The sequence below is a fragment of the Paraburkholderia panacisoli genome, assembly GCF_008369935.1.
GTDB lineage: Bacteria > Pseudomonadota > Gammaproteobacteria > Burkholderiales > Burkholderiaceae > Paraburkholderia > Paraburkholderia panacisoli.
This window is the reverse complement of the sequence record NZ_VTUZ01000049.1, coordinates 1-57,274: the sequence shown is the minus strand read 5'-3', so window position 1 is coordinate 57,274 and position 57,274 is coordinate 1. Positions and strand designations below refer to the sequence as shown.

Genomic DNA, 57,274 nt, shown 5'->3' with positions numbered 1-57,274 from the left:
GGCGTGTTCTCCAACACGACCATGTGCTCGCCCTGCCTGCCTTGATAGCCGAGCGAGGCGATCGCTGCGGTCGCGTCGTCGAGCAACCATCGCTTGTAAGTGGAGTCGCGCCACGCTTTCGCGATCACGCGGGCACCGTTGCGCGGCCCGACCTTGTGCTCGTAGGTTTCGATCAGTACGTCCAGCGCCTCGGGATCGACGTATCCCTTCTCGACCAGCAGGGATTCCAGCGCACGGACGCGCAAGTCCATCTCCGGCAGCGCACTGCCCGCGTGATCGTGATCGTCAGCATGCGGATGCTGCGACTCGTGGCCATGGGAATCGTTGCCATTCATGGAAGTTCGCCCGGAAGTGCCCGACTTGATGAGTATGGTCGGCGCAACGTCCAAATGCAATTTGGACTTGCAAGCCGCAGGCGAGGCGATGAATGGCTCAATTCGACTCTGCGATTCGCTCCTTCGACGTTTGGACCGGACCGGCTAACTTTGCATCCCTTCAACGCGATGCACTGACTATTCCGTCTCACGCGACCGGAAGCCTGACGTTATGCGGCCCGCTCTTGAGGTTGTCACTTCGTCGATTGATTATCCCCAGGACCGCGGTTGCGGCGGGCAGTATCGGCGCGTGGCAGTTCTGCCGCGCCTTGTGCTGTCCTGACGTCGATGGCCTCTTCACCTTTGCGCCGATTGGCCTCATTCCGGCTAGCCTCGTGGTTATTTTCGATCAACTCGTTCACCTTGCGCAGCGTCGCACTGATGGAGTTATAGGACATGGCGCTCTCCTAGAATGGCTTTTGATTGGCCCGAAATCGGGAGAAGTGAATAGAAAACTCTCGGACTGTTTCTGCCTTTGCTCGCTGAATAGATTCTTTTGAAATCTGGCGCATGCATTCGTATCGAAGCTCACCGTCCCAGAACATGCCAAAGGGTCCGGTTTCACACTGAAGCGGCTTTACGTCATGTATTGCACAAAGGTTATCTGTTCGCAGAAAGATGCAGCGCCCGCCTTCCATGCGCAGTTTCCGCATCTCCAGCTTTGACGATACGGGAAGGGGTCGACTATCGCAGCACTTTTCGACGAATTCATCGGGATTCAAATTCAGATAATCAGCAATTCGACTAATATCGTCGGGCAGCAGAAGAACGCCAAGATCGTCGGTGCCTCCTGTGCAACATTTCCCACAGCCGTTGCAAACGAATTCCGGAGGATTCACGTTAGCTTCCTTAAATGCGTTCCAGGCGATAGCGGAATAAATACCGCTTTCCCGTTTTTGGCGAGTGGAGCTCCCAGCTCACTAACGTTCGCTGCGGGTTTAGTCCGGGTCCTTTGGTCTGTTGTTCCGCCTGCACATCCCGTTGTCCGCTTCCATCCACAACGATAATCGGATCCAAAAATGTAAACGCGAATCCCGGCGGAGCTGAAAGGCTCAGTTTGGCTTCCTGGGTCGGAATATTGGTGGGAATGCCCGCTAGTGCACCTTCTGTAGAGAAAGCATCTTTCTCCGTGCGTGGCGTGCTGATAGTGACTTCGTATTTTATGGAGTCTCTAGGGGGTATCGGTGGATCGACTACTTGTGACCAGGATATCGCTCGAACATCAAGGGCTCGAGACAACATCTTTAACGCGAATCCGTATAAACTTTGGCGGCTTTCCCGGATCGAGAATTTCTTCTCGTCCGCTGAAACGCGCGTAGTGATGTCCACCTTGTCGTAAGCGTTAATCCAGATTTCGTCGAAAGGTATAACAGACAGATCCGACGCGCTTACATTTTGGCATTCAAATGAATACTTCCCATAGAAGTCCCCTGCCTCGCTAATGCGCCAGTCATGGTCAACTTTCCTGTAGCAAACCGGATATTTCAAGTTCCCCCCTGCCATTGTGCGAACCATTAACATATCCCTCGTTAGAAAGAACAACCAGGTAAGCGCGTAGAGCGAAATGAGTCCGCAAACCGCGTAGATCGAGGCGGTGCGAAGTTCGCCTAACCATCCCGTCGTTGCCGTAATGGCGGTCGCAGAAGCGAACAGGAGGGCGGTGACGTTCGAAGTGACGACGGCCTTTAATTTTTGTAGCATCGTCTACGCTCCCGTCACGTCCAGCGCACGGCGTATTCCTATAGAACTCTTCGGCCAGCGTGCTGATTTCGATAAGGTGGCTGGCCCAGGAAGCGAAACCAATAGTAGTCGGAATACCTGCGCGATTCAACAAGCGCTGCCTTCATCGGTCTTCATCGGCCTTCTGAAGAAATTCCAATCGTCTTACGGAATGAGGCGCAGCGCGTTGAGCGGACCTGTTGCGACATGGCTAGTCGCGCCGAGCAGATTGACGGCGTTCGGCGAGATCCGAGCGCCGTTTTTGCGTTACCCCGATCGCGGGCGGCCCGCCCTTGGCGCCGCAACCGCTTGTCCGACAGAGCTGTCAACCGGCCGCCAGAAGTCGCGGACCATTGCCGGTGACGACAACAGTACCCGGCATGATCTATTCGTCTGACAAAGTTGCCATGGTCAGCGTCATATGGGTCACCCGCCACGGCCCGTGGCATAGGTGCGTGTACTATTCGATTTGACCAAAGCAGATGATTGCTACGGATGTAGCATCACCCGCTGTGTCGTTGCAGCTCGCCTCGAACGCGGTTCTGGGAGACGATGAAATGCGCGTACTGATCGTCGACGATCACGAACTGTTCAGAGCCGGATTGGCGCTTCTACTGAGAGAGTTCTTTCCAGGCATCGAGTTGCTGCATGCGAGTACCTTGTCGCAAGGCATGAATCATGCGCGCGGCGAGTTACTGAACATTGTTTTTCTCGATCTCGACCTTCCCGATGGTCACGGTTGCGACGCGCTTGTCGAATTGAAGGAGTTGCGACCGTCGTTACCCGTGATTGTGATATCGGCCGACGAGCGCGTCGAAACCGTCGGTCGATGCATCGAACTTCGCGCGATGGGGTACGTGCTCAAATCGTCGCCGCCTGAAGCGCTTCACGCAGCGATCAGCGCGGTGCTTGCTGGGGGCGTGTTCCTGCCCGCGTCCAGCATCGCGAGGCTCAGGCGCGACATGGGCACGGACGAGGCTCCGGCAAATAGACCAGGGCAACCGCAGTCAAGCGGTAATTCAGAATTGAGCAACGCATCCGACCTGGGACTCACTCCACGAGAGTTCGAAACGTTGGCGTGGCTGGTGCGCGGACTTCCGTCCAAGGCCATTGCTGTGAGAATGGGGCTTGAGGACATTACGGTACGAAAATACGTCAGCCATCTGCTCGCGCATTTCAATCTGCGGCGCCGCGCTGAACTCATCGTCATGCTGGCGGATAGAGGGATCAAACTCGGCGTCCCGCCGGTCACGGATCCTGCACATGACCGAAGCTTGCTGGCTGCAGGGCGGCAACGAACCGACTGACTTCAACAAGCGTGGTTTCCGGCGCGGAAGACTTCCGCAACAAGACGAACGGCTCGGTGAAATTGCGAAGTGCGTGCGGAGAGACCAGTTCACCTGTGATGAAGGCGACGGGAAGCACGCCCGCCCAGGCGAAATGCTGCCTGATCCGGTCGGCAACCTCGATGCCGGTCGGTCCGTCGCGCAGCCTGATGTCGGTGACGATGAGGTCGGGTGCGCGGCCGTCATCGGTCAGAATCGCTTCGAATCCCGACATCGACTCGGCGGTGTCCACCAGTGCGCCAGCACTGCGGAACAACCGCCGCAGGCCCTCGAGCACGGTCGGTTCGTCGTCGCAAAGCAGGATGTACTTGTCCTTGAGGATCGACGTGCACACGTTGTCCTTTCGATCGTCGGTCTCGACGACAGGCTTCATATTCGATATCGGCGCGTACAGGGAAAAGCGCGACCCGCGCCCTTCGACCGACCAGAAACACATGCTGTGCCCAGGAAGAACGTCGACAACCCGATGGACGATAGACAGTCCAAGTCCCAGTCCTTTCGACCGATCGCGACCAGGGTTGTTGATCTGATAGTACTCGGCGAATATCGCATCCCGATGCACGGCCGCGATACCCACGCCCGTATCCCATACGTCGATCCGAAGCTTTTCCCCGATCTCTACCCAACCGACGACGACGCCCCCTGCCAAGGTATTCTTGATTGCATTCGATACTAGATTGGACAATGCCCGCTTGAACAGTGAACGGTCACTTTCAATCGACGGCGAGCGGCGCCCACGCAGGCTGATTCTGAATTCGATGCCGTGCGACCTTGCCGGCTCACGATATTGCTCGAAGACTTCCGTCAGCACGGCCTGGGTATCGACTGGCGCCATGTGCGGGATGTAAGAGCCTAGTTCGCTATAGTCCTGAATATCCTTGAACATGTCGAGAATGTCGCGTGCCGTTTCCTCGATGACGTCGAGATCATGCGTTGCGGCGTGCTTATCGTCGAGTTTGATCCGCGCGCTACGGATAAAGAGGTTGATCGCAGCGAGAGGCTGCTGAATGTCATGATAGGCAGACGAAAAGAACCGCTCCTTCTCTTTGATGAGTTCTTTCATACGTTCATTTTGTTGCTTGACTACGCGGGACGCCGCTTCAACGCGTGCCTGGGCTGCACGCAACGTGCGCCGGAATACGAACTCGCGCCGGGCCGAGCGTTCAATTTGAATGCTGACAATGACGCCAACGATACACATCATGAGCACGATCGACCCGCGCGTAATCCAGAAAATCCACTCCGGTTCGGCATTATCCAGTGGCCAGAGGTAAAGCGTCAGGTGGAACGTAACAAAGCATATTCCGACTAACCACGCCGCCGTGATTGCGCGAAGCCGGAACGCCGTGAATATCATGAAAACGGTGAGATACAGGACGGGGAAGATTTCCGGGACGGCCAAGGCCCTTGGGTAAATGACCAACATCCTCAGTAGGGCGAACCAACAGCTCAGCGTCCATACACAATGTAATCCGACGGCCCAGCGTTCGTCAAAGGCACGCGCTCCCCACATCAACCATACCGCCGCGGTCATACCCACGGCCGCTGCGAGTCGCACGTAGCCAATGTGATGGATGTGGCTCGGATCAAGGATGTCCATCCTCCACCAATAGTCACGGATGGAAAACCCTATCCATGTCAGTGTGAAGAGGGTGCTAGCCAGCCTGCGTTGGCCCGCGTAGCGACGTGCATAGTCCATACGGAACGCGTGCTCCAGCGCCGCCGATCTGAACTTGCGTACTACGAAGCCTGACAATCTCATAAGGCTGCTTGATCAGGAAAACCGTCGTGGGCGGATAGAGCGCGAGGTCGAGAGTCTGTATCGGCACGCCACGGGTTAAGACAGGTTCCCAGCGAACGTGGCTAACGGAGTAAGACGGCAAATTCCAGCAAAAGCGGTGACGGTGGTCATAGGTGCACCGCACCTTCGTGCGCAGCCACCGGACGACAAAAACAGAATAACAGGTCGCCATCTGCACCATCACCCACAAATGTATCAACGACATGATCTGCCCTCGCCGCACCTCGACGGTTCAGGAAGGCGCTTCGTTATCGAAGGCGGCTACCTGACACGTCGCCCGGATCGGACAACGGGCGTGCATACATCTTTCGCAGGCGTTGCGGGTCCATCGCCTACGCATGTGCGTTGTGACGGCATTTCGACTGACCAAGAATGAGTATGACAGCAACGCTGAAAGGGCATTCGTCGAGTGCATCCGGATCGGCTGATCGTCGCGGCGCGTCGAACCTGCTTTGGCTCCTGCGATGACTGCTGTCGGTCGGCGAAAGATGCACAGGCCGATCTCTCAAGCTCCGAAGGAGAACTCTCATGAAGCTTTATCAATCGATCACGGTCTGTCTTGCCCTGATGGCCGGGGGCACGGTGGACGGATGCTTCGCCCAGACAGCGACCAATCCTCAGGAGTCCGTGGCGGCTGGCAGCACCCCGCAAACTCCTACGATTGCAGTTCCCTCTATCACACCGGCACCGGCTGTTTCCGTTGGAAAAACTCGCGCGCAAGTGATCCGCGAGCTGGAGGATTTTCAGAACAGTGGCGAGGCAGCGAAGATGCGTGATATTTACCAAGGCTCCTAATGAGGCGTCGCGGGTTGGAAGGACGTTTGACCATCGAACCGTCGTCAGCGTGTTCGACTCGGCCGATATTACAGGCTACGAATCGCCAGCCGCCTTCCGCCGTGGCTCGGCCTTGACCATTCGACATTCTCACAAGAAAACGTCGACACACATCAAAAGCTCCCCCCGCCCTACGCGTCCGACCGCTTCAAGCGCATCGAAACCGAAAACCGTTCTGCGGGATGAACGCTGATCGACACCTCGAACGTCTCGCCCGCGGAGTCGAGATAACGCCGCACGATCTCGAGCGCCGCAGTGCCCTCCTCGGCCCGCAGCCTTTGCGCCATCTCCTTTGAAATCAGCGCGCCGCGCACGTCCTGCTGGATCTCCGCGATGCAGCGGCCATAGCGCGCTTCGATCAATGCGCTGATCAGCGTATCCGGTCGAGCTCGCGCGGCCTCGGCGACTTCCGTGTAGGCCGGGTCGATATACACATCCGTCCAGCCGACCGGCGGGCTTTCACGGTCGCCGTCGATGCGCAGGCTCGAAACGCGCAGCCATTTCGAACCGTTCGCGCACTTGAGCGTCTTCGCAAGCTTGCCGGTCGCGACGATTTCCTCCGTCGACTGCACCAGGCGCAAGTGCTCGGAGCCGAACTGCACGACGTCGTCCACCGACGCGAGCGACGGTCTGAAGTCGTTTCTCGGCTGCGCGGACTCGACACGCGTACCCGCGTTCTTGCGGCGCGACACCAGCCCCAACTGCTGCAATTCATGCAACGCCGCGCGCACCGTGTGGCGGCTCGTCTGGTACTGATCGCGCAATTCCAGCTCGGTCGGCAGGATCGAGCCGACCGGATAGCGGCCGGATGCAATGCCTTGGGTCAGGTCGCGCGCGATATCGGCGAAGTGCGGTCTGTTCATCGGTTGTGCGGGTTTGAGATCGGTTTTTTGCGGTTTTTTGGGACGCCAGGGTAAATCATAGCTTGTTCCATATGTTCGAACATATTAAGTTTACATATGTCCGGACATATTGAAAAGCGTCAGATCCAGATGCCGCTCATCCCGTCCCCTTTTTCAGCACTTCCGAGAGGTCGCAATGACGAACCGCACTATTCCGATGGCCAGCACCGTGGTCGACTCCATCCTGTTTCGCGATGCCTTCGGCACCGCCGGAATGCGGGCGCTGTTTTCGGATTACGCGCTGGTGCAGCGCTATATCGACGTCGAAGTGGCGCTGGCGAAAGCCGAGGCGCGCGTCGGCGTGATTCCCGCTGAAGCCGCCGAGGTGATCGCGCGCGAATCCAGCATCGAGCGGATCGATTTCGACCATATGCGCGAGGAGACCGACATCGTCGGCTATCCGATCCTCCCGCTCGTGCACCAGCTCGTCGAGATGTGCGGCGAAGCGGGCCGTTACGTGCATTGGGGCGCGACGACGCAGGACATCATGGATACCGCCGTGTCGCTTCAGGTACGCGACGCGCTCGACGTGATCGATGGCGACATCCGCGAGTTGCGCGCGATCCTCGTGGATCTGGCGAAACGGCACCGCGATACGCCGATGGCCGGCCGCACGCACTTGCAGCAGGCGCTGCCCGTCACCTTCGGCTACAAGGTCGCGATCTGGCTCGCCATGTTCGACCGGCATCAGGAACGCCTCGCGCAACTTCGCCCGCGCGTGGCCGTGGTCGAGTTCGCCGGCGCCGCGGGCACGCTGGCGTCGCTCGGCGACCAAGGCTTCGAGGTGCAGAAAGCGCTGGCCGAAGAACTGAAGCTCGGCGTGCCGGCCACGACATGGCACGTGGCGCGCGACGGTTTCGCGGAAGCGGTCAACCTGCTCGCGCTCGTGACCGGTTCGCTCGGCAAGATCGCGCTCGACATCATGATCATGGCCTCGACCGAATTCGCCGAAGTCTACGAACCCTTCGTCAAAGGGCGCGGAGCGAGCAGCACGATGCCGCAAAAGCGCAATCCGATTTCCAGCGAGCTGATGCTGGCCGCGGCCAAAGCAGTGCGTCAACACGCGGGGCTGATGGTCGACGCGATGATCCAGGATTTCGAGCGCGCGACCGGGCCGTGGCACGCCGAATGGATTGCGATTCCCGAGAGCTTCATTCTGTCGGCCGGCGCGCTGCACCAGGCGAAGTTCGCGCTCGGCGGCCTGATCGTCGACACGGAGCGCATGAAGCACAACCTCGGCATCAGCAAGGGGCTGATCGTCGCGGAGGCGGTGATGATGGCGATGGCGCCTTTCACCGGCCGCCAGCAGGCTCACGACATCGTCTACGACGCCTGCCGCACGGTGAACGAGCAAGGCGGCACGCTCGCCGAAGCGCTCGCCGCGTTGCCCGCCGTGACAGCGCATTTCGACCGCGCGGCGATCGACCGCATGACCGACCCCGCCAACTACCTGGGTCTCGCGCCCCGCATGGTGGATCGCGCAGTGGCACTGTCGAGCGATATCTAAACCCGTCCGTTCAAAGGACGTGGAGGAGCACACGATGAATCACGCAAACGCATCACGCGACGAATCGATCGTCGCCCCGCCGAAGAAACTGCCCTGGTATCGCAAGCTGGGCATGCAGGTCCTGCTCGCGCTGGTGCTGGGTATCGCACTCGGGCTGCTGTTTCCGAAGTTCGGCTCGCAGCTCAAGGTACTCGGCGATATCTTTCTCGCGCTGATCAAGGCAGGCGTCGCGCCGCTGGTGTTCCTCACGATCGTGCACGGCATCGCGTCGGCCGGCGACGTGAAAAGCGCAGGCCGGGTCGGCTGGCGGGCGATCGTCTACTTCGAGGTCGTCTCGACGATCGCACTGATGGTCGGCCTGCTGGCCGGCAACCTGCTGCAAACCGGCAAGGGCATGACATCCGTCAGCGTCGCCGCGCTGCCGGCGACGGCGGCCAAAGCCGCGCCCCAAGGTTTCAGCGAGTTCGTCATGCATCTCGTGCCGGATAACTTCATCGGTGCTTTCGTCAAGGGTGAACTGCTGCAGGTCGTGGTGCTCGCGGTGATGGTCGGCATCGGCATTCTCGCGATTCCGGAGGGACGGCGCGTGCGAATCACCGAAGGGCTCGATCTCGTCTCCGAGGTGCTGTTCTCGTTCATCAATCTCGTGATGAAGCTTGCCCCGCTCGGCACGCTCGGCGCGGTCGCCTACTCGGTGGGCAGTAACGGCACCGCCGTGCTGATCGCACTCGCGCAGCTGGTCTTCAGCTTCTACGCGGTGGTGGTGCTGTTCATCGTCGTGGTGATGGGCATCATCGCGAAGCTGGCCGGCTTCAGCTTGTGGCGCTTTCTGCGCTACATCAAGGACGAAATCATCATCGTGCTCGGCACGGCGTCGTCGGAAAGCGCGCTGCCGCGTCTGCTGATCAAGCTCGAAAGACTCGGCTGCGCCAAACAGACCGTCGGGCTCGTGTTGCCGACCGGCTACGCGTTCAACCTCGATGGCACGTCGCTCTTCATGTCGATGGGTGTGATGTTCATCGCGCACGCGTACAACGTGCCGATCACGCTCGAGCATCAGATCGGTTTGCTGTTGCTGATGCTGTTGACGTCCAAAGGCGCGGCAACGGTGTCGGGCGGCTCGTTCGTGGTGTTTGCGGCGACCGTGACCTCGACGGGCATTCTGCCGGTGGAAGGGATTGCGATCATCTTCGGTGTTTACCGGTTCATGTCGATGGCCATTGCAACGTGCAATACGATCGGCAACAGCCTCGCCACGGTGGTGATCGCCAGATGGTCGCGGACGTTCGATGCGAGCGTGGCCGAGCGGCATCTGTATCCCGAGCGGTATCCGGCCACCGCGCGGGCCGACGCCAGTCTGGGGGATGGCAATCTGCTGCCGGAGGATGTCAGCGATGTCAATCCGCATCCCGGTAGGATAGCGGCGAGGGGCGTACCCGGATCGCAGTGAGAGGGATTGGGACAAGGGCTCAATGACTGTCGCCCGAAGCGCCCATTGCAGATGGACGCTCACGATTTTTCCAATAACCGTGAGCGTCCATGAGCGAACGCCACTCAATTGCCGCTTCCGGTTGACGACGACAGTCGCCTCATCGCTTCGTCGACCGCTTGCTTCATTCAAGCGTAAAAGACACCTTCACAAAGCCGCTTCACTTCCACTCCTGCTACGAGACCCAGCGCCGACGCTCGACTCTCTGACAACCAATTCCGGCACCGCGAAATACTGCACCACGGGTGCTTGCTGTTCTTCCGTCGCCTCGAGCCTTGCCAGCAACGTCCGGCTGGCCATCACCCCCAGCCTGTCGGCACCAGCCGACAACGTAGTCAAGGGCGGATTCGTATGTTCGGCAGCGATGACATTGTCGCAACCCACAACGGCCAATGCCTTGCCCGCACGTTTGCCCATCCTGTCCAGTTCGTGCAGCACGCCGACGGCAACCTGATCGTTATAACAAAGCACGGCCGTTGGTCGAGGCTTCATGTCGAAGATCGCACGCACGGCATCGCGTCCGCCCTTTGGCGTCAACTCGACATCGACGATCCATTCGTCGTCGACGGCCAGCCCATGCTCGGCCATCGCGGACAGATAGCCCTGTCGGCGCTGATTGGCGACCGTATAGCCTTTCCTGTTGCCGGCAAACGCGATTCGCGTATGCCCCTGTTCAATGAGATGCTGCGTGGCGAGCTCGAAGCCGTACGTGTTGTCCACACCGACCGTATCGACATCGACGCCCATCGGACGCATAACGAGCACGAGCGGAATACCCCACGAGCGGATTTCGTCAGCCAATGCGTCCGGCGTACCCAGCGCGGGCGACATGATCAGTCCGGCAACATTCTGTTCGCGCATCGAGCGCAGCACCCTCGTCTGCGTCTCGACGTCTTCCGCCGTGTGCGCCATCAGCGTGGTGTAGCCCGATTGCGCCAACACGCGTTCGATCGCGACCAGCAGTTCGACGAAGAACGGATTCGTCAGATCGTTGATCACCATCCCGATGGTCGTGCTGCGCCGCCCGCGCAGATTCGCGGCGCCACGGTTGTACACATAGCCCAGCGCGCGGGCCGCCTCGCGCACCTTCTCGGCGGTTTCCGCCTTGATGCGCGGGCTTTCCTGCAAAACCAGCGACACCGTCGACTTCGATACGCCCGCCGCGGCGGCAATGTCCTGGATGGTCGGACCGGATTTCATATTGCTTTGCACAATTGGAACGTTCCAAAAAGTGTTTGACAGCGTGAAATGAGTCTACTACAGTTTGTTGGAACGATCCAACGAACGCAAGTTGGAACGTTCCAATGGAGAGAGACATGACGGCAACTATCCGCTGGGCGCTGATCGGCGCCAGCACCATCGCCGACGAATGGATGGCCGACGCCATCCGCGCGCAGCTCGACGGCGAGATCGCCGTGGTCGTGAGCGACAGCGCGGACCGTGCGAGCGAATTCGCGCAGAAGCACGGCATCGCGGTGCACTCGACGGACTTCGACGCAGTGCTCCGCGATTCGTCGATTACGGCGGTCTATATCAGCAGCACCAACGACAAACATCTGCCGCAAGCAGTGGCCGCCGCGCAAGCCGGCAAGCACGTGCTGTGCGAAAAACCCCTCGCGCTGACGGAAGACGAGGCCGCGCAGATGATCGAAGCGTGCGCGGCACACGGCGTGAAGCTCGGCACCAACCATCACCTGCGCTGTGCCGCGACGCACCGGAAGATGCGCGATCTCATCCGCGCCGGGGCCGTAGGCACTCCCCTTTTCGCGCGCGTTTTTCATGCGGTGTCGCTGCCGCCGCATCTGCGCGGCTGGCGCATCGAACGCCCGGCCGCGGGCGGCGGCGTGATCCTCGATATCTCGGTCCACGACATCGATACGTTGCGTTTCCTGCTCGACGACGAACCCGTCGAAGTCAGCGCGATGACCTCGTCGGGAACGATGTCGTCGGCAGGTCTTGCCGATGGCGTGATGGCTATCGTCCGTTTCAAGGGCGGTGTGCTCGCGCAGCTCCACGATGCGTTCACGGTGCCCTTCGCGCCGACGGGGCTCGAAATTCACGGCACCGCGGGGTCACTGTTCGCGAAGGACGTGATGACCCAGCGCCCCATCGGCGAAATCGTTCTGCGCACGGCCGACGGCGCGCAAGAGATCGAAGTCGAACATCACGACCTGTACCGCATCGCCGTCGCGCAATTCCATCGCGCCATTTCCGAAGGACAAGATCCCGCCGCGACGGGCATCGACGGTTATCGCTCACTCGTCGCCGCGCTGTCGCTCGCGAAGTCCGCCGAAGCGGGCGGGCACGTGACGGTGCCGTCCCGGTTCGCTGAATAAAAGTTCGAGGAGATTCACTGTGCGTTCTAGCAAGCTTGTTTCACTCGCCCAGGCCGCGAGCCTGATCGGCGACGGCGATATCGTCACCGTGAGCTCGTCGAGCGGCCTCGGTTGCCCCGATGCGATGCTCGCGGCGATCGGTGCGCGTTTCGAAGCCGAAGGCCATCCGCGAAATCTGACGATGCTGCATCCGATTGCCGCAGGCGACATGTACGGCATCAAGGGCATCGACCACATCGCGAAGCAGGGCCTGGTACAGACGGTGATCGCGGGCTCGTTCCCGAGCGGCCCATCCAGTCTGCCGATGCCCGACATCTGGCGGCTCGTCGCCGACAACGAAATCCGCGCATACAACCTGCCGAGCGGCGTGCTCTTCGACATGCATCGCGAGGTCGCGGCGAAACGTCCTGGCGTTCTGACGAAGGTGGGGCTCGACACCTACGTCGATCCCGATCGCCAGGGCGGCGCGATGAACGCGCAGGCGGCCGAACATCCGATCGTCGAAAAAGTCACGTTCGCCGGCGATGAATGGCTGTTCTACAAGAACTTCGTACCCCGTGTCGCAATCGTGCGGGCAACGACAGCCGACGAACGCGGCAACCTGTCCTTCGAGCACGAAGGCGCGCTGCTCGGCGGACGCGATCAGGCGCTCGCCGTGCGCAACAACGGCGGCATCGTCATCGCGCAGGTGAAGCGCGTGGTGAAGGCGGGTTCGCTGCATACGCAGCAGGTGCACATTCCCTGCAACCTGGTGGACTACGTGGTCGTCGATCCCGAGCAGAAGCAGACGACGCAGATCGAATACGACCCGGAAATCAGCGGTGAAGTGAAGCTGCCCGACAGCGCCTTCGCGTTTACCGACTGGAACGCGGACAAGGTCATTGCGCGCCGTGCCGCGATGGAACTGGCGCAAAACGATGCGGTGAATCTCGGCTTCGGCATCTCCGCGAATGTCCCGCGCATTCTGCTCGAAGAGGGCTATCGGGACGATGTGACGTGGGTGATCGAACAAGGCGCGGTCGGCGGCGTGCCGTTGCTCGGTTTTGCGTTCGGATGCTCGGGCAATGCCGACGCGATCATGCCCTCGCCGTCGCAGTTCGTGTACTTCCAGGGCGGCGGCTTCGACGTGTCGCTGCTGTCGTTCCTGCAAGTCGACCGCTACGGCAATGTGAACGTGTCGAAGCTGCCGAGCAAGCCTTATCTGACGGCCGGATGCGGCGGCTTCATCGACATCACGACCCATGCGAAGCGTGTGGTGTTCAGCGGCTATTTCACGGCGGGCGCGAAGCTCGAAGTCGGCGATGGGCGCATCAGGATCGTCAAGGAAGGCAAAAAGAAATTCATCGCCGACGTGGATCACGTCACCTTCAGCGGCCGCATGGGACGACAGCGCAAACAGGAAGCGCTGTACGTAACGGAGCGCTGCGTAATCAAACTCGGCGATAACGGCCTCGAAGTCATTGAAATCGCACCGGGCATCGATCTGCAAAGGGACGTGCTCGATCAGTCGGATATCGAACTGGCGGTATCGCCCTCGTTGAAGACCATGGATGCGTCGATCTTCACCGACGCGCCGTTCGGCCTCGAATTGAAGGAGGCGCGTCATGGCTGACCCGCAACTGATCCAGATCGAGAAACAGCACGCGATAGCCGTCGTCACGCTCAATCGCCCCGACAAGCTGAATGCGCTGACGCCTGACATGCTCGATCAACTCGAAGCCGCCGCCGCGCATCTCGAAGCGGATGCAGACGTGCGCGCCGTCGTGCTGACGGGCGCCGGCGAGCGCGCGTTCTGCGTGGGCGCCGACATCAACCAGTGGTCGGCCCTCGCGCCGCTCGACATGTGGCGGGTATGGGTGACGCGCGGCCACCGCATCTTCGACCGCTGGGCGGCACTGCGCCTGCCCGTGATCGCTGCGATCAACGGGCCGGCCCTCGGCGGCGGCCTCGAACTGGCCGCGGTGGCCGACGTGCGCGTGGCGGACCCCGCCGCCACCTTCGCGTTGCCCGAAGCCGGCATCGCAACCTGCCCAGGCTGGTCGGGCACGCAACGGCTGGTCTCGCTGATCGGTCCGAGCCACGTGAAGTCGCTTGCACTCACCGCAAGACGAATCGATGCCCAACGCGCGTACAGCATCGGTCTGATCGATGAAATCTCCGCGCCCAAGGATTCGCTCGCGGCCGCCATCGCCATTGCAGAAAAGATCGCGACGCTCGCACCCGTCTCCGTGCAACTCACGAAGCAACTGATCAACGCCGCCTCGGGGTTCGGGGCTGGTGCAACCCTGGAAGCCATGGCGGGCGCGCTGTCCGCGACGACGCGCGACGCGCGCGAAGGCATGGCCAGTTTCCGCGACCGGCGCCCAGCGCAATACGAGGGTCAATGACATGACGCACGACACCGCAATTCCCGCTGCAAGCGCGCTTCTCACCAGCGACAAAACGCCCAGCCCCGAAGCCTTCAACGGCCGCATGTACATCGACGGCACGTGGGTCGAGGCCGCGGATGGGCAGCGCTTCGAGCGCCGCAGCCCGGCGCATGGACACATCGTCAGCACGTTCCCGGAAGCGACGCCCGCCGACGTCGAACAGGCAATCCAGGCGGCCGATTCCGCGTTCCGTCACGGTCAATGGCCGAAGCTCAAGGGCGCCGAACGTGCGCGGATTCTTCTCGCGGTCGCCGACGGCATCAAAGCTCGCGTCGACCCGATGTCGCTGCTCGAATCGCTGGAAACGGGCAAGCCGCTCACGCAGGCGCGCGGCGAAGTGTCGGGTTGCGTCGATCTGTGGCAATACGCGGCGAGCCTCGCGCGCACGACGAGCGGCGACGCCTACGACACGCTCGGCGATGACATGCTCGGCATCGTGTTGCGTCAGCCGATCGGCGTGGTGGGCCTGATCACGCCGTGGAATTTCCCGTTATGGATTCTGTCGCAGAAGCTGCCGTTTGCACTCGCGGCAGGCTGCACGTGTGTCGTCAAGCCGAGCGAGCTGACATCAAGCACGACCGTCATGTTGATGGAGATTCTCGAAGAGGCCGGTGTGCCCGCCGGTGTCGTCAACGTGGTGACGGGCAAGGGACCGTCCGTCGGTCAGCCGCTCGCGGAGCACGACGCGATCGACATGCTGTCCTTCACCGGCTCGACGCGCGTGGGCAGCCTGCTCGGCGGACTCGCTTCGAAGAAGCTCAAGAAGGTCGCGCTCGAACTGGGCGGCAAGAATCCGCAGATCGTGTTTCCGGACTGCGACTGGGACGCGATGGTCGATGCCGTCGTCTTCGGCGTGTACTTCAACGCGGGCGAGTGCTGCAACAGCGGCAGCCGCGTGCTCGCGCACGAATCGATTGCCGCGCGTTTCGCCGAGGCCGTGATCGAGCGCGCGCGACAAGTGCCCGTCGGCGATCCGCTGCACCCCGAGTGCAAGATCGGCGCGATCGTCAGCGAGAACCAGTTGAGCGAGATTCTCGGCAACATCGATAAAGGCATCGCGGCCGGCGCGCGTCTGCGTCTGGGCGGCAAACGCTATCACGCGAACGGACTGTATCTGGAGCCGACCGTCATCAGCGATGTCACGCCCGACATGGGCATTGCGCGCGAAGAAATCTTCGGCCCCGTCCTCGCCATCATCCCGTTCACCGACGCGCAGCATGCGGTCGAAATCGCCAACGCGACCGCTTACGGTCTCTCCGCGGCCGTCTGGAGCAACGACATCAACACGTGTCTAAGCGTCGCGCGCGGCGTCGATGCAGGCACGGTCTGGGTCAACACCTTCCTCGACGGTTATCCGGAGTTGCCGTTCGGCGGCTTCAAAGCAAGCGGCGTCGGCCGCGAACTCGGCAAGCAGGCAGTCGAGGACTACACCGAGACGAAGACGATCCAGCTGCATATCGGAGAGCGCAAGAACTGGTGGTTGCCGCGCAAGGCGTCCTGACCCAAACCGACCGATAACCCGCCACGGCATGCCCGCTGTGGCGTCCACAAGAAAGCCCACCAAGAGAGCTTCATCATGGAGACGAAGATGTTCAACAAGCGTATTGCTGCAATTGCAGCCGGACTCGTTGCCTGCCACGCGCTATCCGCGCTCGCAGCCGATGGCAAACAGGTGGAAGTCATGCACTGGTGGACTTCCGGTGGCGAAGCCAAGGCACTCACCGTTCTGAAAGACGGGCTGAAAACCCGAGGCTATACATGGAAGGACAGCCCGATCGCGGGCGGCGGCGGCGAAGCCGCGCGCACGGTCCTGAAGGCGCGGGTCGCGTCGGGCAATCCACCCGATGCAATCCAGATGCTCGGCTTCACGATCCCCGAATACGCGCAGGAGGACTATCTGCAGAACCTCGATGCAGTCGCATCGAAAGAAGGCTGGGACAAGCTCGTGCCCGCGCCGATCCAGAAATTTTCCAAGGTCGATGGACATTGGGTCGCGGCCCCTGTCGACGTGCACCGCACGAACTGGATCTGGGCGAACAAGAAGATTTTCGACCAGCTCAAACTCACGCCGCCGAAAACCTTCGACGAACTCGTCGCCGATGCCGACAAGATCCGCAAGGCGGGCTATACGCCGCTCGCGCACGGCGGCCAGGCCTGGCAGGAAGCGACCATCTTCGACAGCGCCGTGATGTCCGCGGGCGGCGCAAAGTTCTATCAGCAGGCGCTCGTCAAGCTGGACCCCGGCGCGCTCGGCTCCAAAACGATGGAGAAAGCCTTCGACCAGATGCGCGCGCTGCGCGGCATGGTCGATCCGAACTTCCCCGGCCGTGACTGGAATCTCGCAACGTCGATGGTGATCAACGGCAAGGCCGCGATGCAGATCATGGGCGACTGGGCCAAGGGCGAGTTCGCGTCGGCAGGCAAACAGGCGAACGTCGACTATCTCTGCTTCAACTATCCCGGCACGGACGGCGCGTTCATCTTCAACACCGACCAGTTCGCGGGCTTCAAGAAGGGCGACGCGAGTCTTCCAGGGGAATACGCATTCGCGTCGACCATCATGGACAAGGGCGTGCAGGCGAAATTCAACCAGATCAAAGGCTCGATACCTGCGCGGCTCGATGTGCCGCAGGATGGCTTCGACGAGTGCGGCAAGAAGTCGATGAACGACATGCGCGCCGCGCTCAAGACCGACTCGATGGTCGGCAGCTTCGCGCACGGACACGCGATGCCCGATGGCCCGAAGAACGCGGTCTACGACGTGGTCACGCACTTCTTCAATTCGAACCAGTCATCCGCGGACGCCGTCAAGGCGCTCGTGGCGGCGGTGAAGAACGCGCAGTAAGCCAACCGGTCCTTGCGCGATGGCGGTCTGAACCACCGCTTTGCGCAAGTCCCGTCATCCCGGACGGAAGGTGTTGCCATGCTATTGCACAATCGCGCCCACGCGGCGCCTCCTCTTGAAGACCTGAACAACGGTTCGGGCCATAGTCCCACGCGCAAACGCTCGAGTTTGCGCAACCGCTTCGAGGCCGTTTTGCCCAAGCTGGTGCTGAGTCCGACGTTGATCATCACACTGATCTTCGTGTACGGCTTCATCATCTGGACAACGGTGCTGTCGTTCACACGGTCGCGCGCCTTTGCGAACTTTCACTGGGCAGGCCTGCTTCAATACGGCCGAGTCTGGGAACACCCGCGCTGGCACGTGGCGATCGGCAACCTCGGAATCTATGCCACCCTCTACGTCGTGCTTTGCATGGCGATCGGCCTTGGTCTGGCGATCCTGCTCGACCAGCGGATTCGCGCCGAAGGCGGTCTGCGCGCGCTCTTTCTCTATCCAATGGCGCTGTCGTTCATCGTCACGGGTACCGCGTGGAAATGGATTCTCAATCCGGGTTTGGGCCTCACCAAACTGTTCCATGACTGGGGCTGGACGAGCTTCCGGTTCGACTGGATCATCGACGACGACATGGCGATCTATACCGTCGTCATCGCCGCTGTATGGCAGGCGTCCGGCTTCGTGATGGCGATGTTCCTCGCCGGCCTGCGCGGCATCGACCAGGAACAGGTCAAGGCCGCGTCGATCGACGGCGCACGCATGCCGGCCATCTATCGCCGCGTCATCATTCCGCAGCTGCGCCCGGTCTTCGTGTCCGCGTTCGTGATTCTCGTGCACCTCGCGGTCAAGAGCTATGAGCTCGTCATTGCATTGACTGGCGCCGGTCCCGGCTATTCCACCGAATTGCCGTCGACCTTCATGTACTCGTTCACCTTTACCCGCAACGAACTCGGCATGGGTGCGGCGAGCGCGGTCATGATGCTGTGCACCGTCGCGGCCATCATGGTGCCTTACCTCTACTCCGAAATGAGACCCCGCCGCAAGAGCGGCGGCCATTGACTCGATACATAGCCCTTAGGAGACAACAATGGCTACCAGGACATGGGACTCGCCACAGATGGTGGTGGGCAAACACAACTACGTCTCGCGAATCGTCATCTATTCGCTGCTGGCGATCACGGCGGTGGTCTATCTCGTGCCGCTGCTCGTGATGCTGCTGACGTCGTTCAAGCCGCTGCCCGAAGTCTATTCGGGCAACATCCTCGCCATTCCGCACCAGTGGACGCTCGATGCGTGGCAAAAGGCGTGGGGTTCGGCATGCGTGGGACTCGAGTGCTCCGGCGTGAAAGGCTTCTTCTGGAATTCCTTCCGGATGGTCTTTTCGGCCGTGGCCATCTCCACGCTGCTCGGCGCGTTGAACGGCTACGTGCTGACCAAATGGCGCTTCAAAGGCGACAACCTGCTGTTCGGCCTGATCCTGTTCGGATGTTTCATCCCGTTCCAGATCGTGCTGATTCCGATGGCGTCGTTTCTCGGCAAGGTCGGACTCGCGCAATCGATCAGCGGCCTCGTGTTCGTGCATGTCGTCTACGGCCTATGCTTCACGACGCTCTATTTCCGCAACTACTACATCGCGTTTCCGGATGAACTGGTCAAAGCGGCGATGATCGACGGCGCCCGCTTCTTCCGCATCTTCTTTCGCATCCTGCTGCCCAACTCGGTGCCGATCATCACGGTCACCGTGATCTGGCAATTCACGAACATCTGGAACGACTTCCTGTTCGGCGCTTCGTTCACGACGGGCAGTTCCGCGCCGATCACCGTCGCGCTGAACAACATCGTCAATACGTCGACCGGCGTCAAGGAATACAACGTCAACATGGCCACGGCCATGATCGCGGCGCTGCCGACACTGCTCGTCTATGTGATTGGTGGTCGCTATTTCGTACGCGGTCTGATGGCCGGTTCGGTCAAGGGGTAAATCATGTCTTCTCTGCACGTATCCAACGTTCGCAAAGCCTACGGCTCCACCGAAATTCTCAAGGAGATCAACATCGATGTCGAGGACGGCGACTTTCTCGTCCTCGTCGGACCATCGGGCTGCGGAAAATCGACACTGCTGTCGCTGATCGCCGGACTCGACACGCTCTCGGGCGGCGAGATTCGCATCGGCAACGACAAGGTCAACGATCTGCATCCGAGCGAGCGCGACATCGCAATGGTGTTCCAGAGCTACGCGCTGTATCCGAACATGTCCGTCGCGCAGAACATCAGCTTCGGGCTGGAGATGCGCAAGGTCTCGAAGCCCGAGCGCGAGAAGGCCGTGCAGGATGCCGCCCGCCTGCTGCAGATCGAGCACCTGCTCGACCGGCGGCCCGGCCAGCTATCGGGTGGTCAGCGTCAGCGTGTCGCAATGGGCCGCGCGCTGGTGCGTCATCCGAAGATCTTTCTGTTCGACGAACCTCTGTCGAATCTCGATGCGAAGCTGCGCGTGGACATGCGCACGGAAATCAAGAAGCTGCATCAGCGCCTGGGCGCGACCATCGTCTACGTCACGCATGACCAGATCGAAGCGATGACCCTCGCGACCCGCATCGCCGTGATGAAGGGCGGCGCGCTGCAGCAGCTCGGCACGCCCGCCGAGGTCTATAACACGCCCGCCAACACGTTCGTCGCGACCTTCATGGGCTCGCCGTCGATGAACCTGATCCCGGCTCGAATCGAGCGCGCAAACGGCTCGCTGCATCTGCACGTGGGCGAAGGCCAGAAGGTCATCGATCTGGCGTTGCCGCCGCAGTCCGCCGCCGTCGAGCGCTACATCGGCAAGAAGGTGATCGCGGGTCTGCGCCCCGAGGCGATCGGCGTGGAGAACGAGCGCGCCGCGTCGGCACTGCGCACGGTGCCGGTGACAATCAACGTACTCGAACCGACCGGCCCCGACACGCTCGCCGTGCTCGACTTCGGCGGCATGGAAGTGTCCGCGCGGCTCGGCGCCGACATGCCGCACGTGTCCGGCGAGCGATGCGAACTGCGCGTCGATCTGTCGAAGCTCGTGCTGTTCGACGCCGACACGGAAATCCGGATTCACTGAGCGCCCAGCGCGACAACAGAGGGTGCAACCATGAGCAAGACAGACGGAAAGTGTCCCACCGCGCTGGTGACCGGCGCGCGGCGCGGCATCGGCCGGTCGATCTGCGTGTCGCTCGCGCGGCGCGGCTTCGACATCGTGCTGACGGACGTCGTGAACGACGAGCACGCCGCCACGACCTGCGCGCTGGTGCGCGACGAAGGCCAGCAGGCGCTGTTCATTCAGAGCGATCTCGGCGATGTGGCTGCGCATGCGAGCGTGGTCGAACAAGCCTTGCGCTTGAACGGAAGTATCGAGTGCCTCGTCAACAATGCGGGCATCGGCTCGCCGAGCCGCGGCGATCTGCTCGACGTTGCGCCGCAAGCATTCGACTCCGTGCTCGGCGTCAATCTGCGCGGCACGTTCTTCATGACGCAAGCCGTCGCGCGCCACATGGCCTCGACGGCATCGAACGCACCTCGTTCGATCGTGACGGTTTCGTCGGTGTCAGCGGAGATGGCGTCGCCCGAGCGGGCCGAGTACTGCCTCTCCAAGTCCGCGCTGCCCATGATGACGCGGCTCTTTGCACTTCGCCTCGCAGCCGCGAATGTCGGCGTGTTCGAAGTACGGCCCGGCATCATTCGCACGCCGATGACGGCGGGCGTCGCGCAGAAATACGAAGCGCGCTTTCGCGAGGGCCTGGTTCCCGCCGGTCGCTGGGGCGAGAGCGACGAGGTGGCCCAGGCGGTGGCGACGCTGGCCGACGGGTCGCTGCCCTTCGCGACAGGCAGCGTGATCAACGTGGATGGCGGGTTGTCCATCCCTGCATTCTGAGCCGACTGACATGAAAACGACGACGTACGACTATGTGATCGTGGGCGGCGGCTCGGCCGGCTGTGTATTGGCCAATCGCCTGAGTGCCGATCCTTCGATCAAGGTCCTGCTGCTCGAAGCCGGCGGCTCCGATCGCCACCCGTTCTTCTCGATGCCCGCGGGCTTCGCGAAGATGACGCGCGGCATCGGTTCGTGGGGCTGGTTCACGGTGCCGCAAAAGCATCTGAACAATCGCGTGCTGCGCTTCACGCAGGCGAAAGTGATCGGCGGCGGTTCGTCGATCAACGCGCAGATCTACACGCGCGGCGTGCCTGCCGACTACGACGATTGGGAACAGAAAGCGGGCGCCACGGGCTGGTCCTATCGTGATGTGCTGCCCTACTTCAGGAAGTCCGAGAACAATCAGCGTTTCGCGAACGAGTATCACAGTTATGGTGGTCCACTCGGCGTATCGAATCCGATCAGTCCTCTGCCGATCTGCGAAGCGTTCTTTCAGGCGGGACAGGAACTCGGCATCCCTTTTAATCCGGACTTCAACGGCGCCAGTCAGGAAGGTCTGGGCTATTACCAGCTGACGCAGTTGAACGCGCGCCGTTCATCGACGGCAGCGGGGTTTATCCGGCCCGCGCTCGGACGGCCCAATCTGAGCGTCTGGATGCAGGCGCGCACGCTTCGCGTGATTGTCGAGGGCAAGCGCGCGACGGGCGTCGAAGTGGTTGTGGGGGACAGCCGCCAACCGCAGACCGTGCGCGCGTCGCGCGAAGTAATCGTGTCGTCGGGGGCCATCGGTTCGCCGAAACTGCTGATGCAGTCGGGCATCGGTCCCGCCGATCATCTTGAATCCGTCGGCATCGCGCCGGTCCACCACCTTCGCGGGATCGGCTCCAATCTTCAGGATCACCTCGACCTCTTCGTGATCGCCGAGTGCACTGGCGATCACACCTACGACAAGTACAACAAACTGCACAACGCCGCGTGGGCAGCACTGCAATATCTGCTGCTGAAAAAAGGCCCCGTTGCATCGAGTCTCTTTGAAACGGGTGGCTTCTGGTACGCGGATCGCGACGCGCGCGACCGCTCGCCCGACATCCAGTTTCATCTCGGCCTCGGCTCCGGTATCGAAGCGGGAATGGCCAAACTGAACAATGCGGGGGTCACGCTGAACACCGCGTATCTTCGTCCGCGCTCGCGCGGCACGGTGCGCCTTGCCAGCGCGGACCCCGCTGCCGCGCCGCTGCTCGATCCGAACTACTGGTCGGACCCGCACGATCGCGACATGGCGATCAAGGGCTTGCGGCTCGCGCGCGACATCTTGCAGGCCCCCGCGCTCAGACGCTATGTGCAACGCGAAATTCTGCCAGGGCCCAATGCCCTTACCGACCAGCAACTGTTCGAGTACGCGTGCGCCAATGCGAAAACCGACCACCACCCCGTCGGCACTTGCAGGATCGGGCCGCACGACGATCCTGACAGCGTCGTCACACCGGACCTGCGTGTGATCGGGCTCGAAGGTCTTCGAGTGGTTGACGCGTCCGTCATGCCCCTTTTGCCATCGTGCAACACGAATGCACCGACGATCATGGTCGCCGAAAAAGCCGCCGACATGATCATTCAATCCCAGACCTCGAGAGGAACCCATGAAGATCAATCTGCCGACACCGGAAGGATCAGTCCTGCCATACACGATGCAGCAGCGGGACGAACAGGTTCCGCCGTCCACCGCGCCGACGTTTAACCGCATCGCGTATGCGGCGGCACATGTCGTCGTCGATCCTTCACGTGCCTATGAGCCGTGGCGCGATACGCCGCAAGTCGACTGGGACGCCACGCTGGCATTTCGCAGCTATCTCTATGGGTTGGGATTCAAGGTGGCCGAGGCGATGGATACCGCGCAGCGCGGGATGGGCATCGGCTGGCCGACCGCTGCCGAGTTGATCCGCCGCAGCATCGCGCACGCGCGCGGCATTCCCGGCGCGGACCTGGCGTGTGGCGCGGGCACCGATCATCTCGATGGCGGCCGCCGTCATACGCTTTCCGACATCGTTGGAGGCTATCAGGAGCAGTTCGAGGTGATCGAATCGGCGGGTGGCCGGCCGATCATGATGGCGAGCCGCGCGCTGTGCGCGACGGCGCGTTCCGCCGACGACTACAAGCGCGTCTATGACGCCGTCATCTCCGCGTCGCGCAACAAGGTCGTGCTGCATTGGCTGGGCGAAGCGTTCGACGCGTCGCTTGCGGGCTACTGGGGCAGCCGCGACGTGGCGACGGCGATGGCGACCGTGCTCGACATCATCCGGCTTCATCGGGACAAAATCGAGGGCATCAAGATTTCGCTGCTCAACGCGGAGTATGAACGTCAGCTCAGGTCGCAGTTGCCCGAGGGCGTCGTGATGTTTACAGGCGACGACTACAACTATGGCGAACTCATCGCCGGCGACAGCACCGGACATTCGCACGCGCTGCTCGGCATCTTCGATCCAATTGCGCCGGTTGCATCGCGTGCACTGGCAAAGCTCGCGACCGGCGACGCGGATGCGTATCGCCAGCTTATCGACCCGACTGTGGCACTGTCGCGCGAACTCTTCGCCGCGCCTACGCAGTATTACAAGGCCGGCGTCGTGTTTCTCGCGTGGCTCAATGGCCATCAACGGCACTTTTCGATGGCGGGCGGGATGCAGTCGGCGCGATCGGTCGCGCACTACGCGGCGGTATTCCGGAAAGCGGATCTCGCGGGCGTGCTGATTCGCCCCGAACTGGCGCGCCGTCGTATGAGCGAATTTCTCAGCGTCGCCGCGGGTATCGACAACTGAAAAACGGTGCGCGCATCACGCGCACCGATTGGAGACGAAGTCATCGAGCGGTCGCTGTTCCGGGCGATAGTCTCAGCGGCCGACGTGATCAGTGCATTAGCAATTTGCGAAACCAGGCGACAGCCCGCCACTGCGGGTTGCCGTTTGAGTTGGGCACGGCAATGCGCGTGCCCATTTCGTAGCAGTCACGGCACCGGATCAACCCTCGACCTGCCCCGCCGCAATATCCTCAAGCGACCTGCCACGCGTCGGCACCCCCATCAGCACCACGGCCAGCGCACCGGTCAGCAACACGAGAGTCGTCGCGCCGAACACTCCGCCAAACCCCAGCAGCGGATAAACATACCCGACGAGAATAGGCGCGGCAATCGCACCCAGCCTTCCAATCGACGAAGCGAGCCCCGTACCCGTTGCGCGCACGTCGGTGGGAAAGACCTCCGGCGTATAGGCATAAACGCCGGCATAGGTGCCGTTCATGAAGAACGACAACAGAATCCCCGAGACCATGATGCCCGCATCGGTGCCCGTCAACGCGAGCCCAAGCGCCGATACGCCGCCGAGGATCATGTATGACGCGATCGTCGCCTGCCGGCCGATCTTCTCGTTGAGCCATGCGCCCGAAAAGTAGCCCGGTATTTGCGCGATGTAGATCACGAGCGAATACGAAAAGCTTTTCGTGATCGTCATGCCGTTCTGAACCAGCAAGCCGGGAATCCACGTGAAAAACGCGTAGTAGCTGAACGTGATGGAAAGCCACATTAGCCACGTCATCGCCGTGATGCGCGCGAGCTTCGAGGTCCACAACGCCTTGACATTCGCGACCACCGACGCCCGTCCCGCCGCAAGAGGCACGGCTCCCTCCCGCACGGAAGACAGCGGTTCCAGCTGCACGCCCGCTCGCATCACCTCGGACTCCATCCGCGACACGACCGCATCGGCCTCCGCGTGCCGGTCGCGCGCCTCGAGCCAGCGCGGCGATTCGGGCAACGCGCGCCGCCACCAGAGCAGCATCACAATAGGGAGCGCAGTGATGACCATCACCGCCCGCCATGCATTGGGTGCGAGCGGAATCACCAGATACCCGAGCAGCGCGGCCGCCACGAAGCCGAACGAGAAGAACCCCGCGAGGCTGCCGGTGAAACTCCCGCGATACCGGCGCGCCACGAACTCCGAGAGAAACGGCGCGACAATCGCGCTTTCGGCGCCCGTGCCCAAGCCTGCGACAATGCGTGTCGCGAGAAAAAAGCCCCAGTCATTGGCGACCGCGCTGGCAAGCGACGCGACGCAGTAAATCACGAGCGCATACATCATCACCTTGCGCCGGCCGATGATATCGCCGAGCATGCCCGCGAGCATCGCGCCAAAGAAGTAGCCCATGAACGTGCCGCTGCCCAGCACGCCCGTCTGCACGCTCGTCAGCCCCCATTGCACGCGCAGCACCGGCAGCAGGAATGCGAGCACCGCGGCGTCCATCGCATCGAAGGTGTAGCCGAGGCCACCCATCAACAGCAGACGGCGGTGAAAACCTGAAAACGGCAAGCGCTCGATGCGAGCGGCAATCATCGACATGTACAGGCTCCGATAGGGATGGTGGGGCGCTACGTACGCAGCGCCATACATTCAAGCGTGATTCACGCAGCACGTTCGAGGTCGTTGACGAACAGCCGGCCATCCTTCATCACCAGCGGAATATGCTCGCCCTGACCTAACAGGCAATCGACCGATTTCAGCGGATTGCCGTCGACCACCAGCACATCGGCATGGGCACCCGGCATGATCCTGCCGAGCTTGTCCTGCTTGCCGAGTATTTCCGCGCCAACGACGGTCGCGCTCGCGATCACCTCGGCCGGCGACAGCACTTCGGCCAGAAGCCGGAACTCGTCGCTTTGCAGACGCTGCGCCTCGCCGAGCAGATCCGTGCCGAAGCCCATCTTCACCCCGGCGCGCTTCATGATTTCGATCGACTGCATACCGGCGCCATGCACGTCCTCGATCTTCGCAATGCTTTCCGGCGGCAGTCCGTATTTCTCGCCTTCGCTTGCAAGGGCGTCGTAGGTGACGAGCGTCGGCACGACATACGCGCCGTGCTCCGCGACGAGGCGCGCGGTTTCATCGTCGATCAGATTGCCGTGTTCGATCGTGCGCACGCCACAACGTACCGCGCGCGCGATTGCCGCCGGCGTATAGGCATGAGCAAGCACGTAGGTGCCGCGCCCCTGCGCTTCCGCGACGATCGCGCGAATCTCGTCTTCCGAGTAGCCGAATGCACCGACCGGATCGGTCGGCGAAGCAACGCCGCCAGACGCCATGATCTTGATCTGGTCGGCGCCCATCTGCAGTTCCTCGCGCACCGCGCGGCGCACAGCATCGACGCCGTCCGCCACGCGACCGAGCGCGCCCACGCGCACGCAGCATCCGCACGGCGAATCGGGCGGCAGGTAGTCGGAGCGGGCGCGCGGATCGGCGTGACCGCCGGTCTGGCTCAACGCGCGGCCCGAGACGAAAAGACGCGGCCCTTCGACGAGTCCCGACTCGACCGCCTGCTTGAATGGATGCCCTGCACCGCCCGCGTCGCGCACGGTGGTGAAGCCGCGGCGCAGCATCGCGCGCATGATCGGCACGGCGCGCAGCGTAACGAGCACATTGGGCAGTGTCGCCACGCGCGGCAGATTGAACTCGATGGCGACGACATGCACATGCAGATCGATCAGACCCGGCATGATCGTTTTGCCTTTGACGTCGATCACGTGCGCGTTGCTGCTCTTGATCGGCCGGTCGGACACTTCGCGCACGAAGCCATCCTCGATGAGGACTTCGTAGCCTTCCAGCAGATCAGGACGAGTAGGATCGAGAAGCGCGCCGTTACGTAATAGAAAGCTAGTCAACGTGTGTCTCCTTCAGGTGTCGATCACAGCGCCCGGCATCCGGGCCTCACTTTCGAGTATGCAGGCTAGTGCGTGGAAGCGCTGCCAGGATTTTCATCAGGAGTGTTATGAGCCGCATGAAGTCTGTGCGCTCTTCGACGTGTCGCGCGAAGCAGTGCATGCTCGACAGTCGACGCATCATGCTGCACTGCGATGGCTTCGCAGTGATCCCGCAAATATTTCTAGTGATCCCGTAAATATCTCAAAAAAGCTTTTCCCACATATTGATCTTTTGAGCGCGTGAGCATTAAGATGGCTGCGTTGGCTCGCGACATGCCATCCGCTTGCAGCGGTGACATTGCGCAGCAGCCATCCCCGACCTGATCCTGCTCGCGACGCGAGGCCAACGGATCGGATTCCCCGCGAAGCAGCAAGCCCAGCCAGGAGACGGAGATGCTCAGTCCACATGAATTCGCGACTCTCATGCTACTCAAGGATGCGCCGGATCTGCCGAGTCTGGACGGTGCGGATCTTGAAGCGCTTCTGGACCGCCAGCTCGTCACGCTGGAACAACTCGCTTCCGGACGGCAACGTCCTCTCATCACGCATGACGGCGAGATGTTTCTGAACGCCGCCGCTCGCATCCTCAACGACGACTGACACGTATCGCCTGATCTCTTTCACAGTCAAGGAGTGTGCCGTGGGCGAATCGGGGATAGGAATCACGGTGGGTCTGTGCGGGCTGACCGCTGCCGTGCTGCTGGTTGCCAGTCACTATTGGCGCGAGTGGATGCGTCGAAGGCACCTGAAACGGATGGACCATCGCGATTGCTGGGAAGTGATGCGCGACCGGCGCTGACGGTGCGTGACGGAGCGCCCGTCGCGGTCGCCCGTCGATAATCACGAGTCACTACATGGGGTTCTCGGGGCTTTCGCGAGTACTCCTTCGATAGGGAGACGAAGACATGCCCGAGCCGTCATTGGCAGAACGAATCCGTGAGTGTGCATTCCTGCTTTGGCAACTGGACGGCAGCCTCGAAGGCTGCGCCGACGAATATTGGCGAATGGCGCGCACGCTGATGGAGCGGGAAGCCCAGCCTCAAGTCGCGCAACCCCCATTCGATTCGGACTGCCCGGCGGCGGAGTGATCGTTGGGCAAGCTCAAACCTGTTTGATTCAATCGAAGGCGCAGCGAAGCCGGTCGCGGGAATACCGATCATGATCTGGCTAGCCAATGCAGTGCTGATCGTGCATGCGCTGCTTGCGTTTTTTATCGTATGCGGGCTTGTCGCGATCTGGACGGGCGCCGGTCTCGGCTGGGACTGGATACGCGACCGGCTTTTCCGGCTCGCGCATCTGCTGGCGATTGTTATCGTGTCGACGCTGTCGCTGGTTGGTATCGCGTGTCCGTTGACGGTGCTGGAGGACTGGTTGCGTACCGGTTCGCTGGAGCAACAAGGCTTCATTCAGCGCTGGGTGAGCCGCCTGCTTTACTACGATTTGCCGGCGTGGGTGTTCACACTTGCGTACGTTGTTTTCGCATTGCTGGTGTTGCTCACCTGGCGCCTGATTCCACCACACAGCGTAGGTCACTCGAAGGCGACGCGCCGGTGAGCCGCGTTGCTTCCTTGGTCTACAAGTCACCCGCCTGTTCCGCCATCAGCGGCGTCACCGAGTTCACAGCCTTCGATGCTGCCTGGCCTTCACTCACACCAACGGCGCTTCATCCGGCGACTCTTGCTCATCCTTCGCGTGGCGCTTTTTCATCATAGACGGATCGCGCACGATGGTGACCGCGCACGGTGCGTACGCGAGGACCTGACGCGCGACCGAGCCGATCAGCCAGCGATCGAACGGCGTATGACCGCGATGGCCGACGACAAGATGATCGATACCTTTCCGCTCCGCGTAGAGCACGATCTCCTTCGCGGGCTGCCCGATCACGATATCGAATTCCGGGTGCTCACCATTCGAGGCGAGCTTCGCCTTGACGTCGTCGAGGATCTCGTTGGCATGCCGCAATTCGAGATCGACCAGTTCCTTTCTTTCCAGCTCTATGGCGCCCCAGTCCGGCGCGCGCGCCACGACGAGCACACACAAGTGCGCGTCGAAGCGCTTCGCGAGATCGACCGCGAACGTAACGGCATGTCGCGCGGATGGCGACCCGTCATAACCTACCAGCACGTTTTGCATGATGTGCTCCTGTGCGGTTCAAACCGGACCATGTCTTGATTGAAACCGCGAGCGTTCGTCGACTTCGCGGCGGCGGCGCGGGAAAGCATGCGCGACCATCCGTCTCGCGGATGCGCCGCGCGGCTCGTTGCGAACGACGTCGATCCGGGCGGCGTTAAATCAGTTGTCGTCGCTTCGCGGTGGGAGATGCTCATGAGGTACGGGCTCTGCCGCATCGGCGTTGGGAAGGTCGCCTTCTGCCGGCTTTTGCGATCGCTGTGATTGGGACTGGCCGGTCGTGCCGGAGGGGTTCTGCGCGGGGTCGAGAGGCTTGTCAGTCGGCTCAGCGGATGGGTTGGAGGGCATGGTTTGCTCCTGCGCTGATGAATGCTGTTTCTACCATGATAGACCGCTTCTCGAATTTGAGGGATGCGTGAAACGGCGTTCGCCGCAGCGATTGCTGCGATGCGCAAGCGGGCGACTTTTATTCGTAGACCTGGTGTATACATAAGGCGGCTGCGCCAACGATCCAGCCTTCGCCAATATCGAATGACCAATACCGGGACACGAACGCGCAGCACGCAAATCCCTAATACTTTTTCATCGGCCCCGGCAACACGTCATGCCGGCGTTTCTTCCCGCCCCGCTTCACGCACAGGCGCGAAACCGCGCGAATCGCTTTTCGCCAAGGACTACGCACCTCACGTCCCGCAGAGTTCGATTCGACCGCAGCGATTAGCACTGCGATCATTGCGGTATTTGTTATTCGGCTCTTCGCCGCGAAGAGATGGCCGACGCTGTCGATATCACCAGATCCGCGAAACGCCGTTCGTCGCGATCCGCCTGCCAGCGCGGCCGCGCAACCGCAATGTTGACCGCGCCCACCGCGCGCCCATGTGCGTTCGTGATGGCAGCCGCGGTCGAGATGTCGCTGACGAAATACTCGTCTTCGGTGTGCGCATAGCCTTGCTTGCGAATCTGCGCGATGCGTTCCTTGATCTTGCGCGGCTGGTGCACGGTCGCCGATGTATAGGCGACCAGATTCGTGCGCGCCAGGATATCGTCGATCTCACCGTCGCCGAAGGTCGCGAGAATCGCGAGCCCCGGCGCCGTGCAATACGCAGGCAGACGCGAGCCGGTGATCACGTGCGCGTTGAACACGTTGCGGCTCACGATCCGCAGCACGAACACGATGTCCGTGTCGTCGAGCACGGTCAGATTGGTGGCCTCTTCCGTTTCCGAGCCGAGTTGCTGCAGATAGGGCGTGGCGCGGCTCACCAGTTCGTTCGAGGTTAGATAGTGGTAGGTGAAGTCGAGCAGCTTCGGAGAGAGCTCGTACTTGCGGCTGTCGGGGTCCTTGAACAGATAGCCGAGCGCGGCGAGCGTGTACGTGAAGCGCTGCGTCGCGCTCATGTCGAAGCCCGTGAGCGCCGCGATTTCCGACAGCGACAACTGCCGCTTGCTGCCGTCGAAAGCGGTCAGCACGGTCATCGCCTTCTCCACCGACTGCACATACAGCGACGACGCGGTCGGATCGGCGGCCGCCTCCGGCACATCCGCCGAGGCAGTTTTCTTTTTGAGCGCGGTTTTTGGCTTCGCGGTTGTCACGGTGGAGATAGCGATTGTTATGACAGAACAAGATTATCGCATGAAGATAATGCTCAATCTATATACGATAACTGTCACTGTGCGACCTTGGCCTGTTTGCGGTCCCACGCGTCGTCCACCGTGCGCGGCAGCAGATGTTTGCGAATCCGCTCGCTGGCGGTGAGTTCGAATTGCGACACGGCCCGATAATAGCGCGGCAACTGGAAACTCGCGAGGCGTTGCCCGGCCCACTCGTGCAGCGAGTCCCAGTCGACGGCGGCGCTTTTGAACTGCACGTTCAGCAGGATGTCCTGTTCGCCGATCGCCGACGCGACACCGATCGCCGCGCTCGCCTGAATCGCCGGATGGCTCGCGAACACGCGCTCGATCTCCCACGCCGACACGTTTTCGCCGCGCACGCGCATGCTGTCGGTGCGCCGGCCGACGAAGAACAGGTCGCCGTCGGCGTCGCGCCGCGCGCTGTCGCCGGTGTGCAGCTTGCCGTTGCGCAGCGCGGCGCGGGTCGCGTCGTCGTTCTTCAGGTAGGTCGGCAGGAATGTGCCTTCCACGCGGCTCGACAAGACGATTTCGCCGACCTCGCCGTCGGGCACCGGCGCGCCCTGCTCGTCGAGCAGTTCGACGTCGATCCACGGCAGCGGCTTGCCGATCGAGCCGGGCTTGCCGCTGTCATTGAGCGTCGCGAAACTCGAACACTCCGTCATGCCATAACACTCGCGCAGGCGCAGCCGCAGGCGCGCTTCGACCGCGTGCCAGGCCGCCGCGCTCACGCCCGCGCCCCAACCCACGCGCAGCGTGTGCGAGGCCGGCGGCGCGGCGTCGGGCAGTTGCATCAGGATATCGAGCACGCCGCCGAGATAATGCAGTTGCGTGGCCCTGGAATGCGCGATCTGCTGCCAGAACTGCGTGGCCGAAAAGCGCGGCACCACGAACAGTCCCACCGTTTCGAGAAACGGCAACAACAGCATTTGCGCGCCGCCGATATGACACAGCGGTTCCCACAAGAACAGGCGATCGCCGGACCGCACGTCCGCGACCTTCAGCGCCGCTTCGCTCGCAATGCGCATCATCCGGTGCGTGAAGACCACGCCTTTCGGCGCGCCGGTCGTGCCCGACGTGTAGATCACGCACAAGGGATCGTGCACGTCGATTGGCGGCGTCAATAGAGACGCGCTCGTGTCGCTCGCAACGAATTCGGGCAGCGTCACGCGACGCGTATGGTCGCATTCAATCCCCTCGATCACAGCATCGAATTCGGCTTCCGACACGAACAGTTTCGGCTCGGCATGCTCCAGCAGATATTCAAGCCCCGCGCCGCGCAGCTTCGTGTTCACGGGCACCCATACCAGGCCGCTCAACATCAGTGCGTAAATCAGGTGGATATGTTCGGGGCTATTGCCGAGCATCACGGCCACGCGATCGCCGGCGACCAGGCTCTGCCGCGTGAACCAGCCCTGCAATTGCGCGACGCGTTGCGCCGCTTCGGCGCAGGTCACCGCACGTTCGTCGAAATGCAGCACGGTGCGCGACACGTCCTGTTGCAGTCCGGCGGCGATCAACGGCGCGCAGCCCAGCGCGTCGTCTGGATGACGTTGAGGAAAGTATTCTGAATAGCGATGCATAGCTGAATGATCCGGAAACGTTACAGTTGGCGCGCGTTGCGCTTGAGCCGGGAAGAAATGGACACTACCAGCGCGATCAGCACGATGAGCGTCGTGGATACCGCCGCGAGCGTCGGCGTGATCGCGAGCTGGATGTCGTCCCACATCTGTTTGGGCAGCGTGGTGTTGATGCCGCCGCTCACGAAGATCGCAATGGTCAGGTCGTCGAACGAAACGAGGAAGGCGAACAGGAACGCCGACGTGACGCTCGCCATCAGCAGCGGCACCAGAATCGTCGCGATACGTCGCAACGGCGAAGCCCCCATCACGCGTGCGGCGTCGTCGAGACGCCAGTCGAACTGGCGAAATCCGGCAGACAGCGTGACGACCACATACGGAATCGCCAGCACCGTATGGCCGATCACGAGACCGGCATTGGTGCCCGTCAACCCGAAGCGCGCGAACAGATACAGCAGGCCGACCGCGACCACGATGCGCGGCACGATCAACGGCGCGACCAGCAGCGCGAACAGCGGCTTGCTCGCGCGGCGCGGCATGCGGGTCAGCGCGAGCGTCGCGCCGAATCCGAGCACGAGCGAGAGGACCGCCGTGCCGAAGCCCACTTCGAACGAACGGAGCAACGCGCTCTGCCACACCGGCGAACCGAGGAAGGTGCCGAACCACTTGACGCTGAAGAGCTTCGGCGGAAACGCAATGAAGTCGCTGCGCGTGAACGCGTACGGAATCACCGAGAGCACCGGCGCGACCAGTACGGCGACGATCGCGAATGTATAGAGACGCAGTGGTCCGCCGCCACCGTCCACGCCGCCCGCAGCACTTGCGCGACGCCGCGCGAACGGTGCGGTAAGCCGGCCCGCGGCGATCAGCGCGGCCAGCTTGAATCCTTGTGCGCGCGAGCCCCGGCGTTTGTCCTCGACCTCGCCCGCCAACGAGGACAGTCCCACCAGCCGGTCATACACCAGGAAGATCGCGACCGAACTCAGCAACAGCACCGTCGATAACGCGCCGGCAAAGCGCATGTCGAACAGTTCGAGCACCGACGAAATCACCAGTTGCGCGACCATCGTTTCCTTCGGCGAGCCGAGCAGTGCAGGCACGATGAAGAACCCGAGGCTCGTGATGAACACGAGCAGCCCCGCCGCCGCGACACCCGGCGACGACAGCGGCAGGAACACGGTAAAGAAGCTCATGCTGCGTTGCGCGCCGAGCGTTTGTGCCGCTTGCGCGAGGCGATCGTCGATGCCGCGCATCACGGGCAGCATCGTCATCACCGCGAGCGGCAGCATCGCGTGGACCATGCCGATCAGCACGCCGGTCAGCGAAGGGATCGTGCCGCTGGTTTCGCTGACGAGACCCAGTGCGAGCGCGACAGTCGACAGCACGCCGGTTTTCGAGAGCAGCAGCATCCACGCATAGGTCTTGACGAGATAGCTGGTCCAGAACGGCAGCATGATCCACAGCAGCCAGCGCTCGCGCAGGCGGATCGGCAAACGGCTCAGCAGATACGCGACCGGGTAGCCGAGCAGCACCGACAGCGCCGCCGTCATGAAGGAAATCGAAAAGGTGATCCACAGCACTTTCGCGTACACCGGCGTGCTCGCGATGCGCTGAAACTGCCCGAGCCCGAAGCTGCCGTCGGCATTGAACAGGCCGCCCTGCAAAATCTCTCCCACCGGCACGATGAAAAAGACCAGCAGGAACAGCAAGGTCGGCACGATCGGCAGAAAGCGGAGCGAACGCGCGACCCACGCGAACTGGCGCGGGCGCTCGTCTTCGCGCGGACGTCGCGCGTGAAGGGCGATGGTCATGGAAATTCCTTGGGCGGGGCTTGGGGTGCTCAATAGCTGCGCGGTCTGCGTCAGGCGCGCAGCAGCATGGTGCGATGCGGGTCCCACACGAGGCCGACGGTATCGCCCACGCTGGCCGACTGGCCGCGCGCGCAACGCACGGTGAGACGGCTGCCGTCCAGCATCGTCAACTGCACGCGGGTATCGCTGCCGAAGAACACGATGTCCGAGATCTTGCCGTCGACGAAACCGCTTTTCGGCTCGACCAGACGCGGCGCTTCCGGACGCACCAGCAAACAGTGTGTCGCGCCGGCGCCCGCCGCGACGGGTTGCGGCAGCGGCACGCGGCCACCCGCGGCCAGCAGGATCGCTTCGCCGCCCGGGCCGCGCGTATCGGCCAGCGCGCCTTCGAGCAGATTCGAATGGCCGATGAAGCCGGCGGCAAAGCGCGTCGCCGGCCGGTCATACAGATCGACCGGCGTGCCCACCTGTTCGATGCGCGCCTGGTTCATCAGGCAGATGCGGTCCGACAGCGTCAACGCTTCGTCCTGATCGTGCGTCACGTACACGAAGGTCGCGCCCAGTTCCTTGTGCAAACGGCGGATTTCCGACTGCATATGCTCGCGCAGCTTCTTGTCGAGCGCGCCGAGCGGCTCGTCGAGCAGGATCACCGAGGGCCGGTAGGCGAAACAGCGCGCCAGTGCGATGCGCTGCTGCTGGCCGCCGGACAGTTCTTTTGGAAAACGCTGCGCGTACTCGCTCATGCGCACCATGTTCAGCGCATCGTCCACGGCGCTGCGCACTTCAGCGGGCTTCTTGCGCCGCATCCGCAGGCCGTATGCAACGTTGTCCCACACGCTCATATGCGGAAACAGCGCGTAACTCTGGAACACCATGCCGATGCCGCGCCGCCCGGGCTCGACATGCGTGACGTCGCGGCCGTCGATCTCGATGCGGCCCGAAGTCGGCGCGACGAGCCCCGAGATCATCTGCAGCAGCGTGGTCTTGCCCGAGCCGGATGGTCCGAGCAGCGTGAGAAATTCGCCCGCCTGCACGGTCAGGTCGGTCGGCTGCAGCGCGACGGTTTCGCCATAGCTTTTGGCGAGTCCGATCGCTTCGAGTTTTGCGCTCATGGCCGCCCTCTTCAGGAAATGATCCAGGTGTTGAAGCGCTCGGTGACCTTCTGACGATTGTCGGCCCACCACTGCGGACTCGGCAGACGCATATCGCGAAGGTTGTCCGGCGCGGTCGGCAACAACGCCGCGCGCGGCGCCGGAATCGAGTCGAACGACTTGCGGTTGGTCGGGCCATAGGCGAGCGTCTGCGTGAGCACGGCCTGACGTTTCGCGTCGGCGCAAAAGCGCACGAACTGCTTCGCTAGTTCGGCGCGCGGCGTGCCCTTCGGAATGCCCCAGCCTTCGATCGAATACAGCCCCTGGTTCCAGACGATCGCAACCGGCGCGCCGGCGTCTCGTGCGGCCTGCGCGCGGCCATTCCATGCCGAGATCATGTCGACGTCGCCACTCTGGATCGCCTGCATGGCCTGCGCGCCGGAGGTCCACCAGATGTTCACGTGCGGCTTGATTTTGTCGAGGCTGCGAAACGCCCGGTCGACATCGAGCGGATACAGCTTGTCGAGCGGCACGCCGTCCGCGAGCAGCGCCTGTTCGAGCGTGTCGAGCGGACTGCGGCGCAGACAGCGGCGGCCCGGAAAGCGCTTCACGTCCCAGAAGTCCGCCCACGACTTCGGGCCGTTCTGTCCGAACTTGTCCTGACGATACGCGAGCACGGTCGAATACACGTCGACGCCGAGCCAGTTCGGCGTGACCGCCTCTGCCATCACGTCCGGAAAGTCGCCCGCCTTCAGGCCGATCGGTTCGAGAAAGCCCTTTGATTCGAGGTACGGAATATCGGCGGAGAGCGTGAGCGTCGTGACGTCCCACACGAAGTTCCTGGTCTGCACCATCGCAGCCAGTTGCGCGACCGGCTGCGACTCGCGCGCGACGCTGACAACCTTGATGCCGGTCGCCTTCTCGAACGGATCGTAGAACGCCGCGCGATAAGCCGTGGTGTAAGGGCCGCCCGGGTCCGACACCACGATCTGCTTCGCTTGCGCGCCGCCCAGCCTCGGCACCGCGCCCGCCAGCGCGACGGCGCCCGCGCCCTGCAGAATGCGGCGCCGCGTTGGATTGAAATCTTGCGTCATGCTCAGGTCTCCCGCACAGGATGAATGGATGCAACGAACTCGGCCACGCTGCGTCCTTCTCTGCGCGTGCCGTGCCACCTGATTCCCCGACTTATTTCGCGCGCTGACGGAAAAACGCTTCCATCATTCGCGCCGGTTCGCCCGAGTCGTACGCTTCGCGCTGGATACGCGCGCCGGCTTCGATCGCGGACCGGAAGCCCGGCTCGGTCATCTCGCGGAAACGCTGCTTGTCCAGACGCATCGCAACCGGCGGCTTCGCGGCGAGGTCGGTCGCGATCTCGAGCGCCTTGTCGAACACTTCGTGCGCCGGCACCAGGTAGTGAATCAGGCCGATCCGCATGCACTCTTCCGCGTCCATCAGCCGGCCCGTCAGCGTGAGTTCGATCGTGCGCGACATGCCGAGCATCTCGCTCATGATCCAGGGGCCGGTGGTGCTCGCAATGCCCGCGTTGATCTCCGGCTGCCCCATGCGCACGCCCGGATGGCCGACGCGAATGTCGCCCAGCAGCGCCACCTGAAACGCGGAGCCGGCCGCCGTGCCGTTGAGCGCCATCACGAGCGGCTTCTTCAGGCTGCGCAGTACCGTGTAGTAACGCTCCCATTCCTTGATCCACGCGACCGCCCGTTCACCGTCGAAGTCGTGCGCCTCCGCCAGATCCTGGCCGGCGGAAAACGCGCGATCGCCGGCGCCCGTCATCACGATTGCCGCGACCTTGTCGTCGGCGTCGAAGCGCTGCAACGCGTCGATGATCATTTCGCGCATCGCGGTGGTCCACGCGTTCAATCGTGCAGGCCGGTTCAACGTGATGACTGCAACGCGGCCGTGATTCGAAACCAGGATGTCTTCGCTCATGTTTTATCTCATAGTAATAACAGGTAGTGCTATTCAATATACGCACATCAAAATCGCGGTGCAAGCATTCCTGGTTTCGGGTTTACGCCGAGCGTCGAGTCGTCGACGTCGAACGCCTGGCGGATGAGAAACCGCGCGGCACGCATCGCTCACCAGGCGCTGACGGGGCGATGGACTGGCCGCTTCAGTAATTACACGCATTTCGATCGCAATGCGATTAATTGCATTTCAATGCGATTTTTTTGCTCCTATGCTTTTCCCAGACACTGCTGATTCGGGCTCATTCGAGCCGCAGCCGCCGGCTTGATCGAGGAACGGAAATGAACGATGTCGCGCCCCTCCTTGCTGCACTGAAGACCGCCGTCGGAGCGGATGCAGTCCTGACTGCGGCGTCCGATCTGGAAGGCTTCACCGAAGACTGGCGAGGGCGCTATAAGGGCTCCGCGACCTGTGTCGTTCTGCCCTCGAATACGGCGCAGGTATCCGCTGTGGTGCGGCTATGTGTCGAGCAGCGCGTGCCGGTGCTGCCGCAAGGGGGCAACACGAGTCTGTGTGGCGGCGCGGTGCCGCCGAATGAGGGCGTGCCGCCCGTCATCGTCAATCTGTCGAGGATGCGGCGCATCCGGCAGATCGACGCCGCCAACGGTTCGATGGAAGTCGAAGCGGGTTGCGTGCTGAAGACCGTGCAGGATGCCGCCGCCGCACAGCACCGTCTCTATGCGGTGAGCCTCGGCGCCGAAGGCTCATGTCAGATCGGCGGCAATCTGTCGACCAATGCGGGCGGCACCGGGGTGCTGCGTTACGGCAATACGCGCGACAACGTGCTCGGCCTCGAAGCCGTGCTCGCTGACGGCACTGTCTGGAACGGTCTGCGCACGCTGCGCAAGGACAACACCGGCCTCGATCTGAAGCATCTGTTCATCGGCACCGAGGGCACGCTGGGCATCATCACGGCGGCCACGTTGAAGCTGCATCCGCTGCCCACGCATCACGCGCTCGCGTGGTTCGCGCCGCTCGATCCCGCCGCCGCGCTGCACGTGCTCGGACTGTTCCAGGCCGCGTGCGGAGCGCGGCTGAATGCGTTCGAGATGATCAACCGCCGTCAACTGGAACTCGTGATCGAACACGTGCCCGAGCGCCGCGATCCGTTCGGCGAAGCACATGAATGGCACGTGCTGGTCGAACTGGCGGACACGCACGGTGGCGACGAAATGGCCGACCTGCTGCAGCGCACGCTCGAGCAGTCCGCCGAAGCCGGCCTCGTCGTCGACGCGGTGGTCGCGAGCAATGACACGCAGCGCGCCGCCCTCTGGGAGATTCGCCACAGCGTGTCGGAAGCGAACAAGAAGGGCGGCGTGGGGTTGACCACCGACTGCGCGGTGCCGGTGTCCGCCGTGCCTGCGTTCATCGAACAGGCCACGCGCGCCGTGCAGGCGATCGTCGCCGGACTGGACGTTCTCGTCGTCGCGCATCTCGGCGACGGCAACGCGCATTTCATCCCCTTCTTCACTTTCGACGCGTGGCGCGAACTCGCCGATCCGGCCGCAACCGCCGCCGCACTGCGCCGCGCCGTCAACGACGTCGCGCACGAACTGCGCGGCACGTTCAGCGCGGAACACGGGGTCGGGCAGACCGGGCTCACCGAGATGGCGCACTACAAGTCCGCCGCGGAGCTGCGCCTGATGCGCGCCGTAAAGCAGGCGCTGGATCCGCACAACCTGCTCAACCCGGGGCGTCTGCTGCCCTGACTTCCGCGGCACCGGAGAACCCGGCCGCCCACGTAACCCGACCTCTCGCAGTACAGGCCTTCCCTCTTCCTCTGGAGCCGACATGAAAAAGCAGCCCGCACGCGATCAGATTCAACAGCCCGGCCGTCGCACGGTCATCAAGACGGCGCTCGCCGGCGCGGCGGGTGTCGCTTTCCCGTTCGTGTGGACGCCGTCGCGCGCGGCGAACAAGCGGATCGTCATCCGCGACGACGGCGGCATCTACACAAAAGCCTACGGCGCGGTGTTCTACAAGCCGTTCACCGAGAAAACCGGCATCGAGGTGATCGGCGTGCAGGCCAACGCGGAGCCGACCGCGCAGATCAAGAGCATGGTCGAAACCGGCAGCTACACGTGGGACATGGCGAAGATCAGCCAGCCGGCGATCCTGTTGCTGACCGCCGGCGGCAAGGAATATCTGGAGAAGCACGGTCTCGAAGCCGATCCGGTGGTCGCGAAGATTCCACAGCAATACATGTCGCCGTATGGCGTGGGCACGAATGTCTACACCACCGTGCTCGCGTATCGCACCGATGCGTTCAAGGGGCGCAAGGCCCCCGAGTCGTGGGCGGATATGTGGAACCTGAAGGACTTTCCGGGCCGCCGCGGGCTGCGCAAGTATCCGTTCGACACGATGGAAGAAGCGTTGATGGCCGATGGGGTACCGGCCTCGCAGGTGTATCCGTGCAACTTCGACCGTGGCTTTGCGAGTCTCGACAAGATCGCGAAACACGTCGACGTATGGTGGACCACCGGCGCGCAGGTCGAACAGATGCTCGGTTCGGGCGAAGTGGACATGATCAGCACCTGGGTTTCGCGCGCACAGTCGGCGATCGCGAACGGCGCGCCGGTGGCGATCGTGTGGAACCAGAACATCTGGGGTTGCGACAACTGGTCGATCCTGAAGGGCACGCCCAATGCCAATGCATGCCGCGAGTTCATCAAGTTCGCCTCCGATCCGAAGCGTCAGGCCGCGCTGGTGGATTACTTCCCAGCCGGCGTCACGCAGCCCGATGCGTTCAGTTTCATCAAGGCGGATATCGCGAAGAACTGCCCCACGTTCCCGGCGAATATGAAAAGCGGCCTGCATATCGACGCCAGGTACTGGCAGGAAAAGCAAAGCGTCGCGCTCGAACGTTTCAACCGCTGGATCCTGACCTGAGCTCCGCTTTCATTTTCAAGGATGCCGATTCCATGTCCGCCTCGAACCTTCAAATTACCGGCCTCAGCAAACGCTATGGCGACTTCGTCGCGCTGGCGCCGACCGATCTCGACGTCGCCCAAGGCGAATTCCTGACCCTGCTCGGCCCGAGCGGCTCGGGCAAGACGACCTTGCTGAGTCTGATCGCCGGCCTCGCGCAACCCGACGCGGGCCAGATTCACATCGATGGCGTCGACGTCACCTGGGGCGCGCCGTATGAACGCGACATCGGCATGGTGTTTCAGAACTACGCGCTGTTTCCGCACATGACGGTCGCGCAGAACATCGCGTTCCCGCTGCAGATGCGCAAGACCGACGCGAAGGCCGCGCGCGACAAGGTGATGCAGGCGCTGGAAATGGTGCATCTGCCGCATGTCGCGCAGCGCTACCCGCGCGAGTTGTCCGGCGGCCAGCAGCAACGGATCGCACTCGCGCGCTGCATGGTGTACCGGCCGTCGATCATCCTGATGGACGAACCGCTCGGCGCGCTCGACAAGAAGCTGCGCGATCACATGCAGCTCGAAATCAAGCGGATTCACCGCGACCTCGGCACGACCATCGTCTACGTCACGCACGATCAGGAAGAGGCGATGACGATGTCCGACCGCATCTGCCTGATGAACGCGGGCTCGATTGCGCAGCTCGGCACGCCGGCCGATCTGTACTTCCGGCCGAAGAGCGTGTTCGTCGCGGACTTCCTCGGCGAGTCGAACCTGCTCGACGCGGTCGTGACCGGCCGCACCGGCGATCAGGTGCAGATCAGCCTGCAAGGCGTCGAGCAGGGACGCGCGATGGTGTACGACCCGGTGATCGCCGACGGCAAACCGGTCAAGCTGATGCTGCGCCCGCAGAACCTGAAGGTTCACGAAGACGTCGGCAGCCGCGCCGACGGCGGCGGCACGTTGTCGGCAAAACTCACCGACATCATGGTCACCGGCAGCATGACGCGGCTCTATCTGCAGCCGCACGAAACCGCTGCGGCGCCGCTCGTCGCGGCGTTCCCCACCAACCGGCTCGGCAGCCAGTACGAAGTCGGGCAGACGCTCGGCTTGTCGTGGCTCGCCGCCGACGCCGTCGCCATTGCGGACTGAGCCATGAATCATTCCGCTCTCACCGCGCAGCCGCCCCACCCCGCGGCCGCCGCCGCGCCCACGGCGCGGCGCCAGCCCTGGCGCGCGTGGCTGCAACCCGGCGCGAAGGGCGCGCCGCTCGTCGTGCTGCTGATCGTGATGCTCGTCTATCCGGTCGGCCAGCTTCTCTTGCTGAGCGTGCATAACGGCCACGGCTTCACGCTGATCGAATACAAGCGGCTGTTCGCGTCGCCCGTGTATGTGGACGTGCTGCTGATCACGCTGAAGGTCTCGCTGTGGACCACGTTCTTCTCCGTACTGACCGGCTACCCGATCGCCTATCTGATCTCGTCGCTCACGCGCGAGCGCAAGAACCGGCTGCTGTTCTGGGTGCTGCTGTCGTTCTGGACCAGCTTTCTGGTGCGCACTTTCGCGTGGGTCGTACTGCTCGGGCGCAACGGCGTGATCAACAAGATCCTGCTCGGCCTCGGCATCATCGATCAGCCGTTGAGCCTGCTCTACAACTTTTCCAGCGTGATCGTCGGCATGGTGCATGCGTTGATGCCGCTCGCCGTGCTGACCATGCTGTCGGTGATGGAAAACATCGACCGCCGCTTGCCGAGCGCGGCGGCAACGCTCGGCGCGCGGCCCGGCACCGTGTTCTGGAAGGTGTACTTCCCGCTTTCGTTGCCGGGCGTCGCGGCCGGTGCGTTGATGGTGTTCGTCACGGCGATCGGCTTTTTCATCACACCCACGCTGCTCGGCGGCCGCCATCAGACGATGATCACCCAGCTCATCATCGACCAGGTGATGCAGGCGCTGAACTGGGGTTTCGCCGGCGCGATCTCGGTACTGCTGCTGGCGGTGGTGCTGGTGGTGTTCCTCGTCTACGACCGGATGGTGGGGCTTTCGACCATGACGGGCGGCAGTTCGACCGCCCGCAAGCCGGGCCGTGCGGGCCAGTGGAGCCGCCAGCTCGGCGACGCCGTGCTGACGTGTCTCGGCAACGTGACGGACGCGCTGATCAGCGTGCTCCCGCGCCGCCGCAAACGCGCCGCCGGCGACGGCGAAAGCCTGGTGCTGCGCGCGGTCGTGATTCTGCTGCTGGTGTTCCTGAGCGCGCCCGCCTCCCTGATGATCCCGCTCTCCTTCGACGCCGGCTCCGGCCTCGCCTGGCCGCCGCATGGCTTTTCGTTGCAGTGGTATCAGCAGATCGTCGACTCGCCGCTGTGGATGCAGGCGCTCACGCGCTCGATGCTGGTGGGCGTCGGCACCGGCATCCTGTCGATGCTGATCGGCACGCCGGCCGCGTTCCTGCTGGTGCGTGGCGGCATGCGCGGCAAGGCGGCCATGCTCGCTTTCGTGCTCGCGCCGATCGTCGTGCCGCGCATGATCATCGCCGTAGGCGTGTTCTATTTCTTCGCGAAGATCGGCCTGGTGGGTTCGTCGCTCGGACTGGTGCTCGCGCATACCACCGTGGCCGTGCCCTACGTCGTGATCACGATGATGGCCGTGCTGCGCAACTACGACACGCGCCTCGACCAGGCGGCGCACAGCATGGGCGCGCGGCCGTGGGCGACGCTGCGCCGCGTCACGTTCCCGATTCTCGGCGCGGGCCTGATGTCGTCGTTCCTGTTCGCGTTCGCCACTTCGTTCGATGAACTGACCATCGCGCTCTTTACGTCGGGCGGCGTGAGCACGACCTTGCCCAAGCAGTTCTGGGACGAAATCACGATGCAGATCTCGCCGGTGATTGCGGCGGTATCGACCTGCCTGTTCGTGTTCATCGCTGCGCTGATCTGGGTGGCCGACCGCTTGCGCCGTCGCAGCCTCACTTCCTGACTCCCCCTCACAGAGACTCCTTCATGCTTTCAGCACAACAATTGCGCGGCATCCTGCCGGCCATCCCGACCCCCGTCAATGCCGACGACAGCATCAATGTCGAAGGCGCGCGCACGCTGATGCGTTACCTGCTGAAGCAGGGCGTGGACGGCTTCGTGCCGCTCGGCGGCACCGGCGAATATGGTGCGCTGGCGCGCGCGGAACGTATCCGGATGGCGGAACTGGTAGTGAGCGAAGCCGGCGGCACGGTGCCGGTGATTCCAGGCGTGCTCGATCCCGGATATCACGACGCGCTCCAGGCCGGCAAGGAATTCGCCGCGGCGGGCGCCGATGGCCTGCTCGTCCTGACGCCCTACTACACGAATCCGACGCAGCAAGGCATTCGCGATTACTTCATGCGCTATGCCGACGAGTCGCCGTTGCCGATCCTGATCTATGAGATCCCGTATCGCACGCGTATCGCGATCGCGCCTGACGTGCTGCACGAATTGTCGAAGCACGAACGGATCATCGGGATGAAGGCTTGCAACACGGACATGTGGCATTTTCTGCGCACCGTGGCGGGCGTCGATGCGTCCTTTGCAGTGCTGAGCGGCGAGGACACCCTGTTTCCGCTGCATGTCGCCGCGGGCGCGCGCGGCGGCATCGTGGTCACCGCCGCCTTGCTGCCGACCGCGTGGCGCACCATCCACCGGCTCGCGAGCGAAGGCAAGACGCAGGAAGCGCTGGCGCTGCATCGCACGCTGTTTCCGCTGATGAACATGGCGTTCGCCGAAACCAATCCGGGGCCGATGAAATCGGTGATGGACCTGATCGGCGTGCATGCGCCCGCGATGCTGTCGCCGCTAGTGCAGGCTGCGCCCGATCTGTCGGCGAGCCTGCGCGTCGAACTCGACAAACAGCTTGAGCGCTTCGAGCGGCGTCAATGAGAGACGGTCGAGCGACCCGCGACCAGCCAATGAGCGTTCAGCGCCCGTAGCTCGAGAGCCGCGACTTGGAAATCGAAGTCGCGGCCACCTGCACGTGTTGCGCGAGTTCGGCTTCCACGCGTTCACGCGACCACCGCGAGGTCGGCACCGAAATGTTGATCGCGGCGACACCCATACCGCCGTAATCGGTCACTGGCGCGGCAACGGAAATATCGCCGAGCACGGTTTCGTTCTCGATCACCGCGTAGCCGCGTCGCGCGACCTTGCGCACGCGTTCGAGCAGTTTGTCGGGATTGGTTTCCGTGTAGTGCGTGAGCGGTTCGAGACGGGTTTGCGCGAGGATCTCGCGCACGCGGTCGTCGGACAGGCGCGACAGGATCGCGATGCCCGCCGCCGTGAACATCGCGGGTAATCGGGCGCCGACTACGATGTCGATGTTCACCAGATGCTGGCCGGGAAAGCGCGCGACGAACACAATTTCGTGGCCGTCGAGTTCGAGCAGATTGGTCGTCTCGCCGAGGCGCCGGCTGATGTCGAGCAGGTACGGCGAAGCCTTGTCGATCAGCTCGTTGGCGCGCACGTAGTTGTATGAGAACTGCAGCACCTTCGTCGTGAGGCCGTAGTTGCGCGTGTCGGGCACCCGGTAGAGATAGCCGAGCGCTTCGAGCGTGTGAACGAGGCGTTGCGTGGCGCTGCGGTCGAGGCCGGATGCGCGCGCAATATCGACGAGCGTCATGTGGCGGCTTGGGCCGTCGAAAGCGTGCAGCACCTGAAACGCTTTCTCGGTCGAGCCGACGAAGAGCGACGAACGGGAGCTCTCCGGCTTGGCGGCCTGCTCGCCGCGAGGCGGGCGTGCGGTGCGTTCTGCCATGGTCGTATCAGGTTGTCCAAAGTTTATCGGATAGCGGTTGAGTCAATTGTAATGCGATTGAACCGGATCACCGAAGCCAATTCGACGTACCACGGAGCATTCATGCTTTCATGTGTTGCCGACTACCGGATCGCCGCGCGCAAACGCCTGCCGCGCCTTGCGTTCGATTATCTCGACGGTGGCGCCGAGGATGGCGATGCGTTGCGGCGCAACCTCGACGCTTACCGGCAGTGGCTGTTCAGGCCGCGTGTGCTGACGGACGTGTCGCAATGTTCGCTAGCGACGCAGTTCTTCGGACACGCGGCGCAGGCTCCGCTGATCGTTGGCCCGACCGGGCTCAACGGCTTGTTCTGGCCGCGCGCCGACGAGTTGCTCGCGCAGGCGGCGAGCCACGCGGGCTTGCCCTTCGTGCTTTCGACCGCGTCGACTTCGCTGCTCGAAGACGTGCGTGCGGCAGCACCCGGCGGCGATCTGTGGATGCAGTTGTACGTCCCCAAGGATCGGCGTATCGCCGAGGATCTGATGCGGCGGGCAAGCGCCGCCGGTTTTTCAACGCTGGTTCTGACGGTCGACGTGCCGGTTCACGGCAAGCGCGATCACGACACCCGCAATGGTTTCGCGCTGCCACTGCGAGTTTCGCCGAGACTCGTTGCCGACTGCATCCTGCATCCACGCTGGTGTTGGCAGATCGCGCGACATGGCGCACCTCAGTTGAAGAACCTCGCGCGCAGCGTGGGCGAACGCGCGGACCTGTCGCGGCATGCAGCGATGCTTAGCCGGCAGATGGATTTGACGCTGACATGGACGGACCTCGCATGGATCCGGCGGCACTGGAGCGGCAAGCTGATCGTGAAAGGCGTGCAGGGGCGCGACGATGCGGTGCTGGCGCACGCGTATGGCGCAGATGGGATCGTCCTGTCGAATCATGGCGGGCGGCAATTAGGTAGCACCTTGTCGCCGCTGGAGTTGTTGCCGCAAATCGCCGATGAGCTTGGTGACCGGCTCGGTGTTTTTATCGACGGCGGCATACGGCGCGGCAGCGATGCGGTGAAGGCTGTCGCTTTGGGCGCCCGGGGCGTATTGCTTGGGCGTGCACCGCTTTATGGGCTTGCGGGGCGGGGCGGTGCCGGGGTCGAGGAAGTGTTGGCGTTGGTGATGAATGAGATGCTGATCACTATGCGGTTGTTGGGGTGTGGGAAGTTGGCGAGGTTGGGGCGTGAGTTTGTTGAGCGGGCTCCTGTTTGAGCGCGTGAGATGCGTGTGAGAGGCCAGAAAATTTACCGATGCTGCGTATTGCGCGCGCGCATTCTGGACCAGTCTGAAATCCAGAATGTAGGCGACCACCGTGCACAAAGATCCGAGCAGCAAGATCGCCGCCCGGTTCGTTAGATTGGTGTCTGCGGCCACGGGCCCGTTAGACCATGGTCGACTAGTGGGTGGAGAACACCGAGATGCCGCCGTTGGAGAATCCTGCCGCACCGGGCTGGAACGGCACATACACTTGCCCAAGCGTGCTGTCGATGGCGACTGAATGCGCCCCTGTGCCGACCGCAATCTTGAAGAGCAACTGCCGTGACGCGCCGTCGATCACGCCCATCTGTGGGCTGAATCCTGAGGATGCCGCGGTACCGCTCGTGACGTAGTGCCTGGCCGGCAAGAAATAGCGATTGGACGCCGGGTCGTAGCCAACCTGGTCCACCCCGCCGAATGGCAGGCTAGCGCGAATCGCGCCACTCGCACGATCGAGAATGAGCGTGATGAGCGGGTCACCGGCTGGCGGATCACATCCGACGAGCACGTCGTTATTCGGGCCAAGCACGATTCCCGTCGGCCCGCATTTTCCCAATGGAAACGACTTGCTGACAGTGGGGCTTCCCGCCACCGCGGAGACGGCGGTGATCACATCAAGCTGGCCGTCGGGATTCGCGGACGTTCCGTCGTTGTTGATCAGGAAGCTCTTCGAGGCAGGATCGTAGGTACACGCTTCAAGCCCCGACGATCCATTGAAAGGAAGCTTTGCCACAGCCGTTTGCGTCAGCGTCGAAATGAACGTCACAAACGGCGGAGAGTCCCCAGGGCTCGCGTACATCACGAGATGATCGTCGGGATCGTAGCAGCCCTCATCGACGCGCGATCCGGAATTACTGATGGCAATCGTGTTGACGGCCTTGTGCGCGGCCGTATCGATGACCTTAACGGAGTCCACATCCCCGACATAAATTGTGTTCGTGCCGGTGATAGCTACAATTCCGTCGGGACCGGACTCGTTTGTCGTTGCGCCAGCACCTATGAATGGCCCGGGAATCTGTGCGATCAACGTGTTCGATTTGGTGTCCACGAGATCGACTGCTTTGTTATTGCGGTCGGCGAGAAAGTACTGGCCGGCCTCGACGTAACCGATGTCGAAACTGAATGGCGGGCTCGAAGCGTTGGGCACGGCGATATTCGTCAATAGCTTTGGCGGTGTCGGTGCGCTGATGTCATCTCCACCTCCGCAAGCGGCCAACGCGGCTGCGGCGAGCAACATCAAACTCATCAGGCGCTTATCCATCTATTCGTCTCCTTTCCGTTTATCGGCCTGACCATCGGTCCATGGATCGGCCTGAGCAATTGGATTTTTTCCACCCATCGTCGACAAAAAATCGACAATCCATTTCTTAAGGAATCTTAAGAAATAGTCGCCTGAAGAAACTAGCCGCATTTGTCATGACTGCAGCTGCACAGTGCATGACTTGCGGCTAGAGACCGGCAGTACGGTTCACACAATGGCGGCGACGTGGAAAATCGGAAAGTAAAAGTTATTTATGGTATGCATTGAATGGACGCTATAGCTGTAATCAATTTGAAGCTTCCATAGACGTGGTAGTGACACGCCAACTGCAATTTCAGTCTACGGATTGTTCCTGTTCCTTGCGGTGTGGCAGGGTCAAGTGAGCCGCACCTACGTCGCGGCCTGGCGCCGCGCGTGGGGTTGCCTGATTTCGTTTTTTTCGCTTCCACGCGTGGTACGCAAAGTGATCTGCACCACGAACTCACTTGAAAGCGTCAGGGCCCAGCTACGCAAGATCATCAAGACGCGTGGACACCTCCATCCGACGACGCGGCGACCAAACTGCTCTGGCTCGCCCTGCGCGAGACTACCGTCGACTGGCATCGTGCGGCCCATGACTGGAAGGCCGCGATGCGGCAGTTCGCGATCGCCTACGAGGATCGCTTCACCCGACTCAACAAATAGAATGAAATTGACTCTCTGTAATGCGCTACCCCCGCCGCGAGCGACCACGTGATCGAACTCCGGGTTGTGCATCCACGACAGTGAGGAGATGCTGGCGGCCCTCATCGAGAATTTCGTCCGCCAGCGCCGGGTCAATATCGGTAACGGCACGCGAAAGCAGTAGCGTGCCAACCATCTGGCTGAACAGCGTGATCGCCTTCTTGCGGCTACCTTCTTTGCTTCCATGCGTCTCCGCGATGACTCTGGCGAATTGTTCGAAGTTCCCCGCGAGACCACCCGCGTAAGCGTTGCGTGCCGCTTCGCTCAACCGGCGGGCGTCGCCTACGAAACCCGACAACGGACACCCCGCATCGATATTTGCGCGATGTTCGGGCGACAGGTACCACTGAATCTGTTCCCTGACCGGGTCGGCGTCAGCCGACCTGGCGGCTTCGATCATCGAAGCAAACGCGTCTCCACCATCCTCCATGGCCTTGTCCATCACCGCCGCGACCAGCGCGTCCTTTGATTTGAAGTGGTTGTAGAAACCGCCCTGTGTGAAGCCCGCCGCCTTCATCAACTCGGCGAGCCCGACCGCATCGACGCCGCGCTCCCGAAACAGTTTCTCGGCGGCTGCGACGATCGCGTGCCGGTTTTCAATCGCCTGCTGCTTGGAAACACCCATTCTCCCTCTCCTCAGCCAACCACGAACCAATAAGATCCATCAAAAAATACAATGGTGATCACCATTGACATTGGCGCGACGCCCGCCCAGAATCCAACCCGATGACAATGTCATTCACCATTGTCTTAAGTATAGCCTTCTTTACCTGCATGTTCAGGCAGTAGGGGGCACAGCGGCTTTGCGGCGCCTGAGGGCGTCGTCAGCCCCGTCTTTAAAGAGGAGCAAACATGACGAACACAACCCCTGAACAAAACAAGGCGCTCGTGCTGGAAGCGTTCGACACCCTGTTCAACAAGCGCGACTACGTTGCAGCCGAGCACTTCTGGTCCGATCGCTACATTCAGCACAGCGCCCATATCGCGCCGGGGCGCGAAGGCCTGTTCGATCTGATCCGCACGCTGCCCGATACCTTGCGTTACGAGAACCAGCTGATCGTGGCCGAGGGCGACTATGTCATCGCACATGGCCGGTTTTCGGGAAGCGGCAGACCCGCCGCTTGGATTGCAGCCGACGTCGTTCGCTTTGAAGACGGCAAGCTGGCCGAGCACTGGGATGTCCTTCAGGACGAAGCGACCCAGGACCAATCCGCGAGCGGCCTGCCGATGTTCGGCGACCGGTTCCCTGCCTGACCACACCAGCATCAATCACTCAAGCATCAACAAGGAAACAATCATGAAACTCACCGGAAACACGATCTTCATTACGGGCGGCGGTTCGGGCATTGGCCGCGGGCTAGCCGAGGCGCTTCACAAGCGCGGCAACAAGGTCATCATCAGCGGCCGCCGGCGCAGCCATCTTGACGAGGTGGTGGCGGCGAATCCCGGCATCGCCGCGATCGAGCTCGACATCAACGATGTCGCCAGCATCGAGCGGGTAGCGGCACAACTGATCGCGGACTATCCCGATCTCAACGTGCTGATCAACAACGCAGGGATCATGCAGCCGGACCAGGCGGGCGGCCACATCGACGATGCGCTGATGGTGTCCACCATCACGACCAACCTCATGGGACCGATCCGCATGACGTCGGCGCTGATCGATCACCTCAAGACCAGGAATGACGCTGTCGTCGCCTATACGAGCTCGGTGCTGGCTTTCGTGCCGTTGGCCATGACCGCCGTGTACTCGTCGACCAAGGCGGCGCTGCATTCGTACATCCTCTCGCAACGCTTCATGCTGCGGGACACGAAGGTTCGGGTACTCGAGATCGCTCCGCCCTGGGTGCGTACGGACCTCATGAACAGCCGCGAAGCCGAACAGGCGATGCCGCTTGAAGCGTTCATCGACGAAACGATTGCTGTCCTCGGAACGGATGTGGATGAGGTTCTGGTTGAAGGTGCGAAGCAGTTCCGCGAGAACCCGGGGCCCGCTGAGCATGCTTTCGTCAATGGCTTGAATGCACAGATGCTGGAAGTGCTGGGCGGATGAGCGGCTGCCTGCCGGATACGTGATACAGGCGACCTCTGCGCAGAACAAGGCGTTCGTGCCGGAGGCGTTCGACACCCTGTCCCACGAGAGGGGACCTGCGGTGCAACCGAGCGGTTAAGATCGCCTCGCCACGGCTGGCTGACACGAGCCGCTCCGCCATCCGTGCGCGCATCGCCGCAGTTCAGAACCTTGCATCGGACAGGCGATAGGCCACCGGGGCAGACCAGCACTACAGGAAACGACATGACGAATGATCTTTTGAAGCTGGCTATCGAGGCCCATGGAGGCCTTTCGCGCTGGAATGCGTTCAGAACGCTCGAAGCCGAAATGTCGATCACAGGCGCCATCTGGCACGTCAAACAGAAGCCAGATATTTTCAGGCACGTTGTCGTCGCAATGGATACGCAAGCCCAGCGTGTCGAATTGCGACCGTTGACAACGCCCGACCGATACTTCCTTTTTACCCCGGGCCGCATCGCCATCGAATCGACGGACGGGCGCGTACTCGAGAGTCGCGACAATCCGCGTTCATCCTTCGCCGGACATAGTGAACAGACGCCTTGGGACGATCTTCATGCAGCATATTTCTGCAGTTATGCGCTGTGGACCTATTTCAGCACGCCGTTTCTCTACACCTACCAGGGCGTGGTCACTGAAGAGTTGTCGCCATGGCGTGAAAACGGTGAGCAATGGCGGCGCTTGAAAGTAACGTTCCCGGCTTCCATCGATACGCACTCGCGCGAGCAGGTTTCGTACTTTGGCCCGGATGGTCTGCTGCGGCGCCATGATTACACCGTCGACGTCATGGGCGGCGCTACAGGCGCAAACTATGCGTCGAACTACCGCGACTTTGACGGCGTCATCGTGCCGGCGACCCGGCGCGTCTTCGCTCATGACGCCGATGGCCGGAAAATTGACGAACCGCTGCTGGTTGCCATCGACATTGGCACGGTTTCCTTTCGCTAGAGCCACGCAGCGGGAAGGCTTCCAAGGGGGCATGGCGATTAAAAGGAGACGGCTGCAAGGAACGTTAGGACACTTCGCAGCGGAGCTACGCGTCGATCCAAAATCAGAAGTCTGGGAGGGCTCCGGCCCCACCTCTCCCTCGGAAGCTGGCATTCGCAGAGTGCTGAAACAACGGATCTCGAATGACCGCAATGACCGACAACGCCGTGAATGTGACTGATGCGATAAACGACTTCGGCGTCTAGCGCCTAAAATTAAAAATAGCGCCAGTCCCTTTGTGTGGGGCGGCTCGCCTTATCCTCTTCTATCAACGGCAGGCGGCCATGAACACTCACGATGCGCCTTTCGTTCGCCCGGTGCTGGCTGCATTTTGCGGGGCTTCACTTGCAATGCTCGTCGCTTGCAGTGGAAGCGCCTGCTTCAGCCTCGATGGCTGTGGCGGCGGAAACGGGATGCCAAGCGTCACCCTATCCGGCACGGCAGCCACCGGCAAGGCGCTCGCCAGCGCGATGGTCAGCGTCAGTTGTGCGTCGGGTTCGGGCTCCACCTTGTCAGACGGCGGTGGACATTACAGCATTACGCTCAACGCCGCGCTTCCCTGCATCCTCGCTGTGACGTCCGGCGGCACGACCCTGCATTCGCTGGCATTTGCCGGCGGCACTTTCAATACGACACCCGAAACCGAACTGATGTTGGTCTATCTCGCTTCGCAACTTGGCACCAACGAGACCGGTCTGATTGCGGGCTTCCAGAGCAACTCACAGTTCCAACGGGTGCTGGCAAATCAGACCGATGTCCAGGCTGCGCAATCGGCAGTCGTCACGAATCTGCAGCAGCGCTATGCGGTCACACTGACGGTACCCGCGTTTCTGACGACGCCGCTTATCGTCGGGCAAGCAGGGGGCGACAGCGATCTCGGCGCGCTGGCGGCAGCAGGCGCCATCGACGTCAATGGCATGCCCGATCCGGCTGCCGTCTCGCTGCTGTCCGCGGCAGGTCTCGCCCATCCGCTCACAACTACGTCCACACCTTCATCCGGCACTGGCGGCACAGGGAGCGCCGCCGGCGGCATGATGTGAACTGAGGCAGTTTGAGGCTGACGTCATCAGGCAGAGGTCGACAATCTCCAGTCGTTCATGTCGTCAACGTGCCGTCCATCTCGGCCACCACCGACGTCGCGAGCAATGTCGCCTGCTGCGCCGCAAAAGCGGGACTCGACACGATGACGGCATCGCTGGCCCGCGCTCTCGCGCCGCGCATCCGGGTGCTGAACGTGTCGCCGGGCGTCGGCGACACGAGTTTCGTATCTGGGCGGGGCGCTGACTTCAACGACAAAGTGGCGGCAACGACGCCTCGTGGGCGGATCGGTACACCCGACGACACCGCCGCGGCAATCGAGGCGTGCACAACCCACCTCACGTTCAGTACGGGCGTGACGATCATCGAGAAGCACGGACCATTTCATGAACGTGCAACTGAGCGCGCCAGGAAGTCCGCTTGTGCCGGTCGAGCAAGATTGATGTTACCTATTTGCGGCATGTTGACGCCTAACCTATCTTGAATGACTGGACGGCATTTACCCCGTGGCTTTCCCAAAGGCCAGGGGTGTGGCTCTCTGCCGGCCGGTTCCAACGCGCGTAGTCAGAGGTTCACGATGAACAGCGACGCAGCTTCCCCACCGGGCGGCCCGGGAAACCAGACAGAAGTCGGCACGAACGGCGTCGATCGTTCTGCCGTGGCGGATGCGCAAACCCCAGAAAGCACCCCGCGCTGGCATCAGATATTTCCGGTACTGACTGACGCCGAGATTGATCGGATCAATCGCTTCGGTGCGATACACAGCTACGCCGTCGGCGAATTCTTATATCGCGCGGGCGGCATGAGTCCAGGCATGTTCGTCCTGTTGTCGGGCACGGTTCGATACACGGCGCGCGACGGACTGGGCCATCGACGTTTGCTGCGCTCTCAGGCGAAACGGGGCGAATTCACCTCCGACGTTGGCATGCTTTCAGGCAAGCCCGGCCTTGTCGATGCGGAGGTTATCGAAGATGTCGTGGCGCTCGTGATTGCGCCGGAAAAGCTGCGTGCCCTGATGATCGGCGAGGCGGAGCTCGGCGAAAGGATCATGCGCGCGCTGATCCTGAGGCGCGTCGCCGCGATCGAGCGCGGGCAAGGGGCAGTGCTCGTTGGCCCGCCCGACAACGAGCGGCTCCTCGCGTTGCAACATTTCCTGCAACGCAATGCTTACCCGCATATGACGCTTGACGAAAGCGGTGCCGATGCCACCGCGTTGCTCGATCGCATGACGCCTCGGCGCGATGACATGCCGCTCGTTGTCTGCCCGGATGGCACCGTGCTGCGCAATCCGGACGATGGGCAGCTCGCCTCGTGCCTGGGACTCGTGCCGGAATTCGATCCCATGCATGTTTACGACGTCGCGATCGTCGGCGCGGGACCTGCCGGCCTGGCGGCTGCCGTCTATGCGGCATCTGAAGGCTTGTCAGTGGCAGTCTTCGATTGCCGCGCGCCGGGCGGCCAGGCAGGCACGAGTGCCCGCATCGAAAATTATCTGGGCTTTCCGACCGGCATTTCGGGGCAAGCGCTAGCCGGCAGGGCATTTAACCAGGCGCAGAAATTCGGCGCGCACATCGCGATTCCCGTCGAGGTGAAAGGCTTGCATTGCGGCGCATACCCGCTCGAGGTGGAGCTTGCCAGTTCGCGGCGCGTTGCGGCACGGACGGTAGTCGTTGCGAGCGGCGCGGAATATCGGCATCCGGCAGTGAGCGGGCTTGCGCGCTTCGAAGGTCACGGCGTCTATTATTGGGCGACGTCGATCGAGGCCCGGCTGTGCCGCAGCGAAACCGTGCTGCTGGTTGGTGGCGGAAATTCAGCAGGACAGGCCATTGTGTTTCTTGCATCGCATGCGGCCCATGTTCATGTCCTCGTCAGGGGCCAGGATCTCGAACACGGCATGTCGCGCTATCTGATCGAGCGAATTGCCGCGTTGCCGAACGTGACGATCCATATGGGTTCGGAAATAACGGCTCTCGAAGGTGACGAACGGCTGGAGTCCGTCCACTATCGGCGACGCGATGGGGGTATAGAAAGTCTGAAGACGCATCACGTGTTCCTTTTTATCGGTGCCGACCCAAACACGAACTGGCTGCGCACGTGCGGAGTGTCGCTGGACCCGAGAGGATTCGTGTTGACCGATACCGACCTGGGAACACGCGCCAGCGGGCCCACGCTCCCGCTGCATACCAGTGTCGACGGCGTGTTTGCAATCGGCGATGTTCGATCGGGTTCCACCAAGCGCGTTGCAGGGGCCGTGGGCGAAGGGGCAGCGGTGGTCGCGCAGATTCACCGCTTTTTAGCCATGAAGCGCGCCGAAACGCCCGCGCCTTCCAGGCATGGGTAAGCCGCCAGTCGCGCTGGGTTGGAAGGCTTGATATGTCGCGCGGACCTCTTTTAAATCTAGATGGCGTTACATCCGTATTGGAAGAGGCACGGACCGCTCAAACCAGGAACTTGGCCGCAGCGCGCTTCCGATGTGGCTACCATCCATATCTCAGTTCGACACCGAGGTAGTCCGCGTTACTCCGCCTGCGTTGCGAATCGAGTCGCCCACCCGAAAAGCGCGACAAAGCTGAGCGTGTCCACGTAGCCCGCGATGGCTGGGCGACGCTGTCTTCAGATTTCATCGAGCGTCTCCCGTGCCGGGGAATGACATCGGGCGGCCTCGCGACCGTCATGACGCATCACCCCGGCATCCCGCGTCTACTGCGCAACTGCGTGAATCTCGGCGATATAACCACCAGGGAACTGCACGAGCGCGGCTTCGCGCTTATCCGAAGTGAACGGCGGGACCAGCACCGTGACGCCTGCCGCCTGCGCCTTCTGCAGCGTGTCGGCGAGATTCGTCACTTCATAACCCGTCATCTCCCGGCCGAACGGCCAGGGCAGGTGGCCGTCGGTCGCCAGCACCGTCATCCTGCCGAATCCCGAGTCGATCCGCACACGCCGGTATGTATCGCCGGGCCGGCCAATCTCGACACCGGGCGCCTTGCGGTCATCGGCGACGACCTTGCCATGCGAAAAGGCCACGAAATCGTGGATCAACGCATCCGCGCGTTTCGACGACACGTAGACCCGGTTCTCGGGCACCGTCTGCAGGGGAACATAGTTCGGCGCCTGGTTGTGCCAGTAAAGCTGCATGTCGACGCCGCCGGGCCACTCAATGATCGCATCGCGTCCGATCGGGTCGGGGAAGGTCGCGACCTTGATGTCCGCCCCGTGCGCCTTCGCCGACTTCATGGCGGCGTCCATATCGGTCACGAGGTACCCCGTGCGCTCGTTGCCGAACGGATACGGAACAGGCGTCTTGAAGCCGAAGACGGAGATCGTGCCGACGGGCGTGAAGACGAGTTGCGACATCGTCTGGCTCGGCGTGGGCGTCACCTGAAAGACGCCCTGTTGCGACTTGTGCCCACCGAAGGTCGCAACAAAGCTGTCGGTGAACCTGTCGAAGTCTTCCGGCGCAACGTAGACATGAGTGGTGTCGTATTGCGGTCCCACAGCGAGCTGCGGTTTCGCAACGGGCTGTGGAATTCTCGGCGGTGTGGCCGACGCGACTGACGATGCGGCGAGACAGATGACGGCAAGCGCTGTCGCTGCCAGCGAACGGAGATTACCCATGATGGTGAGGGTCCCTTAAGGTATTTACTGACCACCGGCATGGCCGGAGGAATGTTTGACGCCGGCGAGGCATGTCGCCATGACAAGCGCAGCGATGAGTCCAAGGTGCTCGAAGAAGGCATTCAACGCAAAAAAGTGCGCGTCGCCCGTCAGGTTCCAGAAGTCGTTCGCGACGAACATCGCCACAGCCGTCAATGCACCCAGTGCGCCCGCGCCCAGCCACACGAAGCGGCTGAAGATCACGCAGGCCGAGCCGCCAAGCTCGACGCCGATCGCGAGCGCCGCCCACAGCCACCCCGGGTGCAGCCCGAAATGCTCCTGCTCGAGCACGGCGGCATGAAAATTCGCGAGCTTGGCCACACCTCCGATCACATACGCGGACACGAGCGCCACGCGCGCCACCAGCGGCAACCAGCGCGGCGCGAGCAGCGCGGCGATCCAGGGCGGATTCCCTTGTGCGTGCGTGCTCATGTCAGACCGCCCAGCATGCACAGCCGAGCGCGCCCCAGAACGAACGCAGGTCCGACGCCGGCGCATTGTTCGACCAGGCGCGCGCATGGTCGTGGCCATGCACGGCACAACCATTCGGGCAGCCGCACGATAACGCCGCCATCTGTTGCAACGAAGCTTCGCCCTCGCCCTTCGAATCCTTCCACGCACCGAAGCCGCCGAAGCGACACACGGGCGACCATTCGGGCATCGCGGGAGGCGGCGCGCTGTCGTCGAGATGAGCGAACGCTGCGCCGCCATACACGATGCGGCCGCCGACAATCGTCAGATCCGACACCGTGCTTGCGATCTCGTCCTCGGCGCAGGTGAAGAAGTCGCGGTCGGGAACGATCAGGTCGGCGAGCTGCCCCACAGCGATCTGACCTTTCTTGCCTTCTTCGTTGGAGAACCAGGCGGCCTTCTCGGTCCACATCCGCAGCGCCGTCTCGCGGTCAAGGCAGTTGCGCTGCGGATAAAGGCGCAGGCCGCCGACCGTCTTGCCCGTCACCAGCCATGCAAGCGACACCCACGGGTTGTACGACGCGACACGCGTGGCATCCGTGCCCGCCGCGGTGCGCACGCCCTTCTCGAGCATGCGCGCGATCGGCGGCGTCGCCTCGGCCGCGGCCGCGCCGTAACGTTCGACGAAATACTCGCCCTGGTAGGCCATTCGGTGTTGCACCGCCACGCCGCCGCCGAGCGCCGCGATACGGTCCATCGAA

At 62.3% G+C, this 57,274-nt stretch carries 52 protein-coding genes and 2 pseudogenes (1 of these 54 cut by a window edge); 32 read left to right on the top strand and 22 right to left on the bottom strand.

All coding sequences use genetic code 11. The features are described 5' to 3' along the window. The 4 genes from nthA to FVF58_RS41990 form a co-directional block, all read right to left on the bottom strand. Nucleotides 1-335 carry the 5' portion of a nitrile hydratase subunit alpha gene (gene nthA / locus FVF58_RS42005; protein ID WP_149675534.1) on the bottom strand. 334 nt of this gene lie to the left of the window's left edge, so 335 of the gene's 669 nt are visible here — the first part of the coding sequence; it begins with the start codon at nucleotides 333-335; the stop codon falls past the left edge of the window. A 233-nt stretch (nucleotides 336-568) separates the two neighbouring features. Next, entirely contained in the window at nucleotides 569-772 is a 204-nt protein-coding gene (locus FVF58_RS42000; protein ID WP_149675533.1) for a hypothetical protein, read from the bottom strand. 9 nt (nucleotides 773-781) lie between these two features. After that, the gene (locus FVF58_RS41995; RefSeq protein WP_188131113.1) at nucleotides 782-1,213 is read right to left on the bottom strand and encodes a YkgJ family cysteine cluster protein; all 432 of its coding nucleotides are present in this window, start codon (nucleotides 1,211-1,213) and stop codon (nucleotides 782-784) included. A 10-nt stretch (nucleotides 1,214-1,223) separates the two neighbouring features. Next, a complete protein-coding gene (locus FVF58_RS41990; RefSeq protein WP_149675531.1) occupies nucleotides 1,224-2,075 on the bottom strand; it encodes a hypothetical protein in 852 nt (283 codons plus the stop codon). A gap of 500 nt (nucleotides 2,076-2,575) precedes the next feature. On the opposite strand from FVF58_RS41990, the gene FVF58_RS41985 reads away from it, so the two are divergent. After that, on the top strand, nucleotides 2,576-3,400 hold the full coding sequence (locus tag FVF58_RS41985; RefSeq protein WP_149675530.1) for a response regulator transcription factor: 825 nt from the start codon (nucleotides 2,576-2,578) through the stop codon (nucleotides 3,398-3,400). On the opposite strand, the gene FVF58_RS41980 is transcribed toward FVF58_RS41985, so the two are convergent. Next, nucleotides 3,342-5,039, bottom strand: a complete 1,698-nt coding sequence (locus tag FVF58_RS41980) for a hybrid sensor histidine kinase/response regulator (RefSeq protein WP_188131111.1) — start codon at nucleotides 5,037-5,039, stop codon at nucleotides 3,342-3,344. The genes FVF58_RS41985 and FVF58_RS41980 overlap by 59 nt on opposite strands. A gap of 729 nt (nucleotides 5,040-5,768) precedes the next feature. Between FVF58_RS41980 and FVF58_RS41975 the strand changes: the two genes are divergently transcribed. Further along, nucleotides 5,769-6,035 carry a hypothetical protein gene (locus FVF58_RS41975; RefSeq protein WP_149675528.1) on the top strand — a complete coding sequence of 89 codons (267 nt, stop codon included), beginning with the start codon at nucleotides 5,769-5,771 and terminating at the stop codon, nucleotides 6,033-6,035. A gap of 170 nt (nucleotides 6,036-6,205) precedes the next feature. On the opposite strand, the gene FVF58_RS41970 is transcribed toward FVF58_RS41975, so the two are convergent. Continuing rightward, nucleotides 6,206-6,937 (bottom strand): GntR family transcriptional regulator, encoded by a 732-nt coding sequence (locus FVF58_RS41970; RefSeq protein ID WP_149675527.1) that lies wholly within the window; start codon nucleotides 6,935-6,937, stop codon nucleotides 6,206-6,208. Between the two features lie 175 nt (nucleotides 6,938-7,112). On the opposite strand from FVF58_RS41970, the gene FVF58_RS41965 reads away from it, so the two are divergent. Continuing rightward, nucleotides 7,113-8,483: a class-II fumarase/aspartase family protein gene (locus FVF58_RS41965; RefSeq protein WP_149675526.1), complete on the top strand. Its 1,371-nt coding sequence runs from the start codon at nucleotides 7,113-7,115 to the stop codon at nucleotides 8,481-8,483. Nucleotides 8,484-8,517: 34 nt separating this feature from the next. Continuing rightward, on the top strand, nucleotides 8,518-9,933 hold the full coding sequence (locus FVF58_RS41960; RefSeq protein ID WP_149675525.1) for a cation:dicarboxylate symporter family transporter: 1,416 nt from the start codon (nucleotides 8,518-8,520) through the stop codon (nucleotides 9,931-9,933). A gap of 186 nt (nucleotides 9,934-10,119) precedes the next feature. On the opposite strand, the gene FVF58_RS41955 is transcribed toward FVF58_RS41960, so the two are convergent. Next, nucleotides 10,120-11,172: a LacI family DNA-binding transcriptional regulator gene (locus FVF58_RS41955; RefSeq protein ID WP_149675524.1), complete on the bottom strand. Its 1,053-nt coding sequence runs from the start codon at nucleotides 11,170-11,172 to the stop codon at nucleotides 10,120-10,122. 116 nt (nucleotides 11,173-11,288) lie between these two features. Here FVF58_RS41955 and FVF58_RS41950 point away from each other — a divergent pair, with 116 nt between their 5' ends. The 11 genes from FVF58_RS41950 to FVF58_RS41900 all read left to right on the top strand — a co-directional run bounded on the left by FVF58_RS41950 (nucleotide 11,289) and on the right by FVF58_RS41900 (nucleotide 24,287). After that, nucleotides 11,289-12,308 (top strand): Gfo/Idh/MocA family protein, encoded by a 1,020-nt coding sequence (locus FVF58_RS41950; protein WP_149675523.1) that lies wholly within the window; start codon nucleotides 11,289-11,291, stop codon nucleotides 12,306-12,308. A 19-nt stretch (nucleotides 12,309-12,327) separates the two neighbouring features. Continuing rightward, entirely contained in the window at nucleotides 12,328-13,920 is a 1,593-nt protein-coding gene (locus FVF58_RS41945) for an acyl CoA:acetate/3-ketoacid CoA transferase (RefSeq protein WP_149675522.1), read from the top strand. Beyond that, complete coding sequence (locus tag FVF58_RS41940; RefSeq protein WP_149675521.1) at nucleotides 13,913-14,695, top strand: enoyl-CoA hydratase/isomerase family protein; 783 nt, start codon at nucleotides 13,913-13,915, stop codon at nucleotides 14,693-14,695. Before FVF58_RS41945 ends, FVF58_RS41940 begins: the two co-directional genes overlap by 8 nt. A gap of 1 nt (nucleotide 14,696) precedes the next feature. Then, nucleotides 14,697-16,238, top strand: coding sequence for an aldehyde dehydrogenase family protein (locus FVF58_RS41935; RefSeq protein ID WP_149675520.1), 1,542 nt, complete (start codon nucleotides 14,697-14,699; stop codon nucleotides 16,236-16,238). An 87-nt stretch (nucleotides 16,239-16,325) separates the two neighbouring features. Then, the gene (locus tag FVF58_RS41930) at nucleotides 16,326-17,582 is read left to right on the top strand and encodes an ABC transporter substrate-binding protein (RefSeq protein ID WP_149675519.1); all 1,257 of its coding nucleotides are present in this window, start codon (nucleotides 16,326-16,328) and stop codon (nucleotides 17,580-17,582) included. A gap of 78 nt (nucleotides 17,583-17,660) precedes the next feature. Continuing rightward, nucleotides 17,661-18,635, top strand: coding sequence for a carbohydrate ABC transporter permease (locus FVF58_RS41925; RefSeq protein ID WP_149675518.1), 975 nt, complete (start codon nucleotides 17,661-17,663; stop codon nucleotides 18,633-18,635). 58 nt (nucleotides 18,636-18,693) lie between these two features. Continuing rightward, nucleotides 18,694-19,557, top strand: a complete 864-nt coding sequence (locus tag FVF58_RS41920) for a carbohydrate ABC transporter permease (protein ID WP_188131114.1) — start codon at nucleotides 18,694-18,696, stop codon at nucleotides 19,555-19,557. 3 nt (nucleotides 19,558-19,560) lie between these two features. Further along, nucleotides 19,561-20,667, top strand: coding sequence for an ABC transporter ATP-binding protein (locus FVF58_RS41915; RefSeq protein WP_149675516.1), 1,107 nt, complete (start codon nucleotides 19,561-19,563; stop codon nucleotides 20,665-20,667). Between the two features lie 30 nt (nucleotides 20,668-20,697). Next, complete coding sequence (locus FVF58_RS41910) at nucleotides 20,698-21,477, top strand: 3-ketoacyl-ACP reductase (RefSeq protein ID WP_149675515.1); 780 nt, start codon at nucleotides 20,698-20,700, stop codon at nucleotides 21,475-21,477. Nucleotides 21,478-21,487: 10 nt separating this feature from the next. Further along, complete coding sequence (locus tag FVF58_RS41905; RefSeq protein WP_149675514.1) at nucleotides 21,488-23,212, top strand: GMC family oxidoreductase; 1,725 nt, start codon at nucleotides 21,488-21,490, stop codon at nucleotides 23,210-23,212. Further along, complete coding sequence (locus tag FVF58_RS41900) at nucleotides 23,115-24,287, top strand: dihydrodipicolinate synthase family protein (RefSeq protein WP_149675513.1); 1,173 nt, start codon at nucleotides 23,115-23,117, stop codon at nucleotides 24,285-24,287. Before FVF58_RS41905 ends, FVF58_RS41900 begins: the two co-directional genes overlap by 98 nt. Before the next feature lie 198 nt (nucleotides 24,288-24,485). On the opposite strand, the gene FVF58_RS41895 is transcribed toward FVF58_RS41900, so the two are convergent. After that, nucleotides 24,486-25,856: an MFS transporter gene (locus FVF58_RS41895; RefSeq protein WP_149675512.1), complete on the bottom strand. Its 1,371-nt coding sequence runs from the start codon at nucleotides 25,854-25,856 to the stop codon at nucleotides 24,486-24,488. A gap of 62 nt (nucleotides 25,857-25,918) precedes the next feature. Next, complete coding sequence (locus FVF58_RS41890; protein ID WP_149675511.1) at nucleotides 25,919-27,172, bottom strand: metal-dependent hydrolase family protein; 1,254 nt, start codon at nucleotides 27,170-27,172, stop codon at nucleotides 25,919-25,921. Between the two features lie 432 nt (nucleotides 27,173-27,604). Here FVF58_RS41890 and FVF58_RS41885 point away from each other — a divergent pair, with 432 nt between their 5' ends. The 4 genes from FVF58_RS41885 to FVF58_RS41875 all read left to right on the top strand — a co-directional run bounded on the left by FVF58_RS41885 (nucleotide 27,605) and on the right by FVF58_RS41875 (nucleotide 28,765). Then, a complete protein-coding gene (locus FVF58_RS41885; protein ID WP_149675510.1) occupies nucleotides 27,605-27,811 on the top strand; it encodes a hypothetical protein in 207 nt (68 codons plus the stop codon). A gap of 40 nt (nucleotides 27,812-27,851) precedes the next feature. Next, nucleotides 27,852-28,010: a hypothetical protein gene (locus tag FVF58_RS51935; RefSeq protein WP_188131110.1), complete on the top strand. Its 159-nt coding sequence runs from the start codon at nucleotides 27,852-27,854 to the stop codon at nucleotides 28,008-28,010. A 106-nt stretch (nucleotides 28,011-28,116) separates the two neighbouring features. Then, nucleotides 28,117-28,299, top strand: coding sequence for a DUF2934 domain-containing protein (locus FVF58_RS41880; protein ID WP_149675509.1), 183 nt, complete (start codon nucleotides 28,117-28,119; stop codon nucleotides 28,297-28,299). Between the two features lie 70 nt (nucleotides 28,300-28,369). After that, complete coding sequence (locus tag FVF58_RS41875; RefSeq protein WP_149675508.1) at nucleotides 28,370-28,765, top strand: DUF2784 domain-containing protein; 396 nt, start codon at nucleotides 28,370-28,372, stop codon at nucleotides 28,763-28,765. Between the two features lie 93 nt (nucleotides 28,766-28,858). On the opposite strand, the gene FVF58_RS41870 is transcribed toward FVF58_RS41875, so the two are convergent. The 7 genes from FVF58_RS41870 to FVF58_RS41835 form a co-directional block, all read right to left on the bottom strand. Continuing rightward, nucleotides 28,859-29,344, bottom strand: coding sequence for a universal stress protein (locus FVF58_RS41870; protein ID WP_149675507.1), 486 nt, complete (start codon nucleotides 29,342-29,344; stop codon nucleotides 28,859-28,861). Nucleotides 29,345-30,085: 741 nt separating this feature from the next. Beyond that, on the bottom strand, nucleotides 30,086-30,931 hold the full coding sequence (locus FVF58_RS41860) for an IclR family transcriptional regulator (RefSeq protein WP_149675505.1): 846 nt from the start codon (nucleotides 30,929-30,931) through the stop codon (nucleotides 30,086-30,088). A gap of 74 nt (nucleotides 30,932-31,005) precedes the next feature. Further along, on the bottom strand, nucleotides 31,006-32,550 hold the full coding sequence (locus FVF58_RS41855; protein WP_149675504.1) for an AMP-binding protein: 1,545 nt from the start codon (nucleotides 32,548-32,550) through the stop codon (nucleotides 31,006-31,008). 20 nt (nucleotides 32,551-32,570) lie between these two features. Then, entirely contained in the window at nucleotides 32,571-34,358 is a 1,788-nt protein-coding gene (locus tag FVF58_RS41850) for an ABC transporter permease subunit (protein ID WP_149675503.1), read from the bottom strand. 50 nt (nucleotides 34,359-34,408) lie between these two features. Next, nucleotides 34,409-35,470, bottom strand: coding sequence for an ABC transporter ATP-binding protein (locus tag FVF58_RS41845; RefSeq protein ID WP_149675502.1), 1,062 nt, complete (start codon nucleotides 35,468-35,470; stop codon nucleotides 34,409-34,411). An 11-nt stretch (nucleotides 35,471-35,481) separates the two neighbouring features. Further along, entirely contained in the window at nucleotides 35,482-36,543 is a 1,062-nt protein-coding gene (locus FVF58_RS41840) for an ABC transporter substrate-binding protein (protein WP_149675501.1), read from the bottom strand. A gap of 91 nt (nucleotides 36,544-36,634) precedes the next feature. Then, nucleotides 36,635-37,396, bottom strand: coding sequence for an enoyl-CoA hydratase/isomerase family protein (locus FVF58_RS41835; RefSeq protein ID WP_149675500.1), 762 nt, complete (start codon nucleotides 37,394-37,396; stop codon nucleotides 36,635-36,637). 320 nt (nucleotides 37,397-37,716) lie between these two features. Here FVF58_RS41835 and FVF58_RS41830 point away from each other — a divergent pair, with 320 nt between their 5' ends. From FVF58_RS41830 to dapA, 5 genes are all read left to right on the top strand, one after another. Then, nucleotides 37,717-39,144 (top strand): FAD-binding oxidoreductase, encoded by a 1,428-nt coding sequence (locus FVF58_RS41830; RefSeq protein WP_149675499.1) that lies wholly within the window; start codon nucleotides 37,717-37,719, stop codon nucleotides 39,142-39,144. 82 nt (nucleotides 39,145-39,226) lie between these two features. Then, nucleotides 39,227-40,324: an ABC transporter substrate-binding protein gene (locus tag FVF58_RS41825; protein ID WP_149675498.1), complete on the top strand. Its 1,098-nt coding sequence runs from the start codon at nucleotides 39,227-39,229 to the stop codon at nucleotides 40,322-40,324. A 32-nt stretch (nucleotides 40,325-40,356) separates the two neighbouring features. Beyond that, the gene (locus FVF58_RS41820) at nucleotides 40,357-41,454 is read left to right on the top strand and encodes an ABC transporter ATP-binding protein (protein ID WP_149675497.1); all 1,098 of its coding nucleotides are present in this window, start codon (nucleotides 40,357-40,359) and stop codon (nucleotides 41,452-41,454) included. Between the two features lie 3 nt (nucleotides 41,455-41,457). Next, a complete protein-coding gene (locus FVF58_RS41815; RefSeq protein WP_149675496.1) occupies nucleotides 41,458-43,275 on the top strand; it encodes an ABC transporter permease subunit in 1,818 nt (605 codons plus the stop codon). A 23-nt stretch (nucleotides 43,276-43,298) separates the two neighbouring features. Beyond that, complete coding sequence (dapA, locus tag FVF58_RS41810) at nucleotides 43,299-44,204, top strand: 4-hydroxy-tetrahydrodipicolinate synthase (protein ID WP_149675495.1); 906 nt, start codon at nucleotides 43,299-43,301, stop codon at nucleotides 44,202-44,204. A gap of 37 nt (nucleotides 44,205-44,241) precedes the next feature. Here the strand turns inward: dapA and FVF58_RS41805 are convergent, their stop codons facing one another. Continuing rightward, nucleotides 44,242-45,075 carry an IclR family transcriptional regulator gene (locus FVF58_RS41805; protein ID WP_149675494.1) on the bottom strand — a complete coding sequence of 278 codons (834 nt, stop codon included), beginning with the start codon at nucleotides 45,073-45,075 and terminating at the stop codon, nucleotides 44,242-44,244. Between the two features lie 102 nt (nucleotides 45,076-45,177). On the opposite strand from FVF58_RS41805, the gene FVF58_RS41800 reads away from it, so the two are divergent. After that, nucleotides 45,178-46,320, top strand: coding sequence for an alpha-hydroxy acid oxidase (locus FVF58_RS41800; RefSeq protein ID WP_149675493.1), 1,143 nt, complete (start codon nucleotides 45,178-45,180; stop codon nucleotides 46,318-46,320). Nucleotides 46,321-46,504: 184 nt separating this feature from the next. On the opposite strand, the gene FVF58_RS41795 is transcribed toward FVF58_RS41800, so the two are convergent. Next, entirely contained in the window at nucleotides 46,505-47,626 is a 1,122-nt protein-coding gene (locus FVF58_RS41795) for a YncE family protein (RefSeq protein WP_149675492.1), read from the bottom strand. A gap of 373 nt (nucleotides 47,627-47,999) precedes the next feature. Between FVF58_RS41795 and FVF58_RS41790 the strand changes: the two are divergent. After that, nucleotides 48,000-48,310, top strand: a pseudogene (locus FVF58_RS41790) (transposase); the annotation flags it as partial. Between the two features lie 25 nt (nucleotides 48,311-48,335). Here FVF58_RS41790 and FVF58_RS41785 read toward each other — a convergent pair. Beyond that, on the bottom strand, nucleotides 48,336-48,974 hold the full coding sequence (locus FVF58_RS41785) for a TetR/AcrR family transcriptional regulator (RefSeq protein WP_149675491.1): 639 nt from the start codon (nucleotides 48,972-48,974) through the stop codon (nucleotides 48,336-48,338). A 227-nt stretch (nucleotides 48,975-49,201) separates the two neighbouring features. Between FVF58_RS41785 and FVF58_RS41780 the strand changes: the two genes are divergently transcribed. From FVF58_RS41780 to FVF58_RS41755, 6 genes and pseudogenes are all read left to right on the top strand, one after another. Next, nucleotides 49,202-49,603 (top strand): nuclear transport factor 2 family protein, encoded by a 402-nt coding sequence (locus FVF58_RS41780; protein ID WP_149675490.1) that lies wholly within the window; start codon nucleotides 49,202-49,204, stop codon nucleotides 49,601-49,603. A gap of 43 nt (nucleotides 49,604-49,646) precedes the next feature. Next, nucleotides 49,647-50,402 (top strand): SDR family oxidoreductase, encoded by a 756-nt coding sequence (locus FVF58_RS41775; RefSeq protein WP_149675489.1) that lies wholly within the window; start codon nucleotides 49,647-49,649, stop codon nucleotides 50,400-50,402. Between the two features lie 243 nt (nucleotides 50,403-50,645). Beyond that, complete coding sequence (locus FVF58_RS41770; protein WP_149675488.1) at nucleotides 50,646-51,368, top strand: hypothetical protein; 723 nt, start codon at nucleotides 50,646-50,648, stop codon at nucleotides 51,366-51,368. Between the two features lie 323 nt (nucleotides 51,369-51,691). Continuing rightward, entirely contained in the window at nucleotides 51,692-52,447 is a 756-nt protein-coding gene (locus FVF58_RS41765) for a hypothetical protein (RefSeq protein ID WP_149675487.1), read from the top strand. Between the two features lie 59 nt (nucleotides 52,448-52,506). Continuing rightward, nucleotides 52,507-52,824 (top strand): annotated as a pseudogene (locus FVF58_RS53560) (SDR family oxidoreductase); the annotation flags it as partial. Between the two features lie 198 nt (nucleotides 52,825-53,022). Continuing rightward, a complete protein-coding gene (locus FVF58_RS41755; protein ID WP_149675485.1) occupies nucleotides 53,023-54,786 on the top strand; it encodes an FAD-dependent oxidoreductase in 1,764 nt (587 codons plus the stop codon). Between the two features lie 359 nt (nucleotides 54,787-55,145). Here FVF58_RS41755 and FVF58_RS41750 read toward each other — a convergent pair whose 3' ends face one another. The 3 genes from FVF58_RS41750 to FVF58_RS41740 form a co-directional block, all read right to left on the bottom strand. Beyond that, nucleotides 55,146-56,063, bottom strand: a complete 918-nt coding sequence (locus FVF58_RS41750) for a glyoxalase (protein WP_149675484.1) — start codon at nucleotides 56,061-56,063, stop codon at nucleotides 55,146-55,148. A 24-nt stretch (nucleotides 56,064-56,087) separates the two neighbouring features. Beyond that, nucleotides 56,088-56,534, bottom strand: coding sequence for a DoxX family protein (locus FVF58_RS41745; RefSeq protein ID WP_149675483.1), 447 nt, complete (start codon nucleotides 56,532-56,534; stop codon nucleotides 56,088-56,090). 1 nt (nucleotide 56,535) lies between these two features. Continuing rightward, nucleotides 56,536-57,274: amidohydrolase family protein (locus tag FVF58_RS41740; protein WP_149675482.1), on the bottom strand; the 739-nt coding region annotated here is incomplete at its 5' end.

Coding starts and splice junctions, on each gene's coding strand:
- FVF58_RS41820 (WP_149675497.1), top strand. CDS start 40,357: ATGTCCGCCTCGAACCTTCAAATTACCGGCCTCAGCAAACGCTATGGC.
- FVF58_RS41815 (WP_149675496.1), top strand. CDS start 41,458: ATGAATCATTCCGCTCTCACCGCGCAGCCGCCCCACCCCGCGGCCGCC.
- FVF58_RS41920 (WP_188131114.1), top strand. CDS start 18,694: ATGGTGGTGGGCAAACACAACTACGTCTCGCGAATCGTCATCTATTCG.
- FVF58_RS41800 (WP_149675493.1), top strand. CDS start 45,178: ATGCTTTCATGTGTTGCCGACTACCGGATCGCCGCGCGCAAACGCCTG.
- FVF58_RS41745 (WP_149675483.1), bottom strand. CDS start 56,534: ATGAGCACGCACGCACAAGGGAATCCGCCCTGGATCGCCGCGCTGCTC.
- FVF58_RS41765 (WP_149675487.1), top strand. CDS start 51,692: ATGAACACTCACGATGCGCCTTTCGTTCGCCCGGTGCTGGCTGCATTT.
- FVF58_RS41950 (WP_149675523.1), top strand. CDS start 11,289: ATGACGGCAACTATCCGCTGGGCGCTGATCGGCGCCAGCACCATCGCC.
- FVF58_RS41755 (WP_149675485.1), top strand. CDS start 53,023: ATGAACAGCGACGCAGCTTCCCCACCGGGCGGCCCGGGAAACCAGACA.
- FVF58_RS41990 (WP_149675531.1), bottom strand. CDS start 2,075: ATGCTACAAAAATTAAAGGCCGTCGTCACTTCGAACGTCACCGCCCTC.
- FVF58_RS41970 (WP_149675527.1), bottom strand. CDS start 6,937: ATGAACAGACCGCACTTCGCCGATATCGCGCGCGACCTGACCCAAGGC.
- FVF58_RS41845 (WP_149675502.1), bottom strand. CDS start 35,470: ATGAGCGCAAAACTCGAAGCGATCGGACTCGCCAAAAGCTATGGCGAA.
- FVF58_RS41795 (WP_149675492.1), bottom strand. CDS start 47,626: ATGGATAAGCGCCTGATGAGTTTGATGTTGCTCGCCGCAGCCGCGTTG.
- FVF58_RS41975 (WP_149675528.1), top strand. CDS start 5,769: ATGAAGCTTTATCAATCGATCACGGTCTGTCTTGCCCTGATGGCCGGG.
- FVF58_RS41830 (WP_149675499.1), top strand. CDS start 37,717: ATGAACGATGTCGCGCCCCTCCTTGCTGCACTGAAGACCGCCGTCGGA.
- FVF58_RS41965 (WP_149675526.1), top strand. CDS start 7,113: ATGACGAACCGCACTATTCCGATGGCCAGCACCGTGGTCGACTCCATC.
- FVF58_RS41930 (WP_149675519.1), top strand. CDS start 16,326: ATGTTCAACAAGCGTATTGCTGCAATTGCAGCCGGACTCGTTGCCTGC.
- FVF58_RS41770 (WP_149675488.1), top strand. CDS start 50,646: ATGACGAATGATCTTTTGAAGCTGGCTATCGAGGCCCATGGAGGCCTT.
- FVF58_RS41925 (WP_149675518.1), top strand. CDS start 17,661: ATGCTATTGCACAATCGCGCCCACGCGGCGCCTCCTCTTGAAGACCTG.
- FVF58_RS41895 (WP_149675512.1), bottom strand. CDS start 25,856: ATGTCGATGATTGCCGCTCGCATCGAGCGCTTGCCGTTTTCAGGTTTT.
- FVF58_RS41940 (WP_149675521.1), top strand. CDS start 13,913: ATGGCTGACCCGCAACTGATCCAGATCGAGAAACAGCACGCGATAGCC.
- FVF58_RS41905 (WP_149675514.1), top strand. CDS start 21,488: ATGAAAACGACGACGTACGACTATGTGATCGTGGGCGGCGGCTCGGCC.
- FVF58_RS41980 (WP_188131111.1), bottom strand. CDS start 5,039: ATGGACATCCTTGATCCGAGCCACATCCATCACATTGGCTACGTGCGA.
- FVF58_RS41750 (WP_149675484.1), bottom strand. CDS start 56,063: ATGGGTAATCTCCGTTCGCTGGCAGCGACAGCGCTTGCCGTCATCTGT.
- FVF58_RS41915 (WP_149675516.1), top strand. CDS start 19,561: ATGTCTTCTCTGCACGTATCCAACGTTCGCAAAGCCTACGGCTCCACC.
- FVF58_RS41960 (WP_149675525.1), top strand. CDS start 8,518: ATGAATCACGCAAACGCATCACGCGACGAATCGATCGTCGCCCCGCCG.
- FVF58_RS41900 (WP_149675513.1), top strand. CDS start 23,115: ATGAAGATCAATCTGCCGACACCGGAAGGATCAGTCCTGCCATACACG.
- FVF58_RS41780 (WP_149675490.1), top strand. CDS start 49,202: ATGACGAACACAACCCCTGAACAAAACAAGGCGCTCGTGCTGGAAGCG.
- FVF58_RS41870 (WP_149675507.1), bottom strand. CDS start 29,344: ATGCAAAACGTGCTGGTAGGTTATGACGGGTCGCCATCCGCGCGACAT.
- FVF58_RS41775 (WP_149675489.1), top strand. CDS start 49,647: ATGAAACTCACCGGAAACACGATCTTCATTACGGGCGGCGGTTCGGGC.
- FVF58_RS41855 (WP_149675504.1), bottom strand. CDS start 32,550: ATGCATCGCTATTCAGAATACTTTCCTCAACGTCATCCAGACGACGCG.
- FVF58_RS41850 (WP_149675503.1), bottom strand. CDS start 34,358: ATGACCATCGCCCTTCACGCGCGACGTCCGCGCGAAGACGAGCGCCCG.
- FVF58_RS41985 (WP_149675530.1), top strand. CDS start 2,576: ATGATTGCTACGGATGTAGCATCACCCGCTGTGTCGTTGCAGCTCGCC.
- FVF58_RS41885 (WP_149675510.1), top strand. CDS start 27,605: ATGCTCAGTCCACATGAATTCGCGACTCTCATGCTACTCAAGGATGCG.
- FVF58_RS41835 (WP_149675500.1), bottom strand. CDS start 37,396: ATGAGCGAAGACATCCTGGTTTCGAATCACGGCCGCGTTGCAGTCATC.
- FVF58_RS41910 (WP_149675515.1), top strand. CDS start 20,698: ATGAGCAAGACAGACGGAAAGTGTCCCACCGCGCTGGTGACCGGCGCG.
- FVF58_RS41880 (WP_149675509.1), top strand. CDS start 28,117: ATGCCCGAGCCGTCATTGGCAGAACGAATCCGTGAGTGTGCATTCCTG.
- dapA (WP_149675495.1), top strand. CDS start 43,299: ATGCTTTCAGCACAACAATTGCGCGGCATCCTGCCGGCCATCCCGACC.
- FVF58_RS41840 (WP_149675501.1), bottom strand. CDS start 36,543: ATGACGCAAGATTTCAATCCAACGCGGCGCCGCATTCTGCAGGGCGCG.
- FVF58_RS41825 (WP_149675498.1), top strand. CDS start 39,227: ATGAAAAAGCAGCCCGCACGCGATCAGATTCAACAGCCCGGCCGTCGC.
- FVF58_RS41875 (WP_149675508.1), top strand. CDS start 28,370: ATGATCTGGCTAGCCAATGCAGTGCTGATCGTGCATGCGCTGCTTGCG.
- FVF58_RS42000 (WP_149675533.1), bottom strand. CDS start 772: ATGTCCTATAACTCCATCAGTGCGACGCTGCGCAAGGTGAACGAGTTG.
- FVF58_RS41955 (WP_149675524.1), bottom strand. CDS start 11,172: ATGAAATCCGGTCCGACCATCCAGGACATTGCCGCCGCGGCGGGCGTA.
- FVF58_RS41935 (WP_149675520.1), top strand. CDS start 14,697: ATGACGCACGACACCGCAATTCCCGCTGCAAGCGCGCTTCTCACCAGC.
- FVF58_RS41805 (WP_149675494.1), bottom strand. CDS start 45,075: ATGGCAGAACGCACCGCACGCCCGCCTCGCGGCGAGCAGGCCGCCAAG.
- FVF58_RS41785 (WP_149675491.1), bottom strand. CDS start 48,974: ATGGGTGTTTCCAAGCAGCAGGCGATTGAAAACCGGCACGCGATCGTC.